A 55116-nucleotide genomic window follows, 5' to 3' on the forward strand; every position below is an offset into this window, starting at 1 on the left:
GCCAGCGGCATCGCCCTGGTGCTCTGGCATCGACTGCGCGATGACAGTGGCGCCTTTCATCAATGGCTCAAATATGGAACCAGCCTGGTACTGGGTGCCGGCATCGTCAGCATGCACTTCACCGGTATGCAGGCGATGACTCTGGTACTGCCCGCCGGCGTACCCATCCAACTCGCCGCCGACGACAACCCGCTGCAACTCGGACTGACCATCGCCGTGATCGCGCTGCTGGTCATCGGCAGCAGCATCAGCGCTGCGCTGGCCGACAAGAAGCTGCAGCGCAAGGAACAAGACCTGCGCCGGGTCCAGACCCTGCTGGGTCAACTTGACCAGGCCCGCATGTCGCTGCAGCAGGCGGCGCATTACGACCCCTTGACCAACCTGCTCAACCGGCGTGGCTTCAATCAACTGTTCGCGGAGAAAATCGCCGAAAAGAACAGCTTGGGCGGCAAGTTGGCGATCATGTTCCTGGACATCGATCACTTCAAACGCATCAATGACAGCCTCGGGCACGACGCCGGCGACGACTTGCTGAAGGTCCTTGCCGGGCATCTGAAAAGCTCGATACGCAGCCATGCCGATGTGGTCGCACGCTTTGGCGGTGACGAGTTTTGCGTGCTGATCAACCTGCAGGAGCGCGACGAAGCCCGGCACGTGGCGCTGCGCATCCTGGCAAAAATGCAAGAGCCCATCACCCTGGCCGGGCGCAGCATGGTCATGACCACCAGCATCGGCATCAGCCTGTACCCGGACGACGGCCGCACCTGCGAAGAACTGCTGAAAAATGCCGACCTGGCGCTCTACCAGGCCAAGGCCAATGGTCGTAACGACCTGTGCTTTTTCAATGAGACCCTGAAAACCAGGGCAACGATCGCTCTGCAACTGGAGGAAGAACTGCGCCATGCCCTGCGCGAGGACAAGGGGCTGCTGCTGTATTACCAGCCGATTTACGATCTGGCGACCGGCCAGGTGACCAAGCTCGAAGCGCTGATTCGCTGGCAGCACCCGACTCACGGCGTGCTGGCACCCGACCGCTTCATTGCCATTGCCGAAGCCAATGGCCTGATCGCCGAACTCGATCACTGGGTGTTGCGCAAGGCCTGCGAGGACCTCAGGCAGTTGTCCGGGCCAGGCTGCGATTCACTGAAAATTGCGGTCAACTGCTCGCCCCTCAACCTCGGCCGACCGGAACTGGCTGAACAGATCAAAGCCGCGCTGCAGTCGGCCGGGGTGGCAGCACAACGACTGGAACTGGAAGTCACCGAGAATGCGCTGATGGGCAACATCGCCGTCACCCTCGAGTTGCTGCACCAGATCCGCGACCTCGGGGTCTCCCTGTCCATCGATGACTTCGGCACCGGCTACTCCTCGCTCGCGTATCTCAAGCGCCTGCCGCTGAACACCCTGAAGATCGACCGCTCGTTTATCCAGGACATTCCCAACTCGCCGCAGGACATGGAGATCGTGCAGGCGATCATCGTAATGGCCCACACCCTGCACCTGCAGGTGGTCACCGAAGGGGTCGAGACGCTCGAGCAATACCGCTTCCTCGAACGCCTGGGCTGTGACTACATCCAGGGCTATTTACTGAGTTGCCCGGTGCCCCTGGCGGAACTGCGGCCGATCCTCGATCAAGTCAACCAGCGCATCAGCCCTTTGCGTCTGGTTCGCGGTACAGCTGAATCAAGGTAGAGGGGTCCTTTTCCAGGAATCCCTGGCCACCGTGCAGGCGCATCAGTTGCGCGGCCAGGCCGCTGAGGGGGATCGCCGCCCCTTGTTCGCGGGAAAACTTCACCGCGCCATCGAGGTCCTTGAGCAACGTGCGCACATGCCATTTCACCGGTTCAAAGCGGCTCTCGGCCATTTGCGGCGCGAGAATCTGCAAGGGCTTCGAATCGGCAAAACCACCGCTCAAGGCTTCTGCCAACAAGCTGGCATCGACCCCCGAACGCTCTGCCAGTGCCACCACCTCGGCAATCACCAAGGCATTGCACGCCACGATCATTTGATTGCAGGCCTTGGTTACCTGCCCCGCCCCGACTTCGCCCATATGCGTGACCCGCTGGCCGAGGCTGAGCAGGATTGGACGCACACGCTCAACATCCGTCGCCTGCCCGCCCACCATGATCGCCAGGCTGCCGGCTTCAGCCCCCGCCACCCCGCCGGACACCGGTGCATCGAGCCAACGCATTGCGCATCGGCCAGCCAGTTGCGCGGCCATTTCACGAGTGGCTGTCGGTTCCAGACTGGAAAAATCCACCAGCATTTGACCGCTCCGGCCGCCACTGGCGACCCCGGCCGGGCCAAACACCACTTCACGCACCACCTCGGTGTTGGCCAGGCACAGCAGCACCAGGTCGGCGTGCTCGCACAACTCGGCCGGCGTCGCGACCTGACGGGCACCGGCCTCGACCAGGGGCGCACATTTTTCCGGGTTGCGGTTCCACACCGTCAACGGATACCCCGCCGCCAGCAGGCGCCGGCACATCGGCAAGCCCATCAGGCCGATGCCGGCGAACGCAAGTGCAGGTAACGCAGCCATAAGATTGCCTCTGTCAAATTCGGGATCGCGCAAATAGTCGCCGATTTGCCGAGGCTTGGGAAAGGTCAACGATTTACAATCGGAAACAATCAAGCAGCCTTTCGACGGCCAAGCCAACTGTTCCCATTACGCGAACGTCACCGTCAACCGGTTCTGGCTGTGGCCTTTCTCTACGGCACCGTGCCATCACGCTACGCGGCTACACACTTTTTAGCGCGAAGATAGCGCACCAACTTGGTGCTCAAGCTGAGGCTTGCGCCCTTTCCTGGATCAGGATCCAGGGAGAAACCACTACCGCCCAGAGCTCGGGATCACGCGCAAAAAGATCCAGCGCCCGCGTTTCAGACAGCTTCGAGAGTTTGTCGGCGGCCAACCAGGCAGCCACTTTCTCGCCTTCGTCCTGCGCCACTGCCTCTGCAGCAGCAATCAAATCCAGATCAGGATCGACCCACAATAGGGCACCCTTGGCAAAGAACGGTTCCAGTCCTTTCCACGTGATCGATGCGGTTTCGCCAAGCAGCTTGGCATAGAGGGTGCTAGGTTCTTCAGTCATGGGTCCTGTCCGGAAAAGAAATCGGCGCAATCATAACGTCGGTGGTCCAGCAGAAAAACCCGGATGCAATTGCGTCATCGAACGAAAAGTGCGGGAAAGCTCCATAAAGCCGCTGAACCAGCTATAAGCCCTCAAAAGCCATGCCGCGTTTTTGTACTTTTCTTTCAATAAAGCGACACCGTCAGGTTTTGCCCCCAGCAGCCAGCTTTTCAAGCGAACAACCGGCGCTCTACACTGTACCGGTACAGTTGCCAGGGGCATTTCCGTAAGAGACCTAGGTCATCGATCGGTTCTGCGCCTCAGGCCGCCAGGACTATAAAAATTACAACAGTAAGAGTGGAGCACTATGAATAAGGCTACTAAGCAGATTTCCAAACTGTTTGCCGCTATGGTTCTGGCCGGGGTTGCCAGCCATTCGTTCGCAGCTGACACCATCAAGATCGGCATTGCCGGCCCTAAAACCGGCCCTGTAGCCCAATACGGCGACATGCAGTTCAGTGGCGCGAAAATGGCCATCGAACAAATCAACGCCAAAGGCGGCGTCGACGGCAAGAAACTTGAAGCCGTTGAATACGACGATGCCTGTGATCCGAAACAAGCCGTGGCTGTTGCCAACAAAGTCGTCAACGACGGCGTGAAGTTCGTGGTCGGCCACCTGTGCTCCAGCTCCACCCAACCGGCTTCGGATATCTACGAAGACGAAGGCGTGATCATGATCACCCCGGCTGCCACCAGCCCGGACATCACCACCCGTGGTTACAAAATGATCTTCCGTACTATCGGTCTGGACAGCGCCCAGGGCCCTGCCGCCGGTAACTACATTGCCGATCACGTGAAGCCGAAAGTCGTTGCCGTGCTGCACGACAAACAGCAATACGGTGAGGGTATTGCCACCGCGGTGAAGAAAACCCTGGAAGGCAAAGGCGTCAAGGTTGCCGTGTTCGAGGGCATCAACGCCGGCGACAAAGACTTCTCCTCGATGATCGCCAAGCTCAAGCAAGCCAACGTCGACTTCGTCTACTACGGCGGCTACCACCCGGAGCTGGGCCTGATTCTGCGTCAATCCCAGGAAAAAGGCCTGAAAGCCAAGTTCATGGGTCCGGAAGGCGTGGGTAACGACTCGATCTCGCAAATCGCCAAGGATGCTTCCGAAGGCCTGCTGGTAACCCTGCCGAAGTCCTTCGACCAGGATCCGACCAACGTTGCCCTGGTTGACGCGTTCAAGGCCAAGAAAGAAGACCCAAGCGGTCCGTTCGTGTTCCCGGCCTACTCGGCCGTTGAAGTCATCGCCGGCGGTATCACTGCTGCCAAGAGCGAAGACCCGGCCAAAGTGGCTGAAGCCATCCACGCCGGTACTTTCAAAACCCCGACTGGCGACCTGAGCTTCGACGCCAAGGGCGACCTGAAAGACTTCAAGTTCGTGGTTTACGAGTGGCACTTCGGCAAACCGAAAACCGAAGCTTCGCCTCAGTAAGGCCTTGCCTGACTGACTGCCAATAAAGCCCACGGCGTGCCGTGGGCTTTATTTTACGAACGTATTGGGCCGCGCTGGCGTGATCCGCTAGCCTCCCCACCTGAAAATCTCAAAACCGTCATCAGCGGTTCGCTGGCAATGTTCGAATTCGAGGTGGATGCAGATCCACGGGGCTCGGGCGGGATAATGACTCCACCAGTGAAATGCGTATCAGGTTTTTAGGAGCGCTGTAATGCCTGAGATCTATCACTTTTTCCAACAGCTGGTTAACGGCCTGACCGTTGGCAGCACGTATGCCCTGATCGCCATCGGCTATACGATGGTTTACGGCATCATTGGAATGATCAACTTCGCCCACGGCGAGGTCTACATGATCGGTTCCTACGTGGCGTTCATCGCCATCGCCGGGCTGGCCATGATGGGACTCGACAGTGTCCCGCTGTTGATGACCGCAGCTTTCATTGCGAGCATCGTCGTTACCAGTGCCTACGGATACAGCATTGAACGGATTGCCTACCGCCCGCTACGGGGCAGCAACCGCCTGATTCCGCTGATTTCCGCCATCGGCATGTCGATCTTCCTGCAGAACACGGTTCTGCTGTCACAAGACTCCAAGGATAAATCGATCCCCAACCTGATCCCGGGCAACTTCTCCTTCGGGCCAGGCGGAGCATCGGAAGTCCTGATTTCCTACATGCAGATCGTGGTGTTCGTGGTGACCCTGGTGGCAATGTTCGGCCTGACCCTGTTCATCTCCCGTTCTCGCCTCGGCCGTGCCTGCCGCGCCTGTGCCGAAGACATCAAGATGGCCAACCTGCTGGGTATCAACACCAACAACATCATCGCCCTGACCTTCGTCATCGGTGCTGCGCTGGCGGCCATCGCGGCCGTGCTGCTGAGCATGCAATACGGCGTGATCAACCCGAACGCCGGCTTCCTGGTCGGGCTCAAGGCCTTCACCGCCGCAGTATTGGGCGGCATCGGCAGTATTCCGGGCGCCATGCTCGGCGGTCTGGTGCTGGGTGTGGCTGAGGCATTCGGCGCCGATATCTTTGGCGACCAATACAAGGACGTCGTGGCATTCGGCTTGTTGGTTCTGGTGCTGCTGTTCCGTCCGACCGGCATTCTGGGCCGTCCGGAGGTTGAGAAAGTATGACTAGGAATCTTAAATCGGCGCTGTTCAGCGCCTTGCTGGTGTGGGCCGTGGCCTACCCGGTGCTGGGTCTGAAACTGACCATCGTCGGCATCAACCTGGAAGTTCACAACACCAGCCCGGCCATCCTCGCGACCATCGCCCTGTGCTCGGTCCTGATGTTCCTGCGGGTGCTGTTCAGCCACCAGATCGACGCCGCGTGGAAATCCTCGCCACGCATGCCGTTGATCCCGGCCAAGGCCAGCAACTTCCTGACCCTGCCTGGCACCCAACGCTGGATCATCCTGGCGCTGATCGTCGGCGCACTGGTGTGGCCGTTCTTCGGCTCACGCGGTGCGGTGGATATCGCCACCCTGATCCTGATCTACGTGATGCTCGGCCTTGGCCTGAACATCGTGGTCGGCCTGGCCGGCCTGCTCGACCTGGGCTACGTAGGCTTCTACGCCGTCGGCGCCTACAGTTATGCGATGCTGTCGCATTACTACGGCCTGAGCTTCTGGATCTGCCTGCCGATCGCCGGCCTGATGGCGGCCACTTTCGGCTTCCTGCTGGGCTTCCCGGTACTGCGTCTGCGCGGTGACTACCTGGCGATCGTGACCCTGGGCTTCGGTGAAATCATCCGTCTGTTCCTGCGTAACCTGACCGATCTCACTGGCGGGCCAAACGGCATCAGCAACATCGAGAAACCGACGTTCTTTGGCCTGACCTTCGAGCGCAAGGCCGCAGAAGGGATGCAGACCTTCCACGAGTACTTCGGCCTGCAGTACAACTCGATCAACAAGGTGATCTTCCTCTACCTGGTTGCCCTGTTGCTGGCCCTCGGTGCGCTGTTCGTGATCAACCGCCTGCTGCGCATGCCGATCGGCCGTGCCTGGGAAGCGCTGCGTGAAGACGAAATCGCCTGCCGTGCGCTGGGTCTCAACCCAACCGTGATCAAGTTGTCGGCCTTTACCCTGGGCGCCAGCTTCGCCGGTTTCGCCGGTAGCTTCTTCGCCGCCCGTCAGGGCCTGGTGACACCCGAGTCCTTCACCTTCATCGAGTCGGCAATCATTCTCGCCATCGTGGTTCTGGGTGGCATGGGCTCGCAACTGGGCGTGATCCTCGCTGCAGTGGTGATGATCCTGCTGCCGGAAATGATGCGTGAGTTCAGTGAATACCGCATGTTGATGTTCGGCGCCTTGATGGTGCTGATGATGATCTGGCGTCCTCAAGGCCTGCTGCCCATGCAACGTCCTCACATGGAGCTGCGAAAATGAGCCGTGAGATCCTGAAAGTCGAAAATCTGAGCATGCGCTTCGGCGGTTTGCTGGCGGTCAACGGCGTGGCCCTGACCGTCAAGGAAAAACAGGTAGTAGCCCTGATCGGCCCTAACGGCGCGGGCAAGACCACCGTGTTCAACTGCCTGACCGGTTTCTACAAACCGAGCGGTGGCAGCATCCTGCTGGACGGCGAACCGATCCAGGGCCTGCCCGGTCACAAGATCGCCCTCAAGGGCGTGGTGCGTACGTTCCAGAACGTACGGTTGTTCAAGGACATGACGGCGGTCGAAAACCTGTTGATCGCCCAGCACCGTCACCTGAACACCAACTTCCTGTCCGGCCTGTTCAAGACCCCGGGGTTCCGCAAAAGTGAACGCGAGGCCATGGAGTTTGCCGAGTACTGGCTGGAAAAGGTCAACCTCAAGGAGTTCGCCAACCGTACCGCCGGGACCCTGGCCTACGGTCAGCAACGACGCCTGGAAATCGCCCGCTGCATGATGACCCGCCCGCGGATCCTCATGCTCGACGAACCGGCTGCCGGCCTCAATCCCAAGGAAACCGAAGACCTCAAGGCGCTGATCAGCGTCCTGCGTGAAGAGCACAACGTCACCGTGCTGCTGATCGAACACGATATGAAACTGGTCATGAGCATTTCCGACCACATCGTCGTGATCAACCAGGGCACACCACTGGCCGATGGCACGCCGGAACAGATCCGTGACAATCCTGAAGTGATCAAAGCCTACCTGGGGGAAGCGTAAATGCTGCAGTTCGAAAACGTTTCCACCTTCTATGGCAAGATCCAGGCCCTGCACAGCGTCAACGTCGAGATCCGCCAGGGCGAAATCGTCACCCTGATCGGGGCCAACGGCGCCGGCAAGTCGACCTTGTTGATGACCCTCTGCGGTTCGCCGCAGGCACACAGCGGCAGCATTCGCTACATGGGCGAAGAGCTGGTGGGCCAGACCTCGGCGCAGATCATGCGCAAGAGCATCGCGGTAGTGCCGGAAGGTCGTCGGGTGTTCTCGCGCCTGACCGTGGAAGAAAACCTGGCCATGGGCGGGTTCTTCACTGACAAGGGCGACTATCAGGAGCAGATGGACAAGGTCCTGGGGCTTTTTCCACGACTGAAGGAACGCTTCGCACAGCGCGGCGGCACCATGTCGGGCGGTGAGCAGCAAATGCTCGCCATCGGCCGGGCGCTGATGAGCAAACCCAAGTTGTTGTTGCTCGACGAGCCGTCGCTGGGCTTGGCACCGATCATCATCCAGCAGATCTTCGACATCATCGAGCAACTGCGCAAGGACGGTGTGACGGTGTTCCTGGTCGAGCAAAACGCCAACCAGGCGCTGAAAATCGCCGACCGTGCCTACGTTCTGGAGAACGGCCGGGTAGTGATGCAAGGCACCGGTGAAGCCTTGCTGACCGACCCCAAAGTGCGTGAAGCGTACCTGGGCGGCTAAGCAAAACGCGGAACAAAAAACGGCCTTCGGGCCGTTTTTTTGTGCGTGCTCACAACCGGTCCAACGCCTCGCCACTGCGCTTGAACCAGTCGATCAGATAGTCCGCCAGCACTTGAGTGCGCTTGGGTAATCCGCCCTGATACGGATGCACCAGGTACATCGGCATGCTGCGGGTCTGATAATCGCGCAGCAGCCAGCGCAAGCGCCCGTCGGCCAACTCGGCCTGAAGCAGATAGGACGGCAGTCGCGCAATCCCGGCATGGGCCAGCGCGGCCTTTTTCAGCAGGTTGTAGTGATTGCTGGCAAAGGCCCCGGAAACCCGTACCCGCGATAACTCGTGCTGCTGGTGGTAAAGCCATTCTTCGCGACCGCTGTAATGGCTGTTGAGCAGGCAACGATGACCCATCAACTGCTGCGGCGTGGTCGGCTCGCCAAACTGCTGCAAGTACTCGGGACTGGCGCAGGTCATTTCGTGCCAGGCCAATAGCGGCCGAGCGACCAGGCGCTGGTCGTTGGCCACTTCCGAACGGATCGCCAGATCAAAGCCGTCGCGGGACAGGTCGCGATAACTGTTGTTCAGTTCCAGCTCGATCTGCACCTGCGGGTACTGCCGGGAAAACTCCAGCAGCAAGCCATCGAAGAACGTCTCCCCCAGCGATACCGGCACGGTGAGCCGCACCGGGCCCGCCATGTCGTCCTTGAGCCGCGCCAGCGCTTGCCGCGCGCGCTCCACCTGGATCAGCAGGGCCTGGGCTTGCGGCAACAACGCTGCGCCCGCCGCCGTCAGGCTCAGGCGACGCGTCGTGCGTTGCAACAACAGCACATTGAAACGCGCCTCCAGCAGGCTGATGCGCTTGGACAGCTGGCCTTTGCTACAGCCCAATTGTTGCGCCGCCAAGGTGAAACTGCCCGCCTCGATCAGCACGGCGAAGGCTGCCAGGTCGTCCATTTCGCTCATGGATTGTTTCCAATTGAAAACCAAAGGTTGCCTATTAGCACGCTTATCTACAGAAAAAACCACACTAGACTCACACCTCGTTCACACACTTGAGGAATCCCACGATGAAAATTCTTTTGATTGGCGCCAGCGGCACCGTAGGTTCGGCGATTGACAAGGAGTTGTCCGAACGTCACGACATCATTCGTATCGGTCGCACCAGTGGCGATTTCCAGGTCGACATCAGCGACAGCGCCTCGATTCGTGCGCTGTTTGAAAAGACCGGCAAATTCGACGCCCTGGTCTGCGCCGCCGGCAGCGTGACCTTCGCCCCCCTGGCGGAAATGACCGAACAAAGCTTCACCCTGGGCCTGCAAGACAAGCTGATGGGCCAGGTCAATCTGCTGCTGATCGGTCGTGAGTTTGCCAATGACGGCGCTTCGTTCACCCTCACCAGCGGCGTCTTGAGTCACGATCCGATTCGCAGCGGCGCCTCCGCGGCCCTGGTCAATGGCGCACTGGACAGCTTCGTGCGCGCCGCGGCCATCGAATTGCCACGCGGCCTGCGCATCAACTCGGTGAGCCCGACAGTCCTGGTCGAGGCCATGGGCAGCTACGCACCCTACTTCCGTGGCTATAAACCGGTATCTGGCGCCGACGTGGGCCTGGCCTACGCCAAGAGCGTTGAAGGCCTGCAGACTGGGCAGACATTTCACGTCGGATAAAGCACCAAGTCTTGTGATCAACGGCTTGCCTGCGTAACGTGACGGCACCTGCCTGGAGACCACACGATGCGTGCCGCCCGTTCCCTGATGTTTGTCGCCCTGTTGCCGTTGTTCGGTGGCTGCCAATGGCTGCCGAGCTTGTCTGAGGCACCGTCTACAGCGGGCCTGACACGCATGCAGGGCGAACTGGGCATGGCCGGTGGCAAACTGGTGTTCAAGCCTTGCCAAGGCACCACGCAGTACCTGGTGCGCGACTCGGGTGCCACCAGCGTCATGCAGGAAGCTGCAACGCTGGCTGGCCCGCAGCACAGCGTATTCGCCGACCTGCGCGGTCGCGTGCCTTCCTCCAGTGTCGCCGGCAGCACCGCACAACTGGACGTCGAGCAACTCTATCGGCTGGAACGCGCGACCAGCGCCTGCGCCAATCCTGATTTCCCGAAGCTGGTGCTGCAAGCGGCCGGCCATGCCCCCGAGTGGAACGTCAAGGTTGCCGGCAAAGGCATGGTCATTGAGCGTGCGGGACAGCCGGCATTGGCCTTGCCCTACCTTGAGGAGCAATTGGGCGACGGGCGTTTCAACCTGAGTAGCGAAGCCAACGAGCAACACGTCGAGTTGTGGATTGCCCCGCAGCGATGTGTCGACCCGACGCGCCCCAGTGTCCAGTTCATGAGCGCCGAGTTGCGGGTCAACGGCCAGGTCCAGCGCGGTTGCGCCTACTTTGGTGGCGCACGCAGCGACTGATTCGACGGGCTGCTGTTTTAGCCTCACTGGACAGTGCCTTTGCGGCTTATAATTGCCCGCTTGCAAACGCCTTGGCGCATTGGTGCGCCCGCGAACCGGATCCTGTCATGCTACGAATCACCGAACTCAAGCTGCCAATCGACCATCCCGAAGAAGACCTGCGCCCTGCCATCGTGCAGCGCCTGGGCATCGCCAGTGATGACCTGCTCGATTTCACCTTGTTCAAGCGCAGCTACGATGCGCGTAAAAAATCTACCGAGTTGTGCTTCATCTACACCATCGACCTCAGCCTGCGCGACGAGGCGAAGGTGCTGCAGGCGTTTGCCAATGACCGTAACGTCAACGCCGCCCCGGATGTCAGCTACAAGGTTGTAGGCCAGGCGCCACAAGACCTGAGCGAACGCCCGGTAGTGGTCGGCTTCGGCCCGTGCGGGATCTTTGCCGGGCTGCTGCTGGCGCAGATGGGCTTCAAGCCGATCATTCTCGAGCGCGGCACCGAAGTGCGCCAGCGCACCAAGGACACCTGGGGCCTGTGGCGTAAAAGTGTGCTCAACCCTGAATCCAACGTGCAGTTCGGCGAAGGCGGCGCGGGGACTTTCTCCGACGGCAAGCTCTACAGCCAGATCAAGGATCCCAGGCACCACGGTCGCAAGGTCCTGCACGAGTTCGTCAAGGCCGGTGCACCGGAAGAGATTCTCTACGTCAGCAAGCCACACATCGGTACGTTCCGTCTGACGGGCGTTGTCGAAAACATGCGTGAGCAGATTCGCGCCCTGGGCGGCGAAGTGCGCTTCCAGCAGCGGGTCACCGATGTGCTGATCGAAGACGGTCAACTGACCGGCGTCGAGCTGGCCAGCGGCGAGCAGATTCACTCCCGCCACGTGATCCTGGCACTGGGTCATAGCGCCCGGGACACCTTCCGCATGCTGCACGGTCGCGGTGTGTACATGGAAGCCAAGCCGTTCTCGGTGGGCTTTCGCATCGAGCACCCGCAGTCACTGATCGACAGCGCTCGCCTGGGCAAGTACGCCGGCCACCCGAAACTTGGCGCCGCCGACTACAAACTGGTGCACCACGCGAAAAACGGTCGTTCGGTCTACAGCTTCTGCATGTGCCCGGGTGGTACGGTGGTGGCCGCGACGTCCGAGCCAAACCGCGTTGTCACCAACGGCATGAGCCAGTATTCGCGTAACGAACGTAATGCAAACTCCGGGATTGTTGTGGGCATCACCCCGGAAGTCGACTATCCGGGCGGCCCGCTGGCCGGTATCGAACTGCAGGAGCAACTGGAGTCGCACGCCTTTGTCCTTGGCGGCGGCAACTACGAGGCCCCGGCACAACTGGTGGGGGATTTCATTGCCGGCAAGCCGTCTACGGCCCTGGGCAGCGTAGAACCTTCCTACAAACCGGGCGTCGCCCTGGGCGACCTGGCGCTGGCGTTGCCGGCATTTGCCATCGAGGCCATCCGTGAAGCCCTGCCGGCCTTCGAGAAGCAGATCCGCGGCTACTCGTTGCATGACGCGGTGCTGACCGGGATCGAGACCCGCACCTCATCGCCGCTGCGCATCACCCGTAACAACGAGTCGATGCAGAGCCTCAACGTCAAGGGTCTGTTCCCGGCCGGTGAAGGCGCCGGTTATGCCGGCGGGATTCTCTCGGCGGGTGTCGACGGTATCCGCATCGCTGAAGCCGTGGCCCGCGACATCCTCGGTCTACCGGCCTGAAACCTGGCACTGGCGTGACGGGTGCCCGCCCATCACGCCAGTGCCAGCGTTTCAAATCCCGGCGCGCAACACATTATCCGGCAGCGGTTCGCCGCGCTCGACGCTGGCGGCGACCGTCGCGATCAACTCATCCAGCTCGTATCCCTGCGCCTTCAACCAGTCCTGATCGTAATAGGTGGTCGCATAGCGTTCGCCGCTGTCGCACAGAATCGCCACGATCGAACCCGTCTCCCCGTCCGCAATCATCTGCTGCGCTGCCACCAGGGCACCGATCAGATTGGTCCCGCTGGACCCTCCCACATGCCGCCCCAGACGTTGTGCCAGGTAATGCATGGCGGCCAGCGACAGAGCATCGGGGACCTTGATCATGGCATCGATGACTTTCGGCAGGAACGACGCCTCGACCCTCGGACGACCGATGCCCTCGATCCGCGAGCCGCAATCCAGACGCAGACTCGCGTCGCCGCTCTGGTAATAGTCGAAGAACACCGAACGCTCGGCATCGGCGCACAGGACTCGGGTGCAATGCTGGCGATAGCGCACGTAACGCCCCAATGTCGCCGTAGTCCCGCCGGTACCTGGGCTGGAAATCAACCAGCTCGGCTGTGGATGACGCTCGAAGCGCATCTGCTGGAAGATCGATTCGGCGATATTGTTGTTGGCGCGCCAGTCGGTGGCGCGCTCGGCATAGGTGAACTGGTCGATATAGTGCCCGCCGTGCTCGCGAGCCAGGCGTTCGGACTCGGCGTATATCTGCGTGGGATCTTCCACCAGGTGGGGCTTGCCTCCGTAGAACTCGATTTGTGCGATTTTTTCCCGAGAGGTGGTCGCCGGCATCACAGCAATAAACGGCAGGCCGAGCAAGCGTGCGAAATAGGCCTCGGAAATCGCCGTCGAACCGCTGGACGCCTCGATCACCGGTGCTCCCGGCTTCAGCCAGCCATTGCACAGCGCGTACAAAAACAGCGACCGGGCCAGGCGGTGCTTGAGGCTGCCGGTGGGGTGACTGGACTCATCCTTGAAATACAACTCGATCCCCGGCAGACCCGGTAATGGCAGTGGAATCAGGTGCGTGTCGGCACTGCGCTGGAAATCGGCTTCGATGATACGGATGGCTTCGCGGGCCCACTGTCGGCTGTCGCTCATGGCTGGGTTCTCGTTGACTCGAATGGGGCTGACTTGATGTTCAAGCTTAGGAAAAAACCTACATAACTCACAGGTACAGCTGCGATTCAATACGCCAACCAACTGCTAGGCTCTCTGCACCGCCGGTTGTAACGACATATAACAAAAAAGAATATAACTTTTGTTTTATCGTCTAACGGTACAGGTTAGGGTGTCTCACCTTTTGAAACCACAGATGGAGAGCGACTTTGCCTCTGCGTAGCACTTTCACGCGTTTCTTTCAGATGGAAGCTGCCAGCGGTCTGTTATTGATCGCTGCCGCCATCCTTGCCCTGATCATCAATAACTCGCCCCTGAGCTGGCTCTACAGCGGCCTGCTGGACACTCCCGTGGTCGCCCAGATCGGCGCCCTGAAAATTGCCAAGCCGCTGTTGCTGTGGATCAACGATGGCCTGATGGCGCTGTTTTTCCTGCTGATTGGCCTGGAAGTGAAGCGCGAGGTGCTAGACGGTCAACTGTCCAAGCCCTCGCAAATCGTCCTGCCCGGTGCCGCGGCAATTGGCGGCATGGTGGTGCCGGCGCTGATCTACTGGTTTCTCAACAAGGACAACCCGCCAGCACTCAATGGCTGGGCGATTCCCACCGCCACCGACATCGCGTTCGCCCTGGGCGTTCTGGCCCTGCTGGGCAAGCGAGTACCGGTGTCGTTGAAGTTGTTCCTGATGACCCTGGCCATCATCGATGACCTCGGTGCGATCGTCATCATCGCGATTTTCTACTCCGGCACCCTGTCGACCCTGTCCCTGGCCTTGGCCGCAGCCTGTATTGCCGCCCTGGTCGGGATGAATCGCGCGGGCGTGGTCAAGTTGGGGCCGTACATGATCGTCGGCCTGATTCTCTGGGTCTGTGTACTCAAGAGCGGTGTCCATGCCACGCTGGCCGGCGTGACCCTGGCCTTCTGCATTCCGCTGCGCACGAAAAACGCCGAGCCTTCGCCACTGCAGACCCTCGAACACGCACTGCATCCCTGGGTGGCCTACGGTATCCTGCCGTTGTTCGCCTTCGCCAACGCCGGCCTGTCCCTGAGTGGCGTGACCCTCGAAAGCTTCACCCACGACGTGCCAATGGGCATTGCCGTCGGCCTGCTGCTGGGGAAAACCATCGGTGTCTTCGGCCTGACCTGGCTGGCGGTGAAAATCGGTATCGCCGCCCTGCCTCAAGGCGCCAACTGGGGCCAAGTGCTGGGCGTGGCGATTCTCTGCGGGATCGGCTTCACCATGAGCCTGTTCGTTGGCTCCCTGGCCTTCGAAGCCGGGAGCAGCGAATACGCGGGCATGGACCGTATGGGGATCCTGACCGGTTCGCTGTTTGCTGCGTTGATTGGTTATGCGGTGATGGTGATGGCGAGCCGCAAGCGTTCAAAAGTGTAAATCGCTGCGCTCCACTGCCCAGAAACACAAAACCCCGACCAGTCGCCTGATCGGGGTTTTGTTTTAACCGTCTGCGCTTAGTGAGAAACGCGGCTGGTGCCATCAACGGTGGAGATACGCACGCGCTCGCCGACGCGGAACACTTCGTTCTCCTGAACCTGCTGCACGTAGGCACGCATGCTGCCGTCGTCTTCACGCACGGTGATTTCCACGCCCTGGGTACGGGTCAGGCCTTCTTCAGTGGCCGAACCAATCAGGCCGCCAGCAACCGCACCGATGACCGCAGCAACGATGCTGCCTTTACCGCCACCGATGGCGCTGCCACCCACGCCGCCAACTGCTGCACCGGCCAGGCCGCCGATTGGGGTCTTGGTACCTTCGATCTTCACCGGACGCAGGGATTCGATGGTGCCCATGCGGACGGTCTGCACGCGACGCGCCTCGTCACGGGAGTAGGAGTCGCCGGTCAGGCTGGACTGGCAACCCGTGAGCAACATCGCCATCGTGGAAAAGGAAGCAACCAGCAGAACAGACTTACGCATAGCATCAACTCCAAAGGACAGGTATTCATTAAACCCCGCAGCTTGACGCCTGTCACGGCGCCGCCCGGGTAAACTTGCTTTCATTCAGGCGCAGTACAGCGCCTGCCAAGGACTCATCACACAGTAGCGGCAAACTCCAGAAGCTGCGCCACCGTTTCAAGGATTTCCATGGATTACTTCATCATTGTCGTCACCACCGCTGCCGGCCTGTACTTCCACTGGTGGTTGTACGTACGCATCAAGCGCTGGATGGATCGTGACCTGGCGCTGGCCATGGCCGGTGACGACGAACAGAAAAAGGCTTTCATGCTGCAACAACTGGAACGCGCCAGGCAGCAGAAAATCAAGCGTCGCGACCTGCAACAGTGGCTGGAGGCGGCCGCAGCCACCTACCCTGCCCGGTAGACTGCTCAGGGAGCCAGACGTTCACGGCTCCAGCGATCACCTTCCAACCGATAGTTCAGGCGATCGTGCAGTCGACTGGCGCGGCCCTGCCAGAACTCGATGCGCTCGGGCAGCAGGCGATAGCCACCCCAATGCTCCGGGCAATGCGGCTGGCTGTCGCTGAAGCGCTGCTCGGTGGCCTTGAGCAGGCCCTCGAGCTCGGCACGATCGGCAATCACCCGGCTCTGTGGCGAGGCCCAAGCCCCCAGGCGGCTGCCCAACGGGCGCACCTGGTAATAGGCATCGGACTCCTGCGCACTGACCTTGACCACCCGTCCCTCGATCCGCACCTGACGCTCCAGCGTCGGCCAGAAGAACGTCATGGCGGCGAAGGGATTGACGGCCAATTGCTGGCCTTTGGCGCTTTCATAATTGCTGAAGAAGGTAAAACCCTGCTCATCCAGCCCCTTGAGCAACAGGATCCGGCAATGCGGGCGACCCTCTGCATCCACCGTGGCCACGGTCATGGCATTGGCTTCAACCGGAGGCTGCTCGGTTTTCACCGCCTCGGCAAACCAGCGGTGAAACAGCGCGAACGGCTCATCCGGAGCCTGGGCTTCGGTCAAGCCATCGCGGGTGTAATCGCGGCGCATATCAGCCAGAGCCTGGGTCATGGCGTTTTCCTTGTGCTGGAGCAATCAGTTGGCAGCTGTAGCCTTGGCCGGTGCCGGATTTTTTGCCGGGGTTGCGGTCTTGGCGGGCTGCTTTTTGGCCGGTGCGGCTTTCTTGGCCGGAGCCGCCTTTTTCGCCGTTGTGGATTTTTTCGCCGGCGTAGCCTTTTTCTCGGCCAGGGTTGCTGCGGCGGGCTTGACGTCCTGTACCGCGACCATTTCCGCGACTGGCGGGGTTGGCGAGCTGTACTTGCTCAACAGGGCCAGCATGGTGGTGCGCTGGGTCAGCATGATTTCCACACGACGGTTCAAGGCACGGCCCTGGGCACTGTCATTGGCCGCACGCGGCATCAGGTCACCCATGCCACGCAGCATCAGGCGATCGCGTTTCAAGCCACCGAGGCTGAAGATCGAGGCAACGGAGGTAGCACGCTCCTTGCTCATGGCCTGGGTCGCCGGCGCGGAGCCTGTGGAGTCACCATGGCCCAGTACCAGTACCGAAGTCTTGGTATCGCCCTCTACCAGCTTGGCAATCCGGGTGAACGGACCCAGGGTCGAAGGCAGCAACATGGCTGGACGTTTCGGGTTGAAGGATTCATCTACCGGGACAATCACCACCAGCACGTTTTCGCGACGCTCAACCTGCATACGCTTGTCTTGAACGGCGCTGCGCAGGCGTGGCTCGTAGTCGTCGAGCCAGGCTTGAGTGATTTTCGGGTCCGGCATCGGTACATCCTTGATGTCGGCCTTGGTCACGGCTTTCGGCTGGTCGCTGAACGGCCACCACCATTTGCTTTCGGAGTCGGCCTTGGCGGCAGCTGCAGCCGCGCTGGTCGCGGCGATGGGCGCCACTGGCGTTACGGCCTTGGTGTCGGCGACCGCAGGTTTGGCCGGGGTCTCGTCGGACGAGAACGGCCACCAGCTGCTGCCAGTTTCCTTGGCCTTCGCGACAGGTGCCGGGGAGGCGGCAGCCCTGTCTGCAGGAGCAGGAGCAGCCTTGGCGTCCACTTTGACGTCAGCCTTGCTGGCGCCCTTGTCCGCAACCTTGTCGGAACCAGAACCGAATGGCCACCAATGGCCACCGTCGGCATCATTTTGTGGAGTTTGTGCGCAACCACTGATGGTGAGGCACAGTGCCAGGGTTAAAAATTTGTTCGGTGACATGAGATATCCACAAAATGAGATAAAAAGCTGTGGGTCTTGATGACCCGTCTGAACACACGCTCTGAAACATCAAAGGCCGTGGGGTTCCGTTCCACGACCTTCAGGCATCTTTTATCAAAAAAATGCGATACAGCAACCTTTTTACAGGCAATCGGCGAGAACTCGCACCAGCTTCTGCGCACGCGGGTCCATCAATATGTAAGGCCCCAGGGTATTGGTGACAAAACCAAAGGCCACATCGTACTCGGGATCGGCAAATCCGACCGATCCTCCGGCGCCTGGGTGACCAAAGGCACGAGCACCGAGGCCGAACGTGGCGTTTGCCACATCCGGTTGATCCAGCATGCACCCCAGGCCAAAACGGGTCCGGGTCAGCAAAGTCTTGTCTTCGCCCAGGCTGTGCTCACGGGTGAGCTCCTCGAGCATTTCACTTTCCAGCAGGCTGCCATCGAGCAGGCCGCTGTAAAAACCGGCCAGGCTGCGGGCATTGCCATGGCCATTGGCTGCTGGCTGCTGCATCCGTCGCCACTCCGGCTTGTTGGTGCTGGTCAGGATCGACGGCGGATTGGTGAAGGCCCGCGTGCTCATGGCCTCCGGCTCGCGCATGGTCACCTGGAGCAAGCGCTGGGCCGCCGCATCGCCGAGGCTGCCTTTACCGCGCGCGATATGCGCAACACGGTGGAATTCTTCATCCGCCAGGCCGACATGGAAGTCCAGGCCCAATGGCCGGGCTACCCGCGCCACGATCGATTCGCCCGGCCCTCGGCCATCAGCTCGACGCAGCAGTTCGCCAATCAACCAACCATAGGTGATGGCCGCATAACCATGGCCTTCGCCCGGCGTCCACCAAGGCGCTTCGGCGGCCAGTGCGTCGACCATGGTCTGCCAGTCGTAGAGTGCCTCAGCGGGCAACAAACCGCGTAAGGCCGGTAAACCCGCCTGGTGGCAGAGCAACTGGCGCAAGGTTACCGACTCCTTGCCCGCGGCCGCAAATTCGGGCCAGTAGCGGGCCACCGGGGCGTCAAGTTGCAGCTTGCCTTCGGCGACCAGCTGCAAGGCGGTCACCGCAGTGAAGGTTTTGGTGCAGGAAAACAGATTGGCGATGGTGTCGCTGTGCCATGCCTGCTGCCCGTCCTTGTCCGCCGTACCGGCCCACAAGTCGATGACTGTTTCGCCACCAACCTGGATGCACAACGCTGCACCGCGTTCCTGGGAGTTGTCGAACAGCGCCGCGAAAGCCTCGCGCACCGCTTCGAATTTAAGTTCGTAATGACCCTGAATCTGCACCCGCCACTCCCCGGAAAAACGTCTCGCTTCAATGGCCCGCATTGTTCCAGCCTCCACGGCTTTTGGGAACCCGCACAGGCTGGGCGGTTGTCGTGAAAAACCACAAACTTGCCTGATTAATGGCCGTTTGCCGAATGTCCACCGGGATGGCCGCTTTGCCCAGGGCCCTGGCCGTCAGGACGGCCTTTCTCGCCCTCGTTGGCCGGTCGGGCACTGGCTGCTTTTTCGACTTCGGCCCTGGCCGTTTCTGCGGCCTTGCCAAGCTGATCGATGGTCTGCAGGTTGGCCTTGCGCACCCCGTCGACGAAGCCCTGGAACGGGATATCGGTGATACCCACCAGGCCGAAATGACCGTTTTCACCATCCAACAGACGCCCGGTGACCGGCTGATCCAGGTACTGGAACCAGTGCACGCCGACAATCGACGGCTCGCTGGCGGCTTGCTTGAGGAAATTGGCGTAGGCCGGGGCGCGGTCCTCCTCCCTGGCCAATTCGGTCACTCCGCCCCAGAACGGGCCGCGATCGCGAGAGCCGAAGTTGAATTCGCTGATCAGCACCGGCTTGTCCAGTGCCTGGAGTTGAGCGAAGTCGTAGCCGTCCTGCGGCTTGAGCGTGTACAGGTTGAAACTCAGGACATCGCAGTACTGGGCACAGGACGCCACCGCCTCGGGCGTGCTCACGGCAAACCGGCCACCGAGCAACAGGTGATTGGGTGCGTGCCATTTCAACGAGTCAGAGATGGTCTTGAAGTAGGTGTCGGCAAAGACCTTCTGGAAATATTTGAAGTCGGCCTCGATTTCCGGGTGCTGCGGATCCGGCAGCGGCGGCACGAAGCCTGGGTCTTCCATCAGCTCCCAGGCCGGCAGGTCGATACCCCAGGCCTTGGACAGGCCGGCCTGGTTACGGTACTTGTCGCGCAACTGCTTGAGGAAGGCGCGCTTGGCCGGGACGTCGGTGGTCATTTTCAAGGTGCCATACGCCAGCGCGTAGCGAGCCTTGGGATCGTCGCCAGGACCGGCCCAGGCCAACTCATTGTCGGCGTAATAACCGATCAGCCAGGGATCGTCACGATGATCGCGGGCAGCAATGGCCACGGCACGCTCGGTGGCCATGGCAAAGCGCGGATCGAACGGATCGGGCATGCCGCCCCACCAGTCGTTGCCGGTGCTGATGCTGGTGTAGTCGCCGACAATCGACAGCGGCAAGGTGTAGGCCACGCGATCGCTCTGGCCCAGGGCCGGAGCGCTCCAGTTTCCGAGGGTGTTGAAGCCCCAGGCTTGCAGGCGATCGAGGGTATGCCCGGCCCAGCGTTTTTCGTCAAAGCCATAAGGCGCGCAGGTCGCATGGGTTGCATCGACGCCAGGCTGGTCAGCCGGCACGGCGCACGGCTGAGCGTAGGTACGCTGCAGGTTGGCGCCATAAAAGTCATACCAGCGTCCGCTGCTGAAATTGCGTCCGCGATCAACCCCGTTACCGCCACGGTTATCGCCTTCACCGTAATGACTGGCCAATGGCTCGCCTTCACCTGGCAATGCCTCGAACACGCCCTCGCGACCGGCCACATAAGTCTGGCTGGCATCGGCGGTCACCGCGTTGACCCCGAGCGAGTAGAACGGATGCCCCTCAGGCGTCACCAGGTACCAGCGGCCATCGCGCTTCTCGGTACGAAAGAAACCACTGGCCTTGAACGCCGGCCCCCGGTTCCAGCCACCGAATTTGTCGAGGTCGCTGCGCTGACGCTCGGCGAGCCAGGTTTTCAGTTGTTGTTGCTCCTTGCCGGCGGCCGTCTTGAGTTGCTCGTCGTTGGCAATTTTTTCCGGCCACCTGGCTCGGGTGGACTGCCCATAGGCATCCACCAGCGAGCCGTAGACCGCCTTGACCAGCGACTCGCCCTCCTGCACGCCAAAGCGCTCGATCAGGATGCTTTGCGCCACTTTGGGCTGGTCCATCGACAGCGAGACCGACACCACCTGGCTGCGGTCCAGCTCACCCTCGCTACTGGTCAGCAGAATGCGCTGCCCCTCAACCGTCATCGGCATCGGCGGCCCGGCCTTCATGCCCTGGCTCAAGGGCGTACTCGGGACCAGCGGCACCATCAAGGTCTGCGCAGGTCCCGCTGGCAAGTCGACCCGGCTGACGAGGGTCTTGCCGTCATTACTCTGGATCGTCACATAGAGGGTCAACGCCCAGTTCATCGCACTCTGCAGGCGCAGGGTCATGACCCCGGACTGCGACCAATCCCAGGCCCCGGTCTGCGGGGTCAGGCGCAAGGTCGGCCGGGCTGTTGGATTGAAGGTCACCCGCCGCAACACTTCACCCTCGGCCGTCTGTTCCGCGTTGGACTGCGGCAAGCTGGCATCCTGTGTCGCCACCTGGACCACATCGGCCGGGCGGACAAAGTTGAACAGCGTCTGCTGCCCGGTCGGCGCGGCCAGCAATGGCGCGGCGAACATCAGGGCAAATACGGCGGGTAAAGAACGGCGAATCATGGGAACCAGGTTCTCCCTAAGGCGAATGTGAGATCGGAGATAGGGGATAGACAACGCAGTGGGCGTTTTCGCCCACCTTGCCTCAAGAAATTTCGCGGCGAAACGGCGGCAGTGCGTTGAGGATCGCTTTGCCATAGCGCTGGGTGACCAGACGTCGGTCCAGCAGGGTGATGGTGCCGCGGTCTTCTTCAGTGCGCAGCAGACGTCCGCAGGCCTGCACCAGCTTGAGCGAGGCGTCCGGCACCGAGATTTCCATGAACGGATTGCCACCCCGAGCCTCGATCCATTCCGCCAGTGCCGCCTCGACCGGGTCATCCGGCACCGAGAACGGAATCTTGGCGATCACCACGTGTTCGCAATAAGCGCCCGGCAAGTCGACCCCTTCGGCAAAGCTGGCCAGCCCGAACAGCACGCTGGAATCGCCACCGTCGACCCGCGCCTTGTGCTTGTTCAGGGTTTCCTGTTTCGACAGGTTGCCCTGGATGAACACTTGCTTGCGCCAATCGCGGTCCAGGCCGTCGAACACGTCCTGCATCTGCTTGCGCGAGGAGAACAGCACCAGGGTGCCGCGCGAGCCTTCGACCAACTCCGGCAAGTCGCGAATGATTGCCGCAGTATGGGCCGCTGCATCACGGGGATCGGCATTGAGGTTCGGCACCCGCAACACACCGGCATCGGCATGATGGAACGGGCTTGGCACCACGGCGGTCACGGCTTTTTTCGGCAGGCCGGCGCGCATGCGGAAACGCTCGAAGGTGCCCAGGGCGGTCAAGGTCGCCGAGGTCACCAGGCAGCCATGCGCCACGTTCCACAGATTGCGACGGAGCATTTCTGCCGCGAGGATCGGGCTGGCATTGACCTCAATGTCAAACAGCGAGCCACTTTCAGCCAGGGTCAGCCAGCGCGCCATGGGCGGGTTGTCTTCCGGGTCTTCAACCGTGAACGCCGTCCACAGTTCCCAATTGCCCTGGGAGCGTGCCAAAAGGCTGCCGAACAGCGGATACCATTCTTCCGCCTGATTGCTGGCGATGCCGATATTGACCTCGCCATCCATGCCTTCCTTGAGCAACTCGGTCAGACGGGTGAACAGGTCGGTGAGGCGGGCGAAGCCTTTCTTCAGCTCGATGCCCATTTCCCGCATGTGCTCGGGAATCACCCCGCCAATGAAGCGATGGCGTGGCCGTTCACGGCCCTCGACGTCTTCACCGGGCTTGAAATCGGCGACCTGCTCGCATGCGCTGAACATGAACTGTTGCTGGGTCTTGATCTCGCGTGCCAGCTCCGGCACTTGCTCGATCAGCTTGCCCAGGTCGCCCGGCAGCGGATGCTGCGCGAGCAACTTGGTGAGGTTCTTGGCGGTGCTTTCCAGCCAGTCGGCGGTGGAGCGCAGGCGCGTGTAGTGGGCGAAATGGCCGATGGCCTTGTCGGGCAAGTGGTGACCTTCGTCGAACACATAAATGGTGTCGCGCGGATCAGGCAGCACAGCGCCGCCGCCCAGTGCGAGGTCGGCGAGGACCATGTCGTGGTTGGTGACGATCACATCAACCTTGCCCATACCTTCACGCGCCTTGTAGAAGGCGCACTGGCCGAAGTTCGGGCAATGGCGGTTGGTGCACTGGCTGTGATCGGTGGTCAGGCGTGCCCAATCGACATCCTCCAGTGCCGTGGACCAACTGTCGCGATCGCCATCCCACTTATTGCCGGCGAGCTTTTCGATCATGCTCGTGAACAGCTTCTGACTGGCCTCGTCGACCTCGATCTTGAAGCCTTCTTCCTCGAACAGCTGCGCGGTCGCGGTCTGGGCGTGCCCTTCCTGCAGCAACATATCGAGCTTGGACAGGCACAGGTAGCGACCACGGCCCTTGGCCAGGGCGAAGCTGAAGTTCAGCCCGCTATTGCGCATCAGGTCCGGCAGGTCCTTGTAGACGATCTGTTCCTGCAGGGCGACGGTGGCAGTGGCGATCACCAGGCGTTTGCCGGCGGCCTTGGCAGTCGGAATTGCCGCCAGGCTGTAGGCCACGGTCTTGCCGGTACCGGTGCCGGCTTCCACGGCAACAATCGCCGGGTCGCCACTGCGCCGACCTTCGTCATCGGTGTCGATGTCACCCAGGACTTTGGCAATTTCGGCGATCATCAGGCGTTGGCCGTAGCGCGGCTTGAGGCTCTTGGCTTCGAGAAAACGCGAATAGGCGCCCTGGATCGTGGTTTTGAGTTCAGTGCTGATCATGGATTGTCGGGCGCAAAAACGCTGGATAAATTTTCAGTGGTTCGGATCGGCGGCTATCATACCCCGCTAATCAATCCCGCGCAGGACGGAGTACCCCAATGACACTTTTCGCCTTCATTTATAGCATCCACGTGCTGGCAGCCCTGGTCTGGGTCGGCGGTATGTTTTTCGCCTGGATGGTCCTGCGCCCCGCCGCAGGCAAAGCGCTGGAAGGTCCGGCACGCCTGAAACTGTGGGCTGAAGTGTTTCCGCGTTTTTTTGCCTGGGTCTGGGTCGCCGTGATCATTCTGCCGATCGGCGGCGTCGGCATGATCCATATGCGCTTCAATGGTTTTGAAACCGCACCGCGCTACGTGCAGATCATGATGGGTTTGTATCTGGTGATGGCCGCGCTGTTTATCCGGATTCAGGCGCTGCAACTGCCGCAATTGCGCAAGGCGGTGCTGGCTGAGGACTGGCCGACAGGCGCCGCAACCCTGGGTGGGATTCGCCGGCTGGTGGGGATCAATCTGCTGATCGGCTTACTGCTGGTGGCCATTGCCTCGGCACGTCCGATGTTTTGATACGTCACCCACCTCGCGCCCTGTGCGCGAGGCGGGTGAATTGTTTACAAGCGCTGGACCGTAACCGATCCGGGAGCGCCGACAGGCCCGGGCTGACCGGCATCGCCCGGGCGACCGCTCTTGCCGCCATCGGCGCGATACACCAGGCAACCTTTGGATTTGCCGCCCGCCCCGGCTTTGCCTCCGGCACCGGGCAGGCCACCGGCACCGCCATCCACCAGCACCTTGATGTTCTGCTCGGCAAAGTCGCGTGGCAGCTCCAGGCGCACCAGCGCTCCCGGCGCCCCGGCACGGCCATCGCCACCGTTGTCGCCATCGGCACCGCGGCCGGCCGCGCCCCAGGTGCAGCCCGACTCCTGGCCATTGCCGCCGTCGAGGCCGACAAAGCCCGGCGCGCCATCACCGCCACGCGCATCCACCGACAGCTCAGGCGCGTTCAACGAGGTGATGCGCAGATTCAGGTTGCGTCCCGGCCGTGCCGCCTTGAGATAAGTGCCCGGCGCCCCACGGGAGGTGATCTGGCTGCCGCTGGACAGCAGCGCGTGGCTGACGCTGATCTGCAGGCTTTGCTCGCCGGGAACGATGGCGATGCGCGCGTCGCGCCCAAGATGCAACTCGGTCACATTCAGTTGGGTGACGTTGGAGGGAATCAGCAAGGTGCCATTGTCCGCCACGTCCAGCCGTTCCAGCTGCAAAGTGCTGGCGGTGTTGGGCAGGCGCATCAGGGAGTGGCTTTCGACAGTCAGGACCTGCGCCATCGCCATCGGGCTGATCAGTGCAGCAAGCAAGCAGAGCTTACGCATGGTTGGCCTCCGTAGTCGCAGTGCTGGCGATGCTTTTGATATGAAAAATGCCGAACAGCAGCACTTGCAGGCGATCGCGCCACGGATGCGCTCGAGTCTTCAGCGTGCGGTTGAACAGCAGCACTTCCAGTAAATGGACCAACAGCAACACGCTGGCAACCAGATTGACCAACAGATTGATCGGATGGGTGAATGGCTGTAGCAGATTGACCACAACCACCAGCCAGAACACCAGGCCCACACACTTGCCCAGCCCCCAAAACACTTTCATACGCGCCCCCGTGGATCATTATTCTTTGCGCGCACAGTAACGACTTCCACGAGGGCTGCGCCAGAGGTCAGTGAAAATTCCTCCGCCTGGCGCAGTTTCGCCGCCGGATCGACGATGATCGCCCATCCGGCAATGGCAGATCAGCGTCCGATCACCAGTTCGACCCGACGGTTTTTCGCCCGCCCCTCTTCACTGGCGTTATCCGCCACCGGCTGGCTTTCGCCCATGCCCTGGCTGGTGAGTTTGTCCGGGGCCAGTCCCTGGTTGAGCAGGAACGCCGCTACACTGCTGGCGCGTCGCTCGGAAAGCCCCTGGTTATAGGCATCGCTTCCTTGGCTATCGGTGTGACCCACCACCTTGATGCTCAGGACGTCGGCGCTTTTCAGCTTGTCCATCAACGCCATCAGTTGTTCATGGGCGGCCGGCGTCAACTCCGCCGAATCGAAGGCGAACAACACATCGCCCTGGTCGCTGAGGGTAATCACTTCACTGCTCGGCTCGACCGGTTTGGCGCTGGGCGGGTACTGGGGAATCGGGCAGCCGCGGTTGTCCACCGGTGTATTGGCCGGAGTATCGGGACAGTGATCGCGGCGATCGAAGACGCCATCGCCATCCTCGTCACCATCCTGTGCGTAGCAGATCAAGCCGCCGGTCAACAGACCGAGCGCCGCGCCACCTGCAGCCCAACCTCCGCTCTCGATAGCGCCCAGGCCTCCGCCCACGAGTCCGCCAATGACGCTGCAGATCGGCCAGTTACGTTGATTGAGGGGGGCAGTGCCGTCGCTGTGGGTGGCGCAACCTGAGACCAGGCTGGCGAACAGAAGTACCGGTATTACGGTCCGTGCACGAACGCTCATGATGATTGCTCCTGTGTCACCGGCCGACACCGGTCACACAGGAGTAAAGACCCGCATCCGTGACTGATCAAGCCACGGATGCAAGGAGCTAGCGGTTGATTTTGATTTCAGTACGACGGTTCATTGCACGGCCGTCAGCGGTTTTGTTGTCGGCCACTGGCTGGCTTTCACCGGCACCCTGTACCGAAACGAAGCTGGCACGTGGTACACCTTCTTCGATCAGGTACTCGACCACCGAGTGCGCGCGCTTGTCCGAGAGTTTCTGGTTGTAGGCATCGCTGCCGACGCTGTCGGTATGCCCGGTCACGCTCAGTCGCGCCGAAGGTGCTTCCTGTTTCAGACGGGTCGCAATGGTCTCCAGTTTGGTTTTGTCGGCAGCGGTCAGCTTGGCCGAGTCGAACTGGAAGTGCACATCGCGGATGACAATGGTTTCTTCCTTGACTACGACGACCTCTTCAACCACCGGTTCGGGGGCCGGAGGGCAACCGTTGGCATCCACCTGTACGCCTTTCGGTGTGCCCGGGCACTTGTCGCGGCTGTCCGGAACGCCATCACCGTCTTCGTCACCATCGCCATGCACCCAGCAATAGGCGGCAGCCAAACCGCCTACGAACAGCGCGCCACCGCCGGCCCACGCCGAGCTTTTCGTCGCGCCGAGACCGGCCCCGACCACGCCGCCCACCGCCGCACAGGTCGGCCAGTCGGTTTTCTGCAAACCTGCGCAACCAGTCAAGACACTGGTTAGCAGAACCAAGGGTAATGCTGTCCGAACTATGCTCATCGAGTTTTCTCCTGAGGGATCGGCATACGACCGATTCAAGCAGTAAAGACCCCAGTTTTAATATCCGCCAGCAATAGGCCACCCTCGCGCTGTCAAGCAAATACGGCCGCGCGCAACATCCAGTACAAAGAGCCTCTAGGCCCCGGCCTTCGGGCAGGCTAGTCTTTGCAGTTCTGATTGAGGATCCTTGATGACCGCCGCAATTTCTTCGCGTACTCCACAGCAGGCGCTGGCCGCCTTGCTTGATCGTTATGCGCCCAAACGGCTGCTGCTGATCGGCGCCGATGACTTCCCGGCGCTGGCCGCGTTCAAGCTGGCCCATCCCGACAGCGTCGTGGCCCAGGCAGCTCCCGGCCCGTTGCCCGCGGAACTGGCCGCGCAGCGTTTCGACCTGGCGCTGGCACTTGACTGCCTGGAGCACCTGCCCAAGCGCGATGGCCTCAACCTGCTGGGCGGAATTCGCAACCTCAATGCCAGTCGCATCGCCGTGCTGGCTGACCTGGATGCGTGCCTCTGGCAGGACACCGACTTCTTCTCCCTGGCCCTGCAGGCCAGCGAACGCTTCCAGCGCGATCAGCAGGTCTTGACCCTGTTCACCTATGATCTGCTTGAATACAAACAAGTCCCTGACTGGCTCAACTCACGTTTCTGGGCCAATCCGCAGAATTTCGGAAAATACTGGTGGTAACCCAATGAGTAAATCCATCTGCCCTTGCGGCAGCGGCACGCCGCTCGATGCCTGCTGCGGGCATTATCACGCCGGGCACCCCGCGCCCTGTGCCGAAGCGCTGATGCGTTCACGCTACAGCGCCTACGTGCTGGGCCTGATCGACTACCTGGTGGCGACCACCCTGCCCGCCCAGCAGTCCGGCCTGGATCGTCAGTCGATCAGCGACTGGAGCGCGCAAAGCACCTGGCTGGGCCTGGAAGTGGAAAGCTCGGAAGTGCTCGGCGGGCAACCGGAACATGCCTTCGTCACCTTCACCGCGCGCTGGCACGACAGCAGCGGCGAGCACAGTCACCGCGAGCGTTCCTCGTTCGTGCAGAACGCAGGGCACTGGTATTTCATCGACCCCACCGTGCCACTCAAGACCGGGCGCAATGACGCCTGCCCCTGCAACAGCGGACACAAATTCAAGAAGTGCTGTGCGGGGTATTTCGCCTGATTGGTTGAAGCATTGCAGCGTATGAAGGAGTCAGACCATGTTCAGCCAGCGCCACGTCCTGCGCACGATCAGCCTGCTCATGGTCCTGGGTCTCAGTGGCTGCGCCTCCTGGTTCAGCGATGACGAACTCGATCCGCAAGTCCACCTGCTCAAGGTCGAAGTGGTACGAGCCAAACTGCTGGATCAGAAGTTCATGCTGTACTTTCGCGTCGACAACCCCAACGACGACAGCCTGACCATCCGCGGCATGGAGTATCGGATTCACTTGAGCCAGTTCCTGCTGGCCGAAGGCGAGACCGAGCAATGGTTCAGTGTCGACCCGAAAAGCAGCAGTTACTTTCAGGTGCCGATCCGCACCAACCTCTGGCAACACCTGCGCGAGATGGTCAAGTTGCTGAAGAAACCCGACCAACCCATCCCCTATCGTCTGGAAGGCACCCTGGAAACCGGATTATTCTTCGGCAAAGACGTGCACCTGTCCCATTATGGCGAGATAATTCCCGGCGATTTTATTCCGGAGTAACCTCGATGACCCAGCAACCTCACGTTCATGGCCCAGACTGCAATCACGACCATGACCATCACGACCATGCTCACGACCACGGCCATGTACACGGCCCGAACTGTGGCCACGCCCATCAGGAGCCGGTTCGCAACGCGCTGAAAGATGTCGGCCGCAACGACCCATGCCCATGCGGCAACGGCAAGAAGTTCAAGAAGTGCCACGGCGCCTGATGCGCTGACGGCTCTTTGCAGGAACGTCAGACGGCGTTCCTACATCAATTCACATGCCGCCACGACCGTCGCGTACTCGCCATGCAAGTTGGCCAGCGACATGGCGTGAACCTCCTCGGCTGAACGTGGATTGCCAAAAAAATCCGCCTTGTCGAAGGTGTAGCAGGCATCCTCGACCACCCAGGTCGCAAATCCCAGATTGCCCGCCGTGCGTGCGGTGGACTCCACCGAATTATTCGTCGCCACGCCGACAATCACCAACGCGGTAATTTCCCGCTCGCGCAATCCTGCTTCCAGGCCAGTCCCGCAGAACGCGTCCGGCACCTGCTTTTGCACCACCCACTCTCCTGTCAAAGGCCTGAAGCGCAATTGGAACTCGACGCCTGACTGCTCCGGCCAGAACACTGAGTCAGGTGAACGCGACAAATGCTGCACATGAATGACCGGACGGCCCGTCGCACGCCAATGCTCCAGCAGTTCGGCGATGCGCTCTTCGGCTTGCGGATTGTTACGTGGCCCCAGCTTGGGGTGATGAATGCCCTGTTGCTGGTCGATCAGGATCAAGGCGCTGTTTGCCTGCAATTCCATGGCAGATTTTTCTCGTACAGTGGGGGAATTTCCTACTTGAGCACCTTCATTTGCCCGAAGCAAGCTCACCAGCGGTCTCAAATTTCGCGATTTATCGGACAAACCTCTAAATAAGCCAACCACCCGCTTGCACGCCCCTCGGCCGCTGACTAACGTAGCGCCTTTATTCAGTACCCCGCCTCGGAGCTTTGCCATGGCCTCGCCAGCCCTTACACCTTTTCTTCCCCGGTTCGGCGTTGCCGCAGCAGTGGCCAGTGTGCTCAGCCTCAGCGGCTGCCAGACCTGGAATGCCCAGGACACGGTGCCGCCGGTCTCCGGCGTACAGCCACTCAAGGGCTTGGCGCAGAACGTTTCGGTGCGCCGCAATGCCATGGGCATGCCGCTGATCGAAAGCAGCACCTTCCATGACGCACTGTTCACACTCGGCTATGTTCACGCCAGCGATCGCATCAATCAGATGGTCACCCTGCGCCTGCTGGCCCAGGGCCGCCTGGCGGAAATGTCCGGGCCGCAAATGCTCGATGCCGACCGCTACATGCGTGCGGTCAACCTGAAGAAAAGTGCCGATGAGTTGTACAAGGCTTCATCGCCGCGGCTCAAGCGCTTCTTCGAAGTCTATGCGCGCGGGGTCAACGCCTATCTGTTCCGTTATCGCGACAAATTGCCGGCCGACCTGGCCGCCACTGGCTACAAGCCGGAGTACTGGAAGGCCGAAGACTCGGCGCTGATTTTCTGCCTGTTGAACTTCAGCCAGTCGGCCAACCTGCCTCAGGAAATCTCTGCGTTGGTCATGGCGCAGAGCGTGACCAACGACAAGTTGGCGTGGCTGTCGCCGTCCTACCCGGACGAAAAGCTGCCGATGGCGGAAGCGGAAAAACTGCAAGGGGTCAAACTCAACGGCAGCATTCCTGGCCTGGCTGAGCTGGCCAGCGCCAATGAACAACTGGCCGGCCTGAACATGCTCGGTGGCACTGCCTCGAACAACTGGGCCATTGCCCCGCAACGCAGCCGCAGCGGCAAGAGCCTGCTGGCCAGCGACAGCCAATCGCCGATCGGCGTGCCGTCATTATGGAATTTCGTACAGATCCGCGCGCCGAAATACCAGGTTGCCGGGGCCACGATTGCCGGCTTGCCGATGGTGATGTCCGGCTTCAATGGCAAGGTGGCGTGGAGCATGGCGGCGGTCATGGGCGACAACCAGGACCTGTTCCTGGAAAAGCTCAAGCGCCAGGGCAACAGCCTGAGCTATGAAGCCGCCGGTAAATGGCAACCCGCGATGGTGCGCAACGAAACCTACTTCATCAAAGGCCAGCGGCCGATTCGCGAAGTCATCTATGAAACCCGCCACGGCGCGCTGCTCAACAGCGCCCAGGTGGCAACGCCCGGCAACGGTTTTGGCCTGGCCCTGCAACTGCCGGATTTCAAGGACGACAAGAGCCTGGACGCGTTCTTCGATCTGTCCCGTGCGCAGAGCGTCGAAAAAGCCTCTGACGCCAGTCGTGAAATCCGCGCCATCTCGCTGAACATGCTGTTTGCCGATGCCAGCAATATTGGCTGGCAAGTCACCGGGCGCTTCCCGAACCGCCGCGAAGGCGAAGGTCTGCTGCCATCGCCGGGCTGGGAAGGCCGATATGATTGGGATGGCTACGCCGACCCGATGCTCCACCCCTATGACCAGGATCCGGCCCAAGGCTGGCTCGGCACGGCCAACCAGCGGGTGATCCCCCACGGCTACGGCATGCAGTTGTCCAACTCCTGGGCCGCACCGGAGCGTGGCGAGCGCATCGCCGAACTGGCCGGTGCCGGCAAGCAGGACAGCCGAAGCATGATTGCCATGCAATACGACCAGACCACCGTGTTTGCCGCCAAGCTGAAGAAAGTGTTCGAGGCGCCGGGTATGTCCCAGCCTTTGAAACAGGCCATCAATGCCCTGCCCGTTGCCGATGCAGCCAAAGCACGTGAGGCCTTCAGCCGCCTGATGGCGTTTGACGGCAAACTCAGCCCGACTTCAACGGACGCGGCGATCTACCAACTGTTCCTGCAAGAAAGCATGAAGCAGATTTTCCTCGACGAACTGGGGCCGCAGTCCAGCCCGGCGTGGAAAGCCTTTGGCGCCAACGGCACGTTGTCCTACTCGGCCCAGGCCGACCACCTGCTCGGTCGCGAAGACAGCCCATTCTGGGACGACGTGCGCACCCCGGCCAAAGAAGACAAACCGACCATTCTTGCCCGCAGCCTGGCCGCGGCCATTTCCGCCGGTGAAAGCCAGATGGGCGGCGATCGCCGGGCCTGGCAATGGGGAAAACTGCACCGTTACGAGTGGAAAGATGCGCGTGGAAACACGGTACGTGCCGCCACAGCGGCCGGCGGTGACCAGAGCACATTGAACGCTGCGGCTTACGCCTGGGGTCAGGACTTCAACGTCACGCGAGTGCCCGGCATGCGCCTGATCGTCGATTTCGCCCAGGCCGAACCGCTGCTGGGCCAGAACGGCACCGGCCAATCCGGCAACCCGGCGAGCCCGAACTACCTGATCAACATCGATCCATGGCTGAAAGCTCAATACCAGAGCCTGCCGATGCAACCGCAGAACTTCGACAAGGTGTACGGCAAGACGCGCTTGACCCTGGTGCCTGGCAAGTAAGGCAGCGTTGGCAAGGATGCCTGGGATCAGACTTGCGCCGGTTTGGTGCAGCTAAAAGCTCGTGCCCGATTCAGGGCACGAATTCGATGTGGACACACAAGGAATCATCTTTTAAAACGCTTGTTCGGGACTCTGGTTCGGAAATTGCTACTTTCATAAGGTCTTACGCTTTCCAGTAACAATAAATCTGCGCCACAAGCGCTCATATTGGTTCTTAGGGATTGAATAATGAAAAAAGCATTGCTGACCCTTTCCGCACTGGCATTGTGCATGGCTGCGGGCTCCGCGCTGGCCAAAGAGTACAAAGAACTGCGTTTTGGTGTTGATCCTTCCTATGCACCCTTTGAGTCCAAGGCCGCCGATGGCAGCCTGGTGGGTTTCGACATCGATCTGGGCAATGCGATCTGCGCCGAGCTGAAGGTCAAGTGCAAATGGGTCGAGAGCGATTTCGACGGCATGATCCCGGGCCTCAAGGCCAATAAATTCGACGGCGTGATCTCCTCCATGACCGTCACCCCGGCCCGCGAGAAGGTCATCGACTTCTCCAACGAACTGTTCTCAGGCCCAACGTCCTTCGTCTTCAAGAAAGGCTCGGGCCTGTCTGAAGATACTGCGTCGCTCAAAGGCAAGACCGTCGGCTACGAGCAGGGCACCATCCAGGAAGCCTACGCCAAGGCCGTGCTGGACAAGGCCGGGGTGAAAACCCAGGCCTACGCCAACCAGGATCAGGTCTACGCCGACCTTATTTCCGGGCGTCTCGATGCTTCGATCCAGGACATGCTGCAAGCCGAACTGGGCTTTTTGAAGTCGCCACAGGGCGCCGATTACGAAGTCAGCAAGCCAGTGGACAGCGAGTTGCTGCCAGCCAAAACAGCTATCGGTATCTCGAAAGGTAACAAAGAGCTGAAAGCCCTTCTGGATAAAGGTATCAAAGCGTTACACGATGATGGCACCTACGCCACCATTCAAAAGAAACACTTCGGTGATCTGAATCTGTACAGCGGTAAATAACACCCGGCGCCCATCCCTGTGATGGGCGCTTTTTTTCCGTTATCAGGTCATTGATTAATGTTCGAACAACTCTTGCAAACCCTGGGGCTCTCGGCGTTCAGCCTGAAGGGCTTTGGTCCGCTGTTGCTGCAAGGCACCTGGATGACCATCAAGTTATCGGTGTTGTCGTTGCTGGTGGCGGTGCTGCTCGGCCTGTTGGGCGCCAGCGCCAAGCTCTCGGCCTCCAGGCTGCTGCGCGTTCCAGCCCAGTGCTACACCACGCTGATACGCGGCGTCCCCGACCTGGTGCTGATGCTGCTGATTTTCTACAGCCTGCAAACCTGGCTGACGTCTTTTACCGATTTCATGGAATGGGAATACATCGAGATCAACCCATTCAGCGCCGGGGTCATCACCCTGGGCTTTATCTACGGCGCCTATTTCACCGAAACCTTTCGCGGGGCGATCCTTGCCGTCCCTCGCGGGCAAGTCGAAGCCGCTACCGCCTATGGCCTCAAACGCGGCCAGCGCTTTCGCTTCGTGGTGTTCCCGCAGATGATGCGTTTCGCCCTGCCCGGTATCGGCAACAACTGGATGGTGATGCTCAAGGCCACCGCGCTGGTGTCGATCATCGGCCTGGCCGACCTGGTCAAGGCGGCCCAGGATGCCGGCAAGAGCACCTATCAACTGTTTTATTTCCTGGTGCTGGCAGCGCTGATCTACCTGCTCATCACCAGCGCATCGAACTTTGTCCTGCGCCGGCTTGAACGCCGCTATGCCGCAGGTGCCCGGGAGGCCGTACGATGATCGAACTTCTGCAGGAGTACTGGCGACCGTTCCTGTACAGCGACGGCTACCACATGACCGGCCTGGCCATGACCATGTGGCTGCTCAGCGCCTCGATTTTCATCGGCTTTCTGGCTTCGATCCCGCTGTCGATCGCCCGAGTCTCGTCGAAGTTCTATGTGCGTCTGCCGGTGCAGTTCTACACCTACCTGTTCCGCGGCACGCCGCTGTATATCCAGTTGCTGATCTGCTACACCGGGATCTACAGCCTGGCCGCCATCCGCGCACAGCCGGTACTCGATGCGTTCTTCCGTGACGCGATGAACTGCACCATCCTCGCCTTTGCCCTGAACACCTGCGCCTACACCACGGAGATCTTTGCCGGGGCGATTCGCAGCATGAACCACGGCGAAGTCGAAGCGGCCAAGGCCTATGGTCTGACCGGCTGGAAGCTGTATGCCTACGTGATCATGCCTTCGGCCCTACGCCGCTCATTGCCGTACTACAGCAACGAAGTGATCCTGATGCTGCACTCGACCACCGTGGCCTTCACCGCGACCATCCCGGACATTCTCAAGGTAGCGCGCGATGCCAACTCGGCGACGTTCCTGACCTTCCAGTCGTTCGGCATAGCCGCATTGATCTACCTGACCGTGACCTTCGCCCTGGTCGGCCTGTTCCGCCTGGCCGAACGTCGCTGGCTGGCGTTCCTCGGTCCGACTCACTAACTACCCGGTTTCAGGACACCTACGCACATGCGCCACCAGATTCATGACCTGCTTGCCCCGCTGCCGGGTACCGCCCGGCAGATCCACAGCTTTCACTTCGGTCCGACCCAGGCCAGCGGCAAGATCTACATCCAGTCCTCCCTGCATGCCGACGAACTGCCGGGCATGCTGGTGGCCTGGCACCTCAAGCAGCGCCTGGCCGAGCTTGAAGTTGCGGGGCGCTTGCGCAGTGAAATCGTGCTGGTACCCGTGGCCAACCCTGTCGGCCTGGAACAAGTGCTGATGGACGTGCCTTTGGGCCGCTATGAGCTGGAAAGCGGGCAGAATTTCAACCGCTGGTTTGTCGACTTGAGCGAAGAGGTCGGTAACGAAATCGAGGGGCAACTGAACGACGACCCACAGCACAATCTGGCGCTGATTCGACGCAGCCTGCGCCAGGCGCTGGCACGGCATACGGCCAGCACCCAACTGCAGTCCCAGCGCCTGACCCTGCAACGCCTGGCCTGCGACGCCGATGTGGTGCTCGACCTGCATTGCGATTTCGAAGCCGTGACCCACCTGTACACCACCCCCGAAGCATGGCCGCAGGTAGAGCCATTGGCCCGCTATATCGGCTCCGAAGCCAGCTTGCTGGCCACGGATTCCGGCGGTCAGTCGTTCGATGAGTGTTTCACCCTGGTCTGGTGGCAGTTGCAGGAACGTTTCGGCGAGCACTTCAATATCCCGCTGGGCAGCTTCTCGGTGACCGTCGAGCTGCGCGGCCAGGGCGATGTCAACCACGACTTGGCAAGCCATGACTGCCAGGCATTGATCGATTACCTGATCGGCTTTGGTGCAATCGAAGGCCAGGCCGCACCGCCGCCGGAACTGCCCTACCCGGCCACGCCACTTGCGGCAGTTGAACCGGTCGCCACCCCGGTCGGAGGCTTGCTGGTATACAGCGCGCAGCCGGGAGAATACCTGCAAGCTGGACAACTGATCGCCGAAATCATCGACCCGATCAGCGACAAGGTGACCAAAGTGCATTGCGCCAGCGCCGGCCTGCTGTATGCACGCTCGCTCAGGCGCATGGCCACCGCCGGAATGGTAATCGCCCATGTCGCCGGCCTTGAGGCCTATCGCACCGGCTACCTACTTTCGCCTTGAGGATGCACGCTCCATGTACAAACTGACCATTGAAGGACTGCACAAGTACTACGGCAGCCATGAAGTGCTGAAGGGTGTTTCGCTCAAGGCGAAGACTGGTGACGTGATCAGCCTGATCGGTGCCAGTGGTTCGGGCAAAAGTACTTTTTTGCGCTGCATCAACTTTCTCGAGCAGCCCAATGACGGCGCCATGAGCCTGGATGGCCAGGCCATCCGCATGATCAAGGACCACTCCGGCCTGCGCGTGGCCGACGAAGCCGAACTGCAGCGCATCCGCACTCGCCTGGCCATGGTCTTCCAGCACTTCAATCTGTGGAGCCACATGACCGTGCTGGAAAATATCAGCATGGCCCCGCGTCGGGTGCTGGGGGTAAGCAAAAAAGACGCCGAAGACCGCGCTCGCCGCTACCTGGATAAAGTCGGCCTGGCGGCGCGCGTGGCCGATCAATACCCGGCATTTCTTTCCGGCGGCCAGCAACAGCGCGTGGCAATTGCCCGCGCGCTGGCGATGGAGCCGGAAGTGATGCTGTTCGACGAACCGACCTCAGCCCTCGACCCGGAGTTGGTGGGTGAAGTGCTCAAGGTCATCCAGGGGCTGGCGGAGGAAGGTCGGACGATGATCATGGTCACCCATGAAATGAGCTTCGCCCGGAAAGTTTCAAACCAGGTGTTGTTCCTGCACCAGGGGCTGGTGGAGGAGGAAGGGGCGCCTGAAGAGGTGTTGGGTAATCCGAAAAGCGAACGATTGAAGCAGTTTCTCAGTGGCAACCTGAAATAATTGCTGTGTTTGTACTGCGGGAGCAGGCGACCCTGCCACCGCAGTTATTCAGCGATCAGCTCAGCGCGCCAAATGCCAGCCGGAAGCTGCCGTTGCGCACAGTGATGCCATTGGCATCGGTGCCGCTGAAAATCCCGGTGAACTGGCCCTCCTCCTCGACCGCGAGGGTCAGCGTGCCCTCCGGATACAGTTCGGCCTCGGTGCAGTCCGTCACATGGATAATCGACGGCAGGCCAATCTCCAGTTGATAAACGCCGGACTCGATGCCGGACGGCAGATAGACGTAGAAGCCCTCCCCCTGATCGTTCACCGCTTCAATACAGTGAACGCCCCCTCGATCGAAGTAATCCAACCCTGCTTTCAGGCGAAACGCCTGGCGCCCCTCGGCGGTGCCGATATCTGCGCTGAAATGACCTGGTCGATTTGAGCTCATCGCAAAATCCCTTTTCATAGACTGCCGGAAATAACCGCCCGTCCCAGCCACAACAGCAGGCGGGGCGAGCAACGGCGCGATCAAATCACGGACCGGCCAGAAAAAGGTTTCGACGATGGACACAGTTATTTCCAATGATGAGCTTGGTTCACCGACCCTGCATCGATGACCAGAATCAGGCAACAGGGGCAGGAGGTGGCTCGTCCGGCAATGTCGGCTCACCTGGCTCGGCGGGTTGTTCGTTGGGACTGTCGGGGTCGGGCTGGCCGGGGATTCCGCCCGCCTGCAAGACCGAAGGATGAGCCAGCAATGACCAGGCCAGCACCCCTACCTGATTGGGCTCAAGCCTCGCCAGTTCGGCAGTTATTCGCGGATCGATTTTCATTGGGCACTCCTGGGCGTGGGCTCGATCCGCCTTGCGCGAATCGCAGCAGTACACTCCATAGAGTCTACGCCGGCCCAGGAATTCCCACGTTTCGTCAGACGGCTGACTCAGGTACGCGGCAGGGTCACGCCACGCTGGCCCTGGTACTTGCCGCCGCGGTCCTTGTAGGACACTTCACACTCTTCGTCAGACTCAAGGAACAACATCTGAGCCACGCCTTCGTTCGCGTAGATTTTCGCTGGCAGATTGGTGGTATTGGAGAACTCCAGGGTCACGTGACCTTCCCACTCTGGCTCAAGCGGTGTGACGTTGACGATGATGCCGCAGCGCGCATAGGTGCTTTTACCCAGGCAAATGGTCAATACGTTGCGCGGAATGCGGAAGTATTCGACGGTGCTGGCCAGGGCGAAGGAGTTTGGTGGAATGATGCACACGTCACTATGGATGTCGACAAAGCTGCCAGCATCGAAGTTTTTCGGGTCGACGATGGCCGAATTGATGTTCGTGAACACCTTGAAATGATTAGTGCAGCGCACATCGTAGCCGTAGCTCGACACGCCGTAGGAGATCACACGGCTGTCGTCGCTGCCGCGCATCTGGCGCTCGACGAACGGCTCGATCATGCCGTGCTCTTGCGCCATGCGGCGAATCCACTTGTCCGATTTGATGCTCATGGCGGGTGTCCTGAATAGCGAGGTGGAAAAATTCTGTCCGGCATCTTACCGGTGCGCGCCGTCGGGTTCAAAGACCGGGGGCGGATAAATCACTGTTGCTGGCGATATCCACTACCGTGCGTCACCCAACTCACCGTCAGTCACGAAAACCGAGAAACCTTCGCAAAGACCATTGGCACGTTCCGGAAAAAGGGTTAAGGTGGCGCCACTGTGTTGCTTGTGTCACTGAGAATCTCTACACGATATGTTGAATTTCGATCCAACCATCTACAAGAATTTTTCCTGCTCTTTGCACTCAGTCTCGGCCAGGGTTCTTCCTGAGTCGCAGTTATCTTTGTTCAAGGAGTTACACCATGTCTAATCGCCAAACCGGTACCGTTAAGTGGTTCAACGATGAAAAAGGCTTCGGCTTCATCACTCCACAATCCGGTGACGACCTGTTCGTTCACTTCAAAGCTATCCAATCCGACGGCTTCAAAAGCCTGAAAGAAGGCCAACAGGTTTCTTTCATCGCTACCCGCGGTCAGAAAGGCATGCAAGCTGAAGAAGTTCAAGTTATCTAACTTGTCCTGATTTAGTAAAAAGCCCCACCGTCAAACGTGGGGCTTTTTTGTGCCTGTGTGTTTTGTCCGGCGGGAGGCTTTCGCCTCCCCGTGCCCGTTACCAGGTGACGCCGAAGCCTGCGGTATAGCGCGTCTTGCTGAAGTCTGCATCTTCGGAGCCGCTGACAATGTCACGCTCCGCCTTGAGGTTCAGTGACGCCCAGTCAGTGACCTTGTAGCGCAAGCCCATTTCCGCATCGAGGGCGAAATCCGCCACGCCGGAGAGCGGTTTACCCACCTCGCCATTAGTGAAGAACTCCACCGACTTGCCGAGCAGGTAACGGTTGTAGTCCCACTTCATGGCCAGCGAATAGAAGTTGTCCTTGCCGCCATCGGCATATTCGTAGTCGGTGCGATTGAGCAGCGAACCCAGCGAAAACGCCCCCAGCTCGTCATCCCAGAACTGATAACCCGGGCCGGTACCGACGGTGCGCTGACGAGCAAGGTCCTCGACCTTGTCCCGCTTGTAGGTCAAACGGCCCTGCCAGAACCATTGATCGGTGATGAAGCGGTCCAGGGCGTACTCGGCGCGCCAGTTGTCCGTGGTCACTTCCTCATCCTGGAATTCACGGTTGTACTCACCTTCAGCGGTGTGGCGCCACTTGCCGTGACGGGCAGAGGTCTTGAAATCGATGTCATAGTCATCGGTGTCTTTTTCCGCGCGCTGATAATCCAGGGCGACATCGACATTGCCTTTCCACACCAGATCCTCGACCACCGGCTTGGGCTTGAGGATCTGCTGAATGCTCGCCAATTCCACGGTCTTCGGCGCTTCGCCGTTAGCCAGCGTGACCTTGCCGTCATCGGCAGGCTGCAGGGCCTTGGCTTTTTCACCGGAGTAGGCATCCTGTTTGACCAGCAACTCCTGGTCACTCTCCAGCGTCTTGACCTGCTTCCAGTCGATGGGAATCGCACCGGCATACTCGGTCTGGATCAGCAACTTGCCGCCATCAAACAGCTTGATCTTGCCGCTCAGGCGGTCGCCATTCTTCAACCAGACGGTATCGCCAAGGGCGGGAGAGCAGGATCCGATGACGGCAAGGCATAGCAGGGTTCTGGACAACATAAGCAAAGACGGGACTCAAGTTTGCGAAAAAAAGGCGGCATTATCCCTGAAGAGAAAGCCTGAGCAAGGACTGACCGGAGCATCGGTAATGAGTTCATTTATCATCGACTCAACGGCACCCTGTCTTTCTGACGGTATTTCGCCCACCTGCAAGGAAACCCGGACGTGAGCGACAATGAGCACGAACCTCAAGACCCGGCACAAATCCGCCGAACGGCACTCTACCTGACCCTGGCCCAAGTACCCGAAGGCAAGGTGGTGAGTTATGGGCAACTGGCCGAAATGGCGGGCCTGGGTCGCGCTGCACGATGGGTCGGACGCACCCTGAGCCAACTGCCCAACGACAGCAAACTACCCTGGCATCGGGTGCTCGCTGCCGGAGGGCGCATCAGCCTGCCTGTGGGCACGGCTTCGGGAGATGAACAACGGGCGCGCTTGCGCCTGGAGGGCATCAGTATCCTGAACAATCGTGTTGATATTCAGCGCCATGGCTGGCGCCCGGTAGAGCACAGCGGTTAGAGTGCGCGCTTTGTTTCCGTAATTTTGAGGCAGACTCCAGCCCATGCCCCGTAAAACCTGGCGCGCCGCGCTCGCCGCTTATGCCAGCCCTTCGACGCTCGTGCTGTTGTTGCTGGGTTTCGCCGCCGGCCTGCCGTACATGCTGGTGTTTTCAACGCTTTCCGTCTGGTTACGTGAAGCCGGCGTGGCCCGCGAAACCATTGGTTATGCCAGCCTGATCGGCTTGGCCTATGCCTTCAAATGGGTGTGGTCCCCCCTGCTCGATCAATGGCGCCTGCCCTTGCTCGGCAAACTCGGCCGACGACGCTCATGGCTGGTGCTCTCCCAGGGCCTGGTGATTCTCGGCCTGATCGGCATGGGATTCTGCGATCCGCAAAAGCATCTGTCGTGGCTGATTGCGATCGCCGTAGTGGTCGCCTTTGCCTCAGCCACCCAGGATATCGCCGTCGACGCCTACCGCCTGGAAATCGCCGACGACACCCGCCAGGCAGCACTGGCCGCCAGCTACATGTCCGGCTATCGGGTCGCTGCGTTGCTGGCAACCGCCGGCGCATTGTTCTTCGCCGAAGGCTTTGGCTCTACTGGCTTCAACTATCAACACTCGGCCTGGACCGGCACCTACGTGCTGTTCGGCCTGTTGATGGTTCCGGCGCTGCTGACCAGTTTTTTCATGCGCGAACCGCCAGTGCCCCTGCGCACCCAACTGTCTGCCGGACGCTACAGCTTTGTGCATCAATTGGCCTCGGTGTTCGTGCTGATCGTGCTGCTGGTTTCGCTGCCGGCGATGTTCACCCAGCTCTACAACACCGACTTCGCCAGCGTCCTGTTCGGCGACGCCAGCCCACTCGACCTGCTGCTGGAAGACCGTGCCTTCCTGCGCGCAATTCTCTATATCACCCTGACCGCCATGTGCCTGTCCGCCATGGGCCGTCGCGGCCTGGCACCGGTCCTGACGCCGGTCAACGACTTTGTCATGCGTTATCGCTGGCAGGCGCTGCTGCTGCTCGGCCTGATCGCCACCTACCGCATGTCCGACACGGTCATGGGCGTCATGGCCAACGTGTTCTACATCGACCTGGGCTTTACCAAGGACCAGATTGCCGGGGTCAGCAAGATCTTCGGCCTGATCATGACCCTGGTTGGCGCTGGCATGGGCGGCCTGCTGATCGTGCGCTTTGGCATCCTGCCGATCCTGTTTATCGGGGGCGCCGCCTCCGCTGCGACCAACATCCTGTTCGTGATGCTCGCCGACATGGGCGCCAACCTGCAGATGCTGATCGTCACCATCTCCCTGGACAACTTCAGCTCCGGCCTGGCGACATCGGCGTTCGTGGCCTACCTGTCGAGCCTGACCAACCTGAAGTTTTCCGCCACCCAATACGCCCTGCTCAGCTCGATCATGCTCCTGCTACCGCGCCTGATCGGCGGCTACACCGGGGTCATGGTGGAAAAATTCGGCTACCACAACTTCTTCATCATCACCGCCTTCCTCGGCGTGCCGACGCTGGTCCTGATCGCCATCCACTGGTACCAGCAAAGCCGGCGCGAAGGCCCGACGCCCACGCCCGAACCGGTGGCGAACGGCAAGGCCATCGAAGAATCCTGAAACACCCCGGGCGCAGAGCTTTGCCTGCCCCGGACCACACCGCCAGCCACACGCCTGTACGTCGGCGGATCTCGCCGGTACACTGCTCCGTCATTTCTCGTCATCAGCAACCGACAACGGCCTCCCATGCGCACCAGTCAATTTTTGCTCGCCACACAGAAAGAAACGCCTTCCGACGCGGTTGTCGTCAGCCATCAGCTGATGCTGCGTGCCGGCATGATCCGCAAACTCGCCTCGGGCCTGTACACCTGGCTGCCCATGGGCTTGCGAGTCATGCGCAAGGTGGAAGCCGTCGTTCGCGAAGAGATGAACGCCGCCGGCTCGCTCGAAGTGTTGATGCCGAGCACGCAACCGGCTGAACTGTGGCAGGAATCCGGACGCTGGGAAGAATACGGCCCTGAACTGCTGCGCTTCAAAGATCGTCACGGTCGCGACTTCTGCGCGGGCCCGACCCACGAAGAAGTGATCACCGATCTGATGCGCAACGAGTTGAGCAGCTACAAACAGCTGCCGATCAACCTGTACCAGATCCAGACCAAATTCCGTGACGAAATCCGTCCACGTTTCGGCTTGATGCGTGGCCGCGAATTCATCATGAAGGACGCCTACTCCTTCCACGCCGATCAGGCATCGCTGCAGGTCACCTACGACCGCATGCACCAGGCCTACTGCAACGTGTTCTCGCGCCTGGGCCTGAAATACCGCCCAGTTGAAGCGGACAACGGTTCCATCGGTGGCGCTGGCTCCCACGAGTTCCACGTATTGGCCGAGTCCGGCGAAGACGACATCGTCTTCAGCAACGGCTCCGACTACGCCGCGAACATCGAGAAAGCCGAAGCCGTGCCACGGGAAACCTCGCGCCCTGCGCCGGCTGAAGAGCTGCGCCTGGTCGATACCCCAGAGACCAAGACCATTGCCGCACTGGTGGAAAAATTCAATCTGCCGATTGAAAAGACCATCAAGACCCTGATCGTCCACGCCGAAGAGCCAGGCAAGTTGATTGCCCTGATCATCCGTGGCGACCACGAGCTCAACGAAATCAAGGCCGCCCAGCAGCCTGGCGTCGCCAGTCCGCTGGTCATGGCCTCGGATGCAGAACTGCGCGACGCCATCGGCGCCGGCGCCGGCTCCCTCGGCCCGCTAAACCTGCCGCTGCCAATCATCATCGACCGTTCGGTCGAGCTGATGAGCGACTTCGGTATCGGCGCCAACATCGACGACAAGCACTACTTCGGCGTCAACTGGGAGCGCGACCTGCCGGTCCCAACCGTAGCTGACCTGCGTAACGTCGTGGCCGGCGATCCAAGCCCGGACGGCAAGGGCACCCTGGAAATCAAGCGCGGTATCGAAGTCGGGCACATCTTCCAGCTGGGCAACAAGTACAGCAAGGCGATGAAGTGCGAAGTGCTGGGCGAGAACGGCAAGCCGGTGACCCTGGAAATGGGTTGCTACGGCATTGGCGTTTCCCGCGTGGTGGCCGCTGCCATCGAGCAGAACAACGACGAGAAAGGCATCATCTGGAGCGATACCCTCGCGCCTTTCCAGATTGCCCTGGTACCGCTGCGCTACGAAACCGAGCTGGTACGCGAAGCCACCGACAAGTTGTACGCCGAACTGACAGGCGCCGGCTTCGAAGTGCTGCTGGACGATCGGGACAAGAAAACCAGCCCGGGCATCAAGTTCGCGGACATGGAGCTGATCGGCATTCCACACCGGATCGTGGTCAGCGACCGCGGCCTCGCCGAAGGCAACCTGGAGTACAAGAGCCGTACCGAAGCAGAGCCGCAAGCGCTGCCGGTCGCTGAAGTACTGTCGTTCCTGCAGGCCCGTATCCGCCGCTGAAACCAGATAGAGACGTCATGTTCAAGCGAAACACCTTAAACCTCGGTGGTGCCGCCTTGTGCGGCACCCTGTTGCTCAGCGGCTGTGCCAATCACATGTCACAGCGCAGCGAGCACGAGGAGCGCATCGAGCGAAAGCTGCTCGATCACAGCCTGCAGATCGATGTCGGTGAGCCTAAGGTGCTTGAGCTGCCGCAACGCCGAGTACGGATTCACGAACAGAAGACCTTTGAGGTCACCGAGTTCGAAGTCACCCGCCGCTACGATCGCTACACGCCTTACCAACCCTGGCGGGAGGTCTACGAGATCCCGCTGGGTGCGGTCGCGGTCGTGGCCGGGGTCGGCGCGAATGTGGTCAACGTATTTGCCCTCGGCAACCTGCCGGACAGCGTCACCAAGGACTGGATCAGCTATGGCTTTGCCGGGCTCAATCCGTTCATGAACGTGCAGTCCCACGGTCGCGCGCAGCAGAACCTGGCGGGCATCGACGAAGTCGAGCGTGACCGGCGCACGGAATATTCCAGCCTGCCCTGGAGCGAGCGTCCGGTCGAAGTCAAGACTGGCAAACAGACCTTCGAACTGACCACCGATCGTAATGGTGTGCTGCGCCTGAACCTGCTCGACAGCCCGTTTTCCGAGCACGACCTGAGCCGCCTCAGCAAATTGCAGATCAGCGTCGCCGACGCCCAGGACGACGTTCACGTCGACTCGTCGCTGGCCATCAGTAGCGGCCTGCGCGGCAAACTGCTGGAAGCCCACGAACTGATCTACGACGATCTGGAAGATGACGAAGTGAGCCAGTGGGTACACCGCGTCAAACGCCTGTCGGAATTGGGCCTGGAAGAGGAAGCCAGCGAACTGGAGCAGAGCCTGATCGAACTGACCCGCAACGATCCCGAGTTGCAGAGTGAGTTCCTCAAGTCGCTGACCAAGGATGCCGGGCGCCTGGTAGCAGACCCTGGCGTCAACTGAATCTCGGCCACCTCGTGCCTGCGGGCACGAGGCTTTCTGCCCGATCAGCGACTGAACAGGTCCAACTGTTCAAACCCACCGCGCAAATCCTGCAAGCGCACGCCAATCCCCAGCAACCGCACCGGTTTTGCGCCTCGATTGAACGCCTGGGTCAGCAACAACTGATAGCTGCCCAAGTCCCGTCCCGCCCCAGCCTGCTCCAGCGTGGTCTGGGTGAAATCATGGAACTTCACTTTGACGAAGGGTTTACCCGGGCGATAGCTGCTGTCGATGCGCGCCATGCGGCCATTCAGGGTATCCAGTAACTCGGGCAGCTTGTCGAGGCAACTGACCAGGTCAGGCAGATCGATGTCGTATGTATTCTCCACAGAGATCGATTGCCGGCGGCTGTCATTTTGCACCTGACGCTCATCGATCCCACGCGCCAACCCCCATAACCGCTCGCCGAAACTGCCAAATTCGCGCACCAGCGCCAATTTGTTCCAGTCGCGCAACTGCAGGCAATCGTCTATTCCCAGTCGCGCCAACTTGTCCGCCGTGACCTTGCCCACGCCGTGCAGCTTGCTGACCGGCAGTTGCGAGACAAAATCCTCGACCTGATCGGGGGTGATCACATACAACCCATTGGGCTTTTTCCAGTCGCTGGCGATTTTCGCCAGGAACTTGTTCGGCGCCACTCCCGCCGAGACGGTGATGTGCAACTGATTGGAGACCCGGCGACGGATGTCCTGGGCGATGCGCGTGGCACTGCCGTTGAAATGACTACTGTCGGAAACATCCAGGTAAGCCTCATCCAGCGACAGCGGCTCGATCAGCTCGGTGTAGTCGCGAAAAATCCCCTGGATCTCCTTTGAAGCTTCGCGGTAGGCGTCCATCCGCGGCTTGACGATCACCAGGTCCGGACACAGCTTCAGCGCATGACGCGATGACATCGCCGAACGCACACCATAGGCCCGCGCCTCATAGTTACAGGTCGCAATCACCCCACGACGGTCCGCCGACCCACCCACTGCAAGAGGTTTGCTGGCAAGCGTCGGATCGTCACGCATCTCGATGGCGGCATAGAAGCAGTCGCAGTCGACGTGGATGATTTTACGTTGCGTCATAAAAGGCAGCGCTTGGTGAAGGAAAAAAGGCATTCAGCCGTCAGATCACTAGTATCTCACTGACAACTGTATATAGCACCAGTGCTTTTTGGCTTGCTGAAAACCGCTTGAAACATGGCACCTGGAATTTATTTTATTAATCGTAATTTCACCTTCAATAGAGCTGAAAGCCTTGTGTGGCAAGCCCCAAGCGGCGTCAGCCACCCACTGAAAACAGCTAACCAATTGAACAGGAAGCATTTTTCCAATTCCAGAGGTTGACACGCCAGCGTTCCTCTGTAGAATGCCGACACACAGACGCGGGATGGAGCAGTCTGGTAGCTCGTCGGGCTCATAACCCGAAGGTCGTCGGTTCAAATCCGGCTCCCGCAACCAAACATCAAAAAAGGCTACTCGAAAGAGTGGCCTTTTTTATGCGCGCGTGTTTTTCCACCGCCTGAGAAATTCTCGTTCAACATCCAAGACTTATCTCAACGCCGCAGGCCTGAGCGACTGATTCAGGTTTATTTGCTCTTATGTTCGATTAACGGTTGACACCCTCGCGTTCCTCTGTAGAATGCCGCCACACAGACGCGGGATGGAGCAGTCTGGTAGCTCGTCGGGCTCATAACCCGAAGGTCGTCGGTTCAAATCCGGCTCCCGCAACCAAACATCAAATAAGGCTACTCGAAAGAGTGGCCTTTTTTGTATCCCTAGAAAAATCCTTTCGTAACAATGGCCTGGCATGGTGCTGCGAACTTCTGCCACCCTCCCCCGATTCTTCAGATCAGGCTATGCTCAATCGCAGATGACCCTCAAGACACGATTGCGCCCCGGCGCACAGCGCTCAATGATAAGCGTCCGTACTTGTAACTATTTTTTTCTACAGGGATTGGTAACTTGGCTGGATACCCCCATCCTGTCGCGCACAATCCAAGAGGTGATTGATGCGCGCCAACTCGTCTGACTCACAAGACACCGTCACTGCGAACCCACCGATTACAGCCACCCGCCTGCACTGGCTGGATCTGCTGAGCAAGTACCGCCAGCCCATTGGCCTGGCCGTCACCCTGTTGCTGTTCGCCATTGCACTGATCGCTTGCCGCCATTTGTTGAGCGAGCTGGATCTGTATGCCCTGCACGACTCGATCTTGGAAGTGCCCCAACCGGCCTTGCTGGGAGCCCTGGCAGCGACCATCGTCGGCTTCGTCATTTTGCTCGGTTATGAATGGTCAGCCTCGCGCTACGCCAATGTCAGCCTGCCGCCGCGCAGCCTGATGCTCGGCGGCTTCACCGCTTTCGCCATTGGTAATGCGATCGGCCTCTCGCTGCTATCCGGTGGTTCTGTGCGTTATCGCCTGTATGCGCGGCACGGTCTGGGGGCGTCAGAAGTCGCCCACATGACCCTGTTTGCCAGCCTTTCGCTGGGTTGCGCCCTGCCTCCACTGGCAGCACTGGCCACCTTGAGCAACCTGCCCGCCGCGTCCGCCGCCCTGCATCTGTCCGAAACCCTGCTGGGTGGCATTGCGATTGCCGTGTTGCTGCTCTGCGCAGCGCTGGCCATCGGCATCTACCGTCGCCGCCTGCCCGAGCAGCCGTATGCGGACAACCTGCTGGTGCGTGCCGGACGACGCACGCTGCGCCTGCCGGGCCGGCGCCTGACCTTCCTGCAACTGATCATCACTGCGCTGGATGTCGCAGCCGCCGCCACCGTGCTCTATCTGCTGCTACCCGAAGCACCGCCGTTCGGTGCGTTCCTGCTGGTCTATCTGCTGGCGCTGGCGGCAGGCGTGCTCAGCCACGTGCCGGGCGGTGTCGGGGTCTTCGAAGCGATCCTGCTGGCCGCCTTCGCCGACAAACTCGGCGCCGCTCCGCTGGCTGCTGCGCTGCTGTTGTATCGCCTGATCTATGTGATCCTGCCGATGCTGGTGGCCTGCATCCTGTTACTGATCAACGAAGCCCAACGCCTGTTCAACACGCGCGAAACCCTGCGCACCGCCTCCGGTCTCGCCGCACCCGTGCTGGCGGTGCTGGTGTTCCTGTCTGGCGTAGTGCTGCTGTTCTCCGGCGCGACCCCAGAGATTGATACGCGCCTGGAGCACATCGGCTTTCTGATCCCCCATCGACTGATTGATGCCTCGCACTTCGGCGCCAGCCTGATCGGCGTGCTGTGTCTGCTGCTAGCCCAGGGCCTGCGTCGACGTTTGTCGGCGGCGTGGATCCTGACGACCGTGCTGCTGCTGGCCGGTGCCCTGCTCTCGCTGCTCAAGGGGTTCGACTGGGAAGAAGCCAGCCTGCTGATCCTCACCGCCAGCCTGCTGGCGATCTTCCGCAGTTCGTTCTACCGCCCGAGCCGTTTGACCGAGCTGCCGTTTTCGCCGCTGTACCTGGTCGCCAGTGTCTGCGTACTGGCCGCCTCGATCTGGCTGCTGCTGTTTGCCTATCAGGATGTGCCCTACAGTCATCAGTTGTGGTGGCAGTTCACCCTGGACTCCGACGCACCACGCGGCCTGCGCTCGCTGCTCGGTGCGGCGGTGCTGCTGGTGGTGGTGTCGCTGACCTGGCTGCTGCGCACCGCACGTCCGGCGATCGACCTGCCGGACACCGAAGAGCTGGAAAGAGCCCGCAAGATTCTCATGGCTTCGGCACAACCGGACGGCGGCCTGGCCCTGACCGGTGACAAGGCGCTGCTGTTTCACCCCAACGATGATGCCTTCCTGATGTACGCGCGCCGTGGCCGCAGCCTGGTCGCCCTGTACGACCCGATCGGCCAGCCACAGCATCGCGCGGAAATGATCTGGCAGTTCCGCGATCTCTGCGACCTGCACCATGCCCGCCCGGTGTTTTACCAGGTGCGCGCGGAGAACCTGCCCTATTACATGGACATCGGCCTGACTGCCATCAAGCTCGGCGAAGAAGCCCGGGTTGACCTGGTGCGCTTCGACCTCGAAGCCAAGGGCAAGGAGATGAAGGACCTGCGCTACACCTGGAATCGTGGCACCCGCGATGGCCTGTCGCTGGAGATCCATGAGCCCGGCCAGGCGCCAATGGATGAACTCAGGGTCATTTCCGACGCTTGGCTCACTGGCAAGAACGTGCGTGAAAAAGGCTTCTCCCTCGGTCGTTTCAGCGATGACTACCTGAAGCACTTTCGCATTGCGATCATTCGTTTTGAAGGGCGCCCGGTGGCCTTCGCCAACCTGCTCGAGACCTACAGCCATGACCTGGCCAGCCTCGACCTGATGCGCGCACACCCGGACGCCCCCAAGTTGACCATGGAATTCATGATGGTCGGCCTGATTCAGCATTATAAGAACCATGGCTACGCACGTTTCAGTCTGGGCATGGTGCCACTGTCGGGCTTGCAACCCCGTCGCGGCGCCCCGTTGACCCAGCGCCTCGGCTCGATGGTGTTTCGCCGGGGTGAGCAGCTCTACAACTTCCAGGGGCTGCGCCGCTTCAAGGACAAATTCCAGCCTGACTGGGAACCCCGTTATATGGCTGTGCCCGCCGGACTCGATCCGCTGGTGGCACTGGCCGATACCGCCGCCCTGATCGCGGGCGGCTTGACTGGATTGGTGAAACGCTAATGATTCAACGCTCCTGGCGGTATGTATTGGCCACTCTGGTGGCCCTGGCGGTAATTCTCGGTGGTGGCTACTGGTACTGGAACCGTCCGGCGCCACAACCGACCCTGGAACGCCTGACCCCCACCGATGGCGCGCCCATGACCCGGGTCATTCCGGGCACCAAGGCACGGGCCCAGGTGGTAGTGGCGGTCAACGATGAGCAGAAACTCAGCGACAGCCAACTGACCACACTCAGTCGCGCCGGCTCGGCGCAGATCGTCCAGGTGATCCTGCCCAAGGACTGCATGCTGCAAGGCCGTGCCCTGCAGTCGGCTCTTCGACAGCTGCAAGGCCCGGCGACCCTGGTCAGTGGCATTGGTCCGGGTGCAGTACTGGCCTGGCGCTGGCTGGCCGAGCAGAAAGACGACAAGTCCCAAGCGATCTCGGTCGACCTGGCCCTGGAAAAACCTGGCTGTACCCACCTGCTGCCAAAAAGCGCGGCCCACGGCCATTGGCTGGCAGCCTGGAACGACAACCCGGACGACACCAGTGCCGCTTTCGTACGCGACCAGGCCAACGCCGAGACCAGCATCAGCGACTACGACATCAACCTGCCACAGGTCCTGAACAACGAACTGCGCAAGGTTCTGGTCGGCGCCGACCAGAGCAACGGCGGCCTGAACATTCCGGTGGTCGAAGTGCCCGCCGGCCAGGCCAAGGACACCGTCACCCTGTTCCTCTCCGGTGATGGCGGCTGGCGCGACCTGGACCGCGATGTGGCCGGAGAGATGGCCAAGATTGGCTACCCAGTGGTCGGCATCGACACCCTGCGCTACTACTGGCAACACAAAAGCCCCGAGCAAAGCGCCATCGATCTGGCTGAGCTGATGCAGCACTACCGGCAGAAATGGGGCACCAAGCGCTTCATCCTGACCGGCTACTCGTTCGGTGCCGATGTCCTGCCGGCCATCTACAACCGCCTGGCGGAGTCGGAGCAGCAACGCGTCGACGCGATTATCCTGCTGGCCTTCGCCCGCACCGGCAGTTTCGAGATCGAAGTCGAAGGCTGGCTCGGCAACGCCGGTAAGGAAGCCGCAACCGGCCCGGAAATGGCCAAGCTGCCTGCCGCCAAAGTGGTGTGCATCTACGGCGAAGAAGAAGCCGATGAAAGCGGCTGCACCGACAAGACAGCCGTCGGCGAAGCCATGAAGCTGCCAGGCGGCCACCACTTCGACGAAAACTACCCAGCCCTGGCCCAGCGCCTGGTGGACATCATCGTCAAGCGCCAGGCTGCGGCGAAGGTGGCTGAAGAGTGAGTTGAATTGCCTGTACCAAAAAGCCCTCGTCACGTGCCGGTGACGGGGGCTTTTTCATACGCCAAATCTTACTATTTGGGCACATTGCCTCCTTATGGCGCCGCTGTTGCCGAGGTAGCCTCCCTGCCGGCACTGACAATCCCCGCTCAGGGACAAATGTGGCAACACCTCCATTGGCAACCAATTAACCTGCCAATTGCAATATGAACCTTTTTTGGTACACTCGACCATGACTGAAAAGCAACCGACGTTGAATGTCAGCTTTTTTCGTACGCCGGCGGGCAACGAACCAGTACGCGAGTGGCTTAACGCATTGCCGCGTGATCACAAGCGAATGATTGGGGTTGAAATAAAAACGGTTCAGTTCGGCTGGCCAATTGGAATGCCAATTGTCAGAAAACTCGAAGGAGGCTTGTGGGAAGTACGGATAGATCTGCTGGATACCATCGCTCGCGTTCTCTTCACGCTAAAAGACAACCTCATGGTCCTGCTCCACGGCTTCATCAAAAAGAGCCAGAAAACCCCGGCATCCGACTTGGAAACAGCCAAACAGCGCAAGGTGATACTAGAGAGGAACACTCGATGAACCCACACATCGGCTCCGATTTTGACGACTTTCTTGAAAAAGAGGGTCTGGTGGAAGAAGTATCTGCCGCAGCACTCAAGCGTGTCATTGCCTGGCAGATCGCCCAAGCAATGAAGAGCCAGAAGGTAACAAAGAAAACTTTGGCGGAACGTATGCATACCAGCCGAACGGCTGTAGACCGTGCACTCGACCAGAATGATCCAGGCATGACCCTGGCAACCCTGGCCAGCGCTGCACGCGCACTCGGCCAGCGCGTCGAGGTAAGACTGGTCCCAGAGCCGGAATCAACTCATGCCTGATCTCCCCCCATAAAAAGCCCGCTGACGCGGGCTTCTTTCTGACCTACATCTCCACCTGCGTCCCCAACTCAATCACCCGATTCAGCGGTAGATTGAAAAAGCGCAAATTGCCATTGGCATTCTTCAACATGAACGCGAACAGCGCCTCGCGCCAACGCGCCATGCCTTCAAGTTTCGAGGCGATCACTGTCTCGCGACTGAGGAAGTAAGTGGTGCGCATCGGGCTGAAATCCAGTTCGGCGAGGTGGCACAGTTTCAAGGCTTGCGGCACGTCTGGCTCATCGGTGAAGCCGAAATGCAGGATGACTCGGAAGAACCCTTCGCCGTAGGAATCAACCTCGAAACGCCGGCTGGGCGGCACTCGCGGGATGTCTTCATACACCACAGTCAACAGCACCACCTGCTCGTGCAACACCTGGTTATGCAGCAGGTTGTGCAACAGCGCATGGGGCACTGCGTCCGGGCGCGCGCTGAGGAACACCGCGGTACCCTGCACTCGGTGAGGCGGCTGCACGGCGATACTGCTGATGAAAATCGGCAGTGGCAGTCCGCCCTCGTCGATACGCTCGATCAGCAGCTGCTTGCCGCGCTTCCAGGTGGTCATCAGCACGAACAGCGCCAGACCGGCGATCACCGGGAAGGCGCCGCCCTGGACGATTTTCGGTACGTTGGCGGCGAAGTAGAGGCCATCCACCAACAGGAAACCGACCAGCACCGGGACCGCAAGAATCGGTGGCCACTTCCAGAGCAGCAGCATCACCGCCGACACCAGGATGGTGGTCATCAGCATGGTGCCGGTCACCGCCACGCCATAGGCCGAAGCCAGGGCACCCGACGACTCGAAACCGAGCACCAGCAAAATCACCCCGACCATCAGCGACCAGTTCACCGCGCCGATATAAATCTGTCCCTGTTCAGCGCTGGAGGTGTGCTGAATGTGCATGCGCGGGATGTAGCCCAACTGGATCGCCTGGCGGGTCAGGGAGAAAGCCCCGGAGATGACCGCCTGGGAGGCAATCACGGTGGCCAGGGTCGAAAGGCCGACCAGTGGCAACAAGGCCCACTCCGGCGCCAACAGGTAGAACGGGTTGCGCGCCGCCTGCGGGTCGCCCAACAGCAATGCGCCCTGGCCAAAGTAATTGAGCACCAGCGCCGGCAACACCAGGATGAACCAGGCGCGAGCGATGGGTTTGCGGCCGAAGTGGCCCATGTCGGCGTACAGCGCTTCGGCCCCGGTCAATGCCAGCACCACCGCGCCCAGGATCGCTACCCCCATGCCCGGGTGCACGATGAAAAAGCGCACAGCCCACATCGGATTTATCGCGTGCAGCACTTCCGGATACTGGAGAATGCCGTACACCCCCAGCGCACCCAGGACGACAAACCAGGTCACCATGATCGGACCGAACAGGATGCCGATTCGCGCGGTGCCGTGGCTCTGAATCAAAAACAGCGCCACCAGCACGACCAGCGACAGCGGCACCACCCAATGGTCGATGCCATCGAAGGCCAGGCCCAGGCCCTCGATGGCCGAGAGCACGGAAATCGCCGGGGTGATCATGCTGTCGCCATAAAACAGCGCGGCACCGATCAGGCCACAAACCACCAGCAGCGTGCGCAGTCGCGCATGCCCCGCCGCAGCACTGCGGGCCAGCGCAGTCAGGGCCATGATCCCGCCCTCGCCCTGGTTGTCGGCGCGCAGGACAAACATCATGTACTTGATCGACACCACCCAGATCAGCGACCAGAAGATCAGCGCCAGAATCCCCAGCACACCGTCATGGGTGACCGGTACGCCATAACCGCCGGAAAACACTTCCTTGAGGGTGTACAGCGGGCTCGTGCCGATATCGCCATAGACCACCCCCACCGCCGCCACCAGCATGCCGATCGGCTTGGCTGCCGAGTGCTCAGCGCCCGCTGCCTGACTACTTGCCTGACCCATCCACCACCCCTACTACCCAGACCGGACCGCTTCGCGAGAAGCCCTATACTTTGACGTGCAGCATGCGCTGTTTTACTTGTTGTTACAGACCTTTCATTGACTGCAAAAAATCACTGAGGCCTAACGGCGCGAAGCATAGCGCAGCACTCGTCGTATTTCCCTGCATAAAGCTGGTCAAGTGCGTCGACCGCCGCTAGAATTGCGCACTTTTTGATCAGAGGCGCGCCAAACGCCCGTCTGTCGCCCTTGCCCACCTGCGGCTGGAGGCGTCACCAAACACCGAGGTTAGACATGTCCACCACTCCTGCGTCGGCCAACCCCAAGGTTGGCTTCGTCTCTCTGGGTTGCCCAAAAGCTTTGGTCGACTCCGAGCGCATCCTTACCCAACTGCGCATGGAAGGCTATGACGTCGTGTCCACCTATCAGGACGCGGATGTCGTGGTGGTCAACACCTGCGGCTTCATCGACTCGGCCAAGGCTGAATCGCTGGAAGTGATCGGCGAGGCGATCAAGGAAAACGGCAAGGTCATCGTGACCGGCTGCATGGGCGTCGAGGAAGGCAACATCCGCGACGTACACCCGAGCGTGCTGGCCGTCACCGGTCCGCAGCAGTACGAGCAAGTGGTCAACGCCGTGCATGAAGTCGTGCCGCCCAAGCAGGATCACAATCCGCTGATCGACCTGGTGCCGCCGCAAGGCATCAAGCTGACCCCACGTCACTACGCCTACCTGAAGATTTCCGAAGGCTGCAACCACAGCTGCAGCTTCTGCATCATCCCGTCGATGCGCGGCAAACTGGTCAGCCGCCCAGTGGGTGATGTGCTCGACGAAGCCCAGCGCCTGGTCAAGTCCGGCGTCAAGGAACTGCTGGTGATTTCCCAGGACACCAGCGCCTACGGCGTCGACGTGAAATACCGCACTGGCTTCTGGAATGGCGCGCCGGTGAAAACCCGCATGACCGAACTCTGCGAAGCGCTGAGCACCCTCGGCGTTTGGGTCCGTCTGCACTACGTCTACCCGTACCCGCACGTTGACGAGCTGATCCCGCTGATGGCCGCCGGCAAGATCCTGCCGTACCTGGACATCCCGTTCCAGCACGCCAGCCCGAAAGTGCTGAAGTCGATGAAACGCCCGGCGTTCGAAGACAAGACCCTGGCGCGCATCAAGAACTGGCGCGAGATCTGCCCGGACCTGATCATCCGCTCGACCTTCATCGTCGGCTTCCCCGGCGAAACCGAAGAAGACTTCCAGTACCTGCTGGACTGGCTGACCGAAGCTCAGCTCGACCGCGTCGGCTGCTTCCAGTACTCGCCCGTCGAAGGCGCACCGGCCAATGACCTGAACCTTGAAATCGTCCCGGACGACGTCAAGCAGGATCGTTGGGAGCGCTTCATGGCGCACCAGCAGGCAATCAGCTCGGCGCGCCTGCAAATGCGCATTGGCCGTGAAATCGAAGTGCTGGTGGACGAAGTCGACGAGCAAGGCGCTGTCG

At 60.5% G+C, this 55116-nt stretch carries 54 protein-coding genes and 2 tRNA genes (2 of these 56 cut by a window edge); 34 read left to right on the forward strand and 22 right to left on the reverse strand.

Features of this window, described 5'->3' with window-relative positions:
- Window positions 1-1692, forward strand: partial view of a putative bifunctional diguanylate cyclase/phosphodiesterase gene (locus ACZYR5_RS15910; protein WP_489090072.1) — the 3' portion only. Its footprint begins 504 nt before the window's first position; only the last 1692 of its 2196 coding nucleotides appear in the window; the start codon falls outside the window, past its left edge; the stop codon is at window positions 1690-1692.
- On the opposite strand, the gene ACZYR5_RS15915 is transcribed toward ACZYR5_RS15910, so the two are convergent.
- The 3 genes from ACZYR5_RS15915 to ACZYR5_RS15925 all read right to left on the reverse strand — a co-directional run bounded on the left by ACZYR5_RS15915 (window position 1649) and on the right by ACZYR5_RS15925 (window position 3308).
- Window positions 1649-2542, reverse strand: coding sequence for an NAD(P)-dependent oxidoreductase (locus tag ACZYR5_RS15915; RefSeq protein ID WP_489090073.1), 894 nt, complete (start codon window positions 2540-2542; stop codon window positions 1649-1651). The genes ACZYR5_RS15910 and ACZYR5_RS15915 overlap by 44 nt on opposite strands.
- A 241-nt stretch (window positions 2543-2783) precedes the next feature.
- On the reverse strand, window positions 2784-3095 hold the full coding sequence (locus ACZYR5_RS15920) for a DUF2288 domain-containing protein (RefSeq protein ID WP_489090074.1): 312 nt from the start codon (window positions 3093-3095) through the stop codon (window positions 2784-2786).
- A gap of 30 nt (window positions 3096-3125) precedes the next feature.
- Window positions 3126-3308, reverse strand: a complete 183-nt coding sequence (locus ACZYR5_RS15925) for a hypothetical protein (RefSeq protein ID WP_489090075.1) — start codon at window positions 3306-3308, stop codon at window positions 3126-3128.
- 133 nt (window positions 3309-3441) lie between these two features.
- Here ACZYR5_RS15925 and ACZYR5_RS15930 point away from each other — a divergent pair, with 133 nt between their 5' ends.
- The 5 genes from ACZYR5_RS15930 to ACZYR5_RS15950 all read left to right on the forward strand — a co-directional run bounded on the left by ACZYR5_RS15930 (window position 3442) and on the right by ACZYR5_RS15950 (window position 8444).
- Window positions 3442-4569, forward strand: a complete 1128-nt coding sequence (locus tag ACZYR5_RS15930; RefSeq protein WP_489090076.1) for a branched-chain amino acid ABC transporter substrate-binding protein — start codon at window positions 3442-3444, stop codon at window positions 4567-4569.
- A 232-nt stretch (window positions 4570-4801) separates the two neighbouring features.
- Window positions 4802-5725, forward strand: a complete 924-nt coding sequence (livH, locus tag ACZYR5_RS15935) for a high-affinity branched-chain amino acid ABC transporter permease LivH (RefSeq protein ID WP_489090077.1) — start codon at window positions 4802-4804, stop codon at window positions 5723-5725.
- On the forward strand, window positions 5722-6978 hold the full coding sequence (locus tag ACZYR5_RS15940; protein WP_027621150.1) for a high-affinity branched-chain amino acid ABC transporter permease LivM: 1257 nt from the start codon (window positions 5722-5724) through the stop codon (window positions 6976-6978). Before livH ends, ACZYR5_RS15940 begins: the two co-directional genes overlap by 4 nt.
- Window positions 6975-7742, forward strand: a complete 768-nt coding sequence (gene livG, locus ACZYR5_RS15945; protein ID WP_489090078.1) for a high-affinity branched-chain amino acid ABC transporter ATP-binding protein LivG — start codon at window positions 6975-6977, stop codon at window positions 7740-7742. Before ACZYR5_RS15940 ends, livG begins: the two co-directional genes overlap by 4 nt.
- Window positions 7743-8444 carry an ABC transporter ATP-binding protein gene (locus ACZYR5_RS15950; protein ID WP_027621148.1) on the forward strand — a complete coding sequence of 234 codons (702 nt, stop codon included), beginning with the start codon at window positions 7743-7745 and terminating at the stop codon, window positions 8442-8444.
- Window positions 8445-8493: 49 nt separating this feature from the next.
- Here ACZYR5_RS15950 and ACZYR5_RS15955 read toward each other — a convergent pair whose 3' ends face one another.
- Window positions 8494-9402, reverse strand: coding sequence for a LysR family transcriptional regulator (locus ACZYR5_RS15955; protein ID WP_489090079.1), 909 nt, complete (start codon window positions 9400-9402; stop codon window positions 8494-8496).
- A gap of 104 nt (window positions 9403-9506) precedes the next feature.
- On the opposite strand from ACZYR5_RS15955, the gene ACZYR5_RS15960 reads away from it, so the two are divergent.
- The 3 genes from ACZYR5_RS15960 to ACZYR5_RS15970 all read left to right on the forward strand — a co-directional run bounded on the left by ACZYR5_RS15960 (window position 9507) and on the right by ACZYR5_RS15970 (window position 12571).
- Window positions 9507-10106, forward strand: coding sequence for a short chain dehydrogenase (locus ACZYR5_RS15960; protein ID WP_489090080.1), 600 nt, complete (start codon window positions 9507-9509; stop codon window positions 10104-10106).
- Window positions 10107-10172: 66 nt separating this feature from the next.
- On the forward strand, window positions 10173-10847 hold the full coding sequence (locus tag ACZYR5_RS15965; protein ID WP_489090081.1) for a hypothetical protein: 675 nt from the start codon (window positions 10173-10175) through the stop codon (window positions 10845-10847).
- A 107-nt stretch (window positions 10848-10954) separates the two neighbouring features.
- Window positions 10955-12571, forward strand: a complete 1617-nt coding sequence (locus ACZYR5_RS15970; protein ID WP_489090082.1) for an NAD(P)/FAD-dependent oxidoreductase — start codon at window positions 10955-10957, stop codon at window positions 12569-12571.
- 51 nt (window positions 12572-12622) lie between these two features.
- Here the strand turns inward: ACZYR5_RS15970 and ACZYR5_RS15975 are convergent, their stop codons facing one another.
- Window positions 12623-13717 (reverse strand): PLP-dependent cysteine synthase family protein, encoded by a 1095-nt coding sequence (locus ACZYR5_RS15975; RefSeq protein ID WP_489090083.1) that lies wholly within the window; start codon window positions 13715-13717, stop codon window positions 12623-12625.
- Between the two features lie 227 nt (window positions 13718-13944).
- Between ACZYR5_RS15975 and nhaA the strand changes: the two genes are divergently transcribed.
- Window positions 13945-15126 (forward strand): Na+/H+ antiporter NhaA, encoded by a 1182-nt coding sequence (nhaA, locus tag ACZYR5_RS15980; protein WP_489090084.1) that lies wholly within the window; start codon window positions 13945-13947, stop codon window positions 15124-15126.
- 77 nt (window positions 15127-15203) lie between these two features.
- Here the strand turns inward: nhaA and ACZYR5_RS15985 are convergent, their stop codons facing one another.
- Complete coding sequence (locus ACZYR5_RS15985; RefSeq protein ID WP_027621140.1) at window positions 15204-15668, reverse strand: outer membrane lipoprotein; 465 nt, start codon at window positions 15666-15668, stop codon at window positions 15204-15206.
- Between the two features lie 168 nt (window positions 15669-15836).
- Between ACZYR5_RS15985 and ACZYR5_RS15990 the strand changes: the two genes are divergently transcribed.
- A complete protein-coding gene (locus ACZYR5_RS15990; RefSeq protein WP_489090085.1) occupies window positions 15837-16073 on the forward strand; it encodes a hypothetical protein in 237 nt (78 codons plus the stop codon).
- Between the two features lie 5 nt (window positions 16074-16078).
- Here ACZYR5_RS15990 and pdxH read toward each other — a convergent pair whose 3' ends face one another.
- The 5 genes from pdxH to dinG form a co-directional block, all read right to left on the reverse strand.
- The gene (pdxH, locus tag ACZYR5_RS15995; RefSeq protein ID WP_489090086.1) at window positions 16079-16726 is read right to left on the reverse strand and encodes a pyridoxamine 5'-phosphate oxidase; all 648 of its coding nucleotides are present in this window, start codon (window positions 16724-16726) and stop codon (window positions 16079-16081) included.
- 24 nt (window positions 16727-16750) lie between these two features.
- Window positions 16751-17887 carry an OmpA family protein gene (locus ACZYR5_RS16000; protein WP_489090087.1) on the reverse strand — a complete coding sequence of 379 codons (1137 nt, stop codon included), beginning with the start codon at window positions 17885-17887 and terminating at the stop codon, window positions 16751-16753.
- 141 nt (window positions 17888-18028) lie between these two features.
- Window positions 18029-19174: a serine hydrolase domain-containing protein gene (locus ACZYR5_RS16005; RefSeq protein ID WP_489090387.1), complete on the reverse strand. Its 1146-nt coding sequence runs from the start codon at window positions 19172-19174 to the stop codon at window positions 18029-18031.
- A gap of 116 nt (window positions 19175-19290) precedes the next feature.
- A complete protein-coding gene (locus ACZYR5_RS16010) occupies window positions 19291-21663 on the reverse strand; it encodes a beta-agarase (RefSeq protein ID WP_489090088.1) in 2373 nt (790 codons plus the stop codon).
- Between the two features lie 82 nt (window positions 21664-21745).
- Window positions 21746-23890 carry an ATP-dependent DNA helicase DinG gene (gene dinG / locus ACZYR5_RS16015; protein ID WP_489090089.1) on the reverse strand — a complete coding sequence of 715 codons (2145 nt, stop codon included), beginning with the start codon at window positions 23888-23890 and terminating at the stop codon, window positions 21746-21748.
- Between the two features lie 98 nt (window positions 23891-23988).
- On the opposite strand from dinG, the gene ACZYR5_RS16020 reads away from it, so the two are divergent.
- Complete coding sequence (locus ACZYR5_RS16020; RefSeq protein ID WP_489090090.1) at window positions 23989-24453, forward strand: CopD family protein; 465 nt, start codon at window positions 23989-23991, stop codon at window positions 24451-24453.
- A gap of 44 nt (window positions 24454-24497) precedes the next feature.
- On the opposite strand, the gene ACZYR5_RS16025 is transcribed toward ACZYR5_RS16020, so the two are convergent.
- From ACZYR5_RS16025 to ACZYR5_RS16040, 4 genes are all read right to left on the reverse strand, one after another.
- A complete protein-coding gene (locus tag ACZYR5_RS16025) occupies window positions 24498-25256 on the reverse strand; it encodes a collagen-like protein (protein ID WP_489090091.1) in 759 nt (252 codons plus the stop codon).
- On the reverse strand, window positions 25249-25527 hold the full coding sequence (locus tag ACZYR5_RS16030) for a DUF1145 domain-containing protein (RefSeq protein WP_489090092.1): 279 nt from the start codon (window positions 25525-25527) through the stop codon (window positions 25249-25251). Before ACZYR5_RS16030 ends, ACZYR5_RS16025 begins: the two co-directional genes overlap by 8 nt.
- A gap of 140 nt (window positions 25528-25667) precedes the next feature.
- Entirely contained in the window at window positions 25668-26384 is a 717-nt protein-coding gene (locus ACZYR5_RS16035) for a PA1041 family peptidoglycan-binding anchor lipoprotein (protein WP_489090093.1), read from the reverse strand.
- An 88-nt stretch (window positions 26385-26472) separates the two neighbouring features.
- On the reverse strand, window positions 26473-27165 hold the full coding sequence (locus ACZYR5_RS16040; RefSeq protein WP_027621129.1) for a PA1041 family peptidoglycan-binding anchor lipoprotein: 693 nt from the start codon (window positions 27163-27165) through the stop codon (window positions 26473-26475).
- Between the two features lie 190 nt (window positions 27166-27355).
- Here ACZYR5_RS16040 and ACZYR5_RS16045 point away from each other — a divergent pair, with 190 nt between their 5' ends.
- Genes ACZYR5_RS16045 through ACZYR5_RS16060 form a run of 4 tightly spaced genes read left to right on the forward strand, consistent with a single transcriptional unit; the run spans window position 27356 to window position 29066 of the window.
- The gene (locus ACZYR5_RS16045) at window positions 27356-27853 is read left to right on the forward strand and encodes a DUF6231 family protein (protein WP_489090094.1); all 498 of its coding nucleotides are present in this window, start codon (window positions 27356-27358) and stop codon (window positions 27851-27853) included.
- Between the two features lie 4 nt (window positions 27854-27857).
- Complete coding sequence (locus ACZYR5_RS16050) at window positions 27858-28331, forward strand: YchJ family protein (protein ID WP_489090095.1); 474 nt, start codon at window positions 27858-27860, stop codon at window positions 28329-28331.
- 37 nt (window positions 28332-28368) lie between these two features.
- Window positions 28369-28854: an LEA/WHy family protein gene (locus ACZYR5_RS16055; protein ID WP_489090096.1), complete on the forward strand. Its 486-nt coding sequence runs from the start codon at window positions 28369-28371 to the stop codon at window positions 28852-28854.
- A gap of 5 nt (window positions 28855-28859) precedes the next feature.
- Window positions 28860-29066 (forward strand): SEC-C metal-binding domain-containing protein, encoded by a 207-nt coding sequence (locus ACZYR5_RS16060; RefSeq protein WP_489090097.1) that lies wholly within the window; start codon window positions 28860-28862, stop codon window positions 29064-29066.
- A 39-nt stretch (window positions 29067-29105) separates the two neighbouring features.
- On the opposite strand, the gene ACZYR5_RS16065 is transcribed toward ACZYR5_RS16060, so the two are convergent.
- Window positions 29106-29654: a cysteine hydrolase family protein gene (locus ACZYR5_RS16065; protein WP_489090388.1), complete on the reverse strand. Its 549-nt coding sequence runs from the start codon at window positions 29652-29654 to the stop codon at window positions 29106-29108.
- Between the two features lie 193 nt (window positions 29655-29847).
- On the opposite strand from ACZYR5_RS16065, the gene ACZYR5_RS16070 reads away from it, so the two are divergent.
- The 6 genes from ACZYR5_RS16070 to ACZYR5_RS16095 all read left to right on the forward strand — a co-directional run bounded on the left by ACZYR5_RS16070 (window position 29848) and on the right by ACZYR5_RS16095 (window position 36726).
- Window positions 29848-32298, forward strand: a complete 2451-nt coding sequence (locus ACZYR5_RS16070) for a penicillin acylase family protein (protein ID WP_489090098.1) — start codon at window positions 29848-29850, stop codon at window positions 32296-32298.
- Window positions 32299-32526: 228 nt separating this feature from the next.
- Window positions 32527-33309 carry a transporter substrate-binding domain-containing protein gene (locus ACZYR5_RS16075; protein WP_489090099.1) on the forward strand — a complete coding sequence of 261 codons (783 nt, stop codon included), beginning with the start codon at window positions 32527-32529 and terminating at the stop codon, window positions 33307-33309.
- Window positions 33310-33366: 57 nt separating this feature from the next.
- Window positions 33367-34095: an ABC transporter permease gene (locus ACZYR5_RS16080; RefSeq protein ID WP_027621121.1), complete on the forward strand. Its 729-nt coding sequence runs from the start codon at window positions 33367-33369 to the stop codon at window positions 34093-34095.
- Entirely contained in the window at window positions 34092-34802 is a 711-nt protein-coding gene (locus ACZYR5_RS16085) for an ABC transporter permease (protein WP_489090100.1), read from the forward strand. The genes ACZYR5_RS16080 and ACZYR5_RS16085 overlap by 4 nt, the downstream gene beginning before the upstream one ends.
- A gap of 27 nt (window positions 34803-34829) precedes the next feature.
- A complete protein-coding gene (locus ACZYR5_RS16090) occupies window positions 34830-35948 on the forward strand; it encodes a succinylglutamate desuccinylase/aspartoacylase family protein (protein ID WP_489090101.1) in 1119 nt (372 codons plus the stop codon).
- 13 nt (window positions 35949-35961) lie between these two features.
- Window positions 35962-36726, forward strand: coding sequence for an ABC transporter ATP-binding protein (locus ACZYR5_RS16095; protein ID WP_489090102.1), 765 nt, complete (start codon window positions 35962-35964; stop codon window positions 36724-36726).
- Between the two features lie 55 nt (window positions 36727-36781).
- On the opposite strand, the gene ACZYR5_RS16100 is transcribed toward ACZYR5_RS16095, so the two are convergent.
- From ACZYR5_RS16100 to dcd, 3 genes are all read right to left on the reverse strand, one after another.
- Entirely contained in the window at window positions 36782-37282 is a 501-nt protein-coding gene (locus ACZYR5_RS16100) for a hypothetical protein (RefSeq protein WP_489090103.1), read from the reverse strand.
- Window positions 37283-37334: 52 nt separating this feature from the next.
- Entirely contained in the window at window positions 37335-37544 is a 210-nt protein-coding gene (locus ACZYR5_RS16105; protein WP_489090104.1) for a hypothetical protein, read from the reverse strand.
- A gap of 107 nt (window positions 37545-37651) precedes the next feature.
- Window positions 37652-38218, reverse strand: a complete 567-nt coding sequence (dcd, locus tag ACZYR5_RS16110; protein ID WP_007940589.1) for a dCTP deaminase — start codon at window positions 38216-38218, stop codon at window positions 37652-37654.
- A gap of 353 nt (window positions 38219-38571) precedes the next feature.
- On the opposite strand from dcd, the gene ACZYR5_RS16115 reads away from it, so the two are divergent.
- Entirely contained in the window at window positions 38572-38781 is a 210-nt protein-coding gene (locus ACZYR5_RS16115) for a cold-shock protein (protein WP_002554837.1), read from the forward strand.
- 97 nt (window positions 38782-38878) lie between these two features.
- On the opposite strand, the gene ACZYR5_RS16120 is transcribed toward ACZYR5_RS16115, so the two are convergent.
- Complete coding sequence (locus ACZYR5_RS16120; protein WP_489090105.1) at window positions 38879-39886, reverse strand: DUF481 domain-containing protein; 1008 nt, start codon at window positions 39884-39886, stop codon at window positions 38879-38881.
- A gap of 147 nt (window positions 39887-40033) precedes the next feature.
- On the opposite strand from ACZYR5_RS16120, the gene ACZYR5_RS16125 reads away from it, so the two are divergent.
- From ACZYR5_RS16125 to ACZYR5_RS16140, 4 genes are all read left to right on the forward strand, one after another.
- Entirely contained in the window at window positions 40034-40405 is a 372-nt protein-coding gene (locus tag ACZYR5_RS16125) for an MGMT family protein (RefSeq protein ID WP_489090389.1), read from the forward strand.
- A 43-nt stretch (window positions 40406-40448) separates the two neighbouring features.
- The gene (locus ACZYR5_RS16130; RefSeq protein ID WP_489090106.1) at window positions 40449-42011 is read left to right on the forward strand and encodes an AmpG family muropeptide MFS transporter; all 1563 of its coding nucleotides are present in this window, start codon (window positions 40449-40451) and stop codon (window positions 42009-42011) included.
- Between the two features lie 126 nt (window positions 42012-42137).
- The gene (locus ACZYR5_RS16135) at window positions 42138-43853 is read left to right on the forward strand and encodes a proline--tRNA ligase (RefSeq protein WP_489090107.1); all 1716 of its coding nucleotides are present in this window, start codon (window positions 42138-42140) and stop codon (window positions 43851-43853) included.
- 17 nt (window positions 43854-43870) lie between these two features.
- Window positions 43871-44824 carry a hypothetical protein gene (locus ACZYR5_RS16140; RefSeq protein WP_489090108.1) on the forward strand — a complete coding sequence of 318 codons (954 nt, stop codon included), beginning with the start codon at window positions 43871-43873 and terminating at the stop codon, window positions 44822-44824.
- 44 nt (window positions 44825-44868) lie between these two features.
- Here ACZYR5_RS16140 and dinB read toward each other — a convergent pair whose 3' ends face one another.
- Entirely contained in the window at window positions 44869-45930 is a 1062-nt protein-coding gene (gene dinB / locus ACZYR5_RS16145) for a DNA polymerase IV (protein ID WP_489090109.1), read from the reverse strand.
- Window positions 45931-46228: 298 nt separating this feature from the next.
- Between dinB and ACZYR5_RS16150 the strand changes: the two genes are divergently transcribed.
- The 6 genes from ACZYR5_RS16150 (at window position 46229) to ACZYR5_RS16175 (ending at window position 51679) form a co-directional block, all read left to right on the forward strand.
- Window positions 46229-46305, forward strand: a tRNA-Met gene (locus ACZYR5_RS16150).
- 196 nt (window positions 46306-46501) lie between these two features.
- A tRNA-Met gene (locus tag ACZYR5_RS16155) sits at window positions 46502-46578 on the forward strand.
- 278 nt (window positions 46579-46856) lie between these two features.
- Window positions 46857-49499, forward strand: coding sequence for a bifunctional lysylphosphatidylglycerol flippase/synthetase MprF (gene mprF, locus ACZYR5_RS16160; RefSeq protein WP_489090110.1), 2643 nt, complete (start codon window positions 46857-46859; stop codon window positions 49497-49499).
- A complete protein-coding gene (locus ACZYR5_RS16165; protein WP_489090111.1) occupies window positions 49499-50794 on the forward strand; it encodes a virulence factor family protein in 1296 nt (431 codons plus the stop codon). The genes mprF and ACZYR5_RS16165 overlap by 1 nt, the downstream gene beginning before the upstream one ends.
- Before the next feature lie 229 nt (window positions 50795-51023).
- A complete protein-coding gene (locus tag ACZYR5_RS16170; RefSeq protein WP_489090112.1) occupies window positions 51024-51380 on the forward strand; it encodes a type II toxin-antitoxin system RelE/ParE family toxin in 357 nt (118 codons plus the stop codon).
- A complete protein-coding gene (locus ACZYR5_RS16175) occupies window positions 51377-51679 on the forward strand; it encodes a Fis family transcriptional regulator (protein WP_489090113.1) in 303 nt (100 codons plus the stop codon). The genes ACZYR5_RS16170 and ACZYR5_RS16175 overlap by 4 nt, the downstream gene beginning before the upstream one ends.
- A 43-nt stretch (window positions 51680-51722) precedes the next feature.
- Here ACZYR5_RS16175 and ACZYR5_RS16180 read toward each other — a convergent pair whose 3' ends face one another.
- Window positions 51723-53624 carry a potassium transporter Kup gene (locus ACZYR5_RS16180; protein WP_489090114.1) on the reverse strand — a complete coding sequence of 634 codons (1902 nt, stop codon included), beginning with the start codon at window positions 53622-53624 and terminating at the stop codon, window positions 51723-51725.
- Between the two features lie 291 nt (window positions 53625-53915).
- On the opposite strand from ACZYR5_RS16180, the gene rimO reads away from it, so the two are divergent.
- Window positions 53916-55116, forward strand: partial view of a 30S ribosomal protein S12 methylthiotransferase RimO gene (gene rimO, locus ACZYR5_RS16185; RefSeq protein ID WP_489090115.1) — the 5' portion only. The gene runs 137 nt beyond the window's last position; only the first 1201 of its 1338 coding nucleotides appear in the window; it begins with the start codon at window positions 53916-53918; the stop codon falls past the right edge of the window.

The organism is Pseudomonas sp. F007 (assembly GCF_057814275.1).

What these genes read in the sequence shown, in the direction of transcription:
- ACZYR5_RS16165 (WP_489090111.1), top strand. Translation starts at nt 49,499, where the DNA reads ATGATTCAACGCTCCTGGCGGTATGTATTGGCCACTCTGGTGGCCCTG.
- livG (WP_489090078.1), top strand. Translation starts at nt 6,975, where the DNA reads ATGAGCCGTGAGATCCTGAAAGTCGAAAATCTGAGCATGCGCTTCGGC.
- dinG (WP_489090089.1), bottom strand. Translation starts at nt 23,890, where the DNA reads ATGATCAGCACTGAACTCAAAACCACGATCCAGGGCGCCTATTCGCGT.
- ACZYR5_RS15955 (WP_489090079.1), bottom strand. Translation starts at nt 9,402, where the DNA reads ATGAGCGAAATGGACGACCTGGCAGCCTTCGCCGTGCTGATCGAGGCG.
- ACZYR5_RS16045 (WP_489090094.1), top strand. Translation starts at nt 27,356, where the DNA reads ATGACCGCCGCAATTTCTTCGCGTACTCCACAGCAGGCGCTGGCCGCC.
- ACZYR5_RS15940 (WP_027621150.1), top strand. Translation starts at nt 5,722, where the DNA reads ATGACTAGGAATCTTAAATCGGCGCTGTTCAGCGCCTTGCTGGTGTGG.
- ACZYR5_RS16105 (WP_489090104.1), bottom strand. Translation starts at nt 37,544, where the DNA reads ATGAAAATCGATCCGCGAATAACTGCCGAACTGGCGAGGCTTGAGCCC.
- ACZYR5_RS16075 (WP_489090099.1), top strand. Translation starts at nt 32,527, where the DNA reads ATGAAAAAAGCATTGCTGACCCTTTCCGCACTGGCATTGTGCATGGCT.
- ACZYR5_RS15985 (WP_027621140.1), bottom strand. Translation starts at nt 15,668, where the DNA reads ATGCGTAAGTCTGTTCTGCTGGTTGCTTCCTTTTCCACGATGGCGATG.
- ACZYR5_RS15960 (WP_489090080.1), top strand. Translation starts at nt 9,507, where the DNA reads ATGAAAATTCTTTTGATTGGCGCCAGCGGCACCGTAGGTTCGGCGATT.
- ACZYR5_RS15930 (WP_489090076.1), top strand. Translation starts at nt 3,442, where the DNA reads ATGAATAAGGCTACTAAGCAGATTTCCAAACTGTTTGCCGCTATGGTT.
- ACZYR5_RS15990 (WP_489090085.1), top strand. Translation starts at nt 15,837, where the DNA reads ATGGATTACTTCATCATTGTCGTCACCACCGCTGCCGGCCTGTACTTC.
- livH (WP_489090077.1), top strand. Translation starts at nt 4,802, where the DNA reads ATGCCTGAGATCTATCACTTTTTCCAACAGCTGGTTAACGGCCTGACC.
- dinB (WP_489090109.1), bottom strand. Translation starts at nt 45,930, where the DNA reads ATGACGCAACGTAAAATCATCCACGTCGACTGCGACTGCTTCTATGCC.
- ACZYR5_RS16115 (WP_002554837.1), top strand. Translation starts at nt 38,572, where the DNA reads ATGTCTAATCGCCAAACCGGTACCGTTAAGTGGTTCAACGATGAAAAA.
- ACZYR5_RS16130 (WP_489090106.1), top strand. Translation starts at nt 40,449, where the DNA reads ATGCCCCGTAAAACCTGGCGCGCCGCGCTCGCCGCTTATGCCAGCCCT.
- ACZYR5_RS15920 (WP_489090074.1), bottom strand. Translation starts at nt 3,095, where the DNA reads ATGACTGAAGAACCTAGCACCCTCTATGCCAAGCTGCTTGGCGAAACC.
- ACZYR5_RS16055 (WP_489090096.1), top strand. Translation starts at nt 28,369, where the DNA reads ATGTTCAGCCAGCGCCACGTCCTGCGCACGATCAGCCTGCTCATGGTC.
- ACZYR5_RS16000 (WP_489090087.1), bottom strand. Translation starts at nt 17,887, where the DNA reads ATGTCACCGAACAAATTTTTAACCCTGGCACTGTGCCTCACCATCAGT.
- ACZYR5_RS16040 (WP_027621129.1), bottom strand. Translation starts at nt 27,165, where the DNA reads ATGAGCATAGTTCGGACAGCATTACCCTTGGTTCTGCTAACCAGTGTC.
- ACZYR5_RS16060 (WP_489090097.1), top strand. Translation starts at nt 28,860, where the DNA reads ATGACCCAGCAACCTCACGTTCATGGCCCAGACTGCAATCACGACCAT.
- ACZYR5_RS16095 (WP_489090102.1), top strand. Translation starts at nt 35,962, where the DNA reads ATGTACAAACTGACCATTGAAGGACTGCACAAGTACTACGGCAGCCAT.
- ACZYR5_RS16140 (WP_489090108.1), top strand. Translation starts at nt 43,871, where the DNA reads ATGTTCAAGCGAAACACCTTAAACCTCGGTGGTGCCGCCTTGTGCGGC.
- ACZYR5_RS16170 (WP_489090112.1), top strand. Translation starts at nt 51,024, where the DNA reads ATGACTGAAAAGCAACCGACGTTGAATGTCAGCTTTTTTCGTACGCCG.
- ACZYR5_RS16030 (WP_489090092.1), bottom strand. Translation starts at nt 25,527, where the DNA reads ATGAAAGTGTTTTGGGGGCTGGGCAAGTGTGTGGGCCTGGTGTTCTGG.
- ACZYR5_RS16010 (WP_489090088.1), bottom strand. Translation starts at nt 21,663, where the DNA reads ATGATTCGCCGTTCTTTACCCGCCGTATTTGCCCTGATGTTCGCCGCG.
- ACZYR5_RS15950 (WP_027621148.1), top strand. Translation starts at nt 7,743, where the DNA reads ATGCTGCAGTTCGAAAACGTTTCCACCTTCTATGGCAAGATCCAGGCC.
- ACZYR5_RS16065 (WP_489090388.1), bottom strand. Translation starts at nt 29,654, where the DNA reads ATGGAATTGCAGGCAAACAGCGCCTTGATCCTGATCGACCAGCAACAG.
- ACZYR5_RS16120 (WP_489090105.1), bottom strand. Translation starts at nt 39,886, where the DNA reads ATGTTGTCCAGAACCCTGCTATGCCTTGCCGTCATCGGATCCTGCTCT.
- ACZYR5_RS16080 (WP_027621121.1), top strand. Translation starts at nt 33,367, where the DNA reads ATGTTCGAACAACTCTTGCAAACCCTGGGGCTCTCGGCGTTCAGCCTG.
- ACZYR5_RS16180 (WP_489090114.1), bottom strand. Translation starts at nt 53,624, where the DNA reads ATGGGTCAGGCAAGTAGTCAGGCAGCGGGCGCTGAGCACTCGGCAGCC.
- ACZYR5_RS16085 (WP_489090100.1), top strand. Translation starts at nt 34,092, where the DNA reads ATGATCGAACTTCTGCAGGAGTACTGGCGACCGTTCCTGTACAGCGAC.
- ACZYR5_RS15970 (WP_489090082.1), top strand. Translation starts at nt 10,955, where the DNA reads ATGCTACGAATCACCGAACTCAAGCTGCCAATCGACCATCCCGAAGAA.
- ACZYR5_RS15965 (WP_489090081.1), top strand. Translation starts at nt 10,173, where the DNA reads ATGCGTGCCGCCCGTTCCCTGATGTTTGTCGCCCTGTTGCCGTTGTTC.
- ACZYR5_RS15915 (WP_489090073.1), bottom strand. Translation starts at nt 2,542, where the DNA reads ATGGCTGCGTTACCTGCACTTGCGTTCGCCGGCATCGGCCTGATGGGC.
- ACZYR5_RS16025 (WP_489090091.1), bottom strand. Translation starts at nt 25,256, where the DNA reads ATGCGTAAGCTCTGCTTGCTTGCTGCACTGATCAGCCCGATGGCGATG.
- pdxH (WP_489090086.1), bottom strand. Translation starts at nt 16,726, where the DNA reads ATGACCCAGGCTCTGGCTGATATGCGCCGCGATTACACCCGCGATGGC.
- ACZYR5_RS15975 (WP_489090083.1), bottom strand. Translation starts at nt 13,717, where the DNA reads ATGAGCGACAGCCGACAGTGGGCCCGCGAAGCCATCCGTATCATCGAA.
- dcd (WP_007940589.1), bottom strand. Translation starts at nt 38,218, where the DNA reads ATGAGCATCAAATCGGACAAGTGGATTCGCCGCATGGCGCAAGAGCAC.
- ACZYR5_RS16090 (WP_489090101.1), top strand. Translation starts at nt 34,830, where the DNA reads ATGCGCCACCAGATTCATGACCTGCTTGCCCCGCTGCCGGGTACCGCC.
- ACZYR5_RS16070 (WP_489090098.1), top strand. Translation starts at nt 29,848, where the DNA reads ATGGCCTCGCCAGCCCTTACACCTTTTCTTCCCCGGTTCGGCGTTGCC.
- ACZYR5_RS16135 (WP_489090107.1), top strand. Translation starts at nt 42,138, where the DNA reads ATGCGCACCAGTCAATTTTTGCTCGCCACACAGAAAGAAACGCCTTCC.
- ACZYR5_RS16035 (WP_489090093.1), bottom strand. Translation starts at nt 26,384, where the DNA reads ATGAGCGTTCGTGCACGGACCGTAATACCGGTACTTCTGTTCGCCAGC.
- ACZYR5_RS16050 (WP_489090095.1), top strand. Translation starts at nt 27,858, where the DNA reads ATGAGTAAATCCATCTGCCCTTGCGGCAGCGGCACGCCGCTCGATGCC.
- ACZYR5_RS16175 (WP_489090113.1), top strand. Translation starts at nt 51,377, where the DNA reads ATGAACCCACACATCGGCTCCGATTTTGACGACTTTCTTGAAAAAGAG.
- mprF (WP_489090110.1), top strand. Translation starts at nt 46,857, where the DNA reads ATGCGCGCCAACTCGTCTGACTCACAAGACACCGTCACTGCGAACCCA.
- ACZYR5_RS16020 (WP_489090090.1), top strand. Translation starts at nt 23,989, where the DNA reads ATGACACTTTTCGCCTTCATTTATAGCATCCACGTGCTGGCAGCCCTG.